Below are 57,671 nucleotides of genomic sequence, written 5' to 3' on the forward strand. Positions count from 1 at the left end.
TAAACAATTCATAGGCTTTGGCTCTAGCTTCTTCCAATATCACTTCGCCCTTTTCCGTAGCTCTATAATATTTTCTTATCTTTCCATTAACATTCTTCTCACTTTTGATGAGTAGTCCATCTTTTTCCATGCCATGTAAAATTGGATAAAGCGTACCAGCACTCATCTCATAGCCATGTTCATGTAACTCCTCAAGCATCCATGATCCATATATAGGTTCTTCTTTTGCATGGTGCAAAATGTGAATATGAATAAATCCTAAAAATAGTTTACGCAAAACCTTATTATCCAATCTACTACTCCTTTCAAAAACGAATATCAATATCGAATATCAATATCGGTTTTCATTCTATCTTTTTTCTATCATTCCATGCAACATGAATTAAAATTCTTTACAATGATTTTACATTTGCACTTTTAATACAAAAGGGGGGCTACCATATCTTCAACAAGACAAATTATTTTTTGAAGTGATTGCATTATGCTAGAATTAATTTTATCTAATCAGAGTCCACATTTAAGAATAGACTCACTGTACCCACCAACAGTCGTAACATAATTTATCGTTTGTTACGGCTTTTTTTAAACTTTTGAAGACTGTGTTATTTTTTAGATTTAAGAGAAACAATAAATGAAAGTAACGACTAAAGGATGAATAAAGAATGAAAATCGTTTTGGCTACTCCAAATTTTCATCAACCTCGCGGAAATACGATAACCGTTCAACGCATGGCAGATGGTTTAGAGAAAATTGGAGTACATACACAAATTATCTCTATTACAGAGGACAATGATATAACTACTTTACCGGAATCAGATCTAGTTCACGGTTTTCATGCATATCGTTTTTATACTTTTATGCAGGAATTAACAGTGAAACCAAAAGACTATATCGTCACGATTACTGGTACGGACCTAAATCACAACTTATATGATAAAGATACTCGTAAGGACGTGATTGCCTGTTTACAAGGTGCACGCGCTATTCATGTCTTCCATGAGGAAGCAAAGCAAATGATTAGTACAGAAGTCCCTGAAGTTACAGATAAACTTCAAGTACTAGCTCAAGGTGCGAGTACTTTTCCACCAATGGGCATCATTCAGCAAAAAGAACCGGGAACTTTTTTATTCGCACTGCCTGCCGGTGTAAGAAGGATCAAAAACATACCTTTTGCGATCGATACGCTTCGTACGCTTTATGAACAGGATTCCTCTATCCGATTATGGTTAATAGGACCAATTTTAGAAGACGCGGAAGGTAACGATGTGAAGGCTTTAGTAGAGGAAAATAAAGAATGGGTTACATATATCGGAAAGGTTCCTCACGAAGAAATGGGTGCTGTTTATCATCAAGCTGACTGTATTTTGAATACTTCTTTCTCAGAAGGGCAATCATCAGCAATCCTTGAAGCTATGGCAAATGAAGTTCCTGTTTTAGTTGCTAATAATGAAGGGAATGCTAGTATTGTGCAACACGAAAAAACAGGATTCTTGTACGAAGATGCAAGCAAGTTTCTTGACTACGCGAAACAAATAATCAATGATATCAGTCTAAGGGAAGAATTAGTAGCAAACGCTAAACACTATATAGAAGAAAATCACTCGAGTGAGCACGAGGCTACATTCTTACTACAATTGTACGAAAGTGTATTAACGAGCAATTAGCTTTATTATACACTTCGATTTCTATCATATTGAAAAAGAATTTGTTAAACATAGGAGTGAGATACATGTCAAAAAAAGAAGAGATCATCAAATTAACTTCTTTATCTACAAAAGGTGGTTGAGGATGCAAAATTGGTCCTGAAGACCTGTCGCAGGTGCTGCGACACTTACCCAAATCTGTTCCAGATCCAAATTTATTAGTCGGTTTAGATACCTCTGATGATGCAGGGGTGTATAAGATTACAGACGATATCGCATTAGTGCAAACGTTAGATTTTTTCACACCGATCGTGGATGACCCATATATGTTTGGCCAGATTGCTGCGGCTAATGCCTTAAGTGATGTCTATGCAATGGGCGGGAAACCAATTACGGTCATGAACATCGTGGGATTCCCAATTAGTACATTAGACAAAAGTATTCTAGCAGATATCCTAGCTGGTTCTTCAGATAAAGTCAGAGAATCTGGTGCTGCTCTTGTTGGTGGACATTCGATTGATGACCAGGAACCAAAGTTCGGATTATCTGTAACTGGGACAGTCCATCCAGATCGTATTCGAGCAAACGTTGGTGCCAAGCCTGGTGATAAATTAATCTTAACAAAACCAATTGGTGTAGGTATTTTAACAACTGCAATCAAAAAAGACTTGCTTGATGAGGCTGCCTTAAATGAAGTGATGGAAGTAATGGCTACACTAAACAAAGATGCTGCAGAAGCGATGGAAGACTTTCATGTAAATGCATGTACAGATGTTACTGGATTTGGCCTGCTAGGTCATGTACGTGAAATTGCAGAAGGTAGTAATGTTGGGATCACCATCAACTATAACGATGTGCCACTACTCTCCAATACAAAAGAATTGGCTAATCAACAAGTAATTCCTGGTGGCACAAAGAAAAACCACCAATGGTTAGCTAACTGTATTGCATATGGCGAACACATTTCCGAAGTGGACCAACTGATTCTTTGTGATGCCGTTACTTCTGGAGGACTTCTCATTTCTGTTCCTGGAGATGAAGCGGAACAGTTACAAGAAAAATTACAAGCTAAAAGTGTACCTTCCGCCATTATCGGTACTGTAACAGAAGATAATCCGTGTAAAATAAAGGTAATATAATAACTGAAATAAATGATCCTATACGATAAAGAAGGACTCTCCTGCATAGGGTCCTTCTTTACCTTTATCAATCGGCTCAAAGAAAAATAGTAAATTAAAAAGTAAATCAAAGAGGTGAAAGCTATGAAACAAAGAATGTTAGCTATACTATTAGTATTACTTACAGTTATTCTTACAGCTTGCGGGGAGGAAGAAACAGAGCCCTTTACAATTGGTGTAATTCCTGCACAAACAGAAGGCTCGATGGAAGGTGCAATGGATAAGCTTCAAACAACTTTAACAGAAGCATTAGATCGAGAGGTTTCCGTAGAAGTGTATCCTGATTATAATGGGGTCGTTGAAGCGATGAATTATGACAACATAAACATGGCTTATTTTGGACCACTAACATACGTTGTTGCACATGAAAAAAGTGGTGCAAAAGCAATTATTACCCAACTCATTGATGGAGAGCCTTTTTACTACTCCTATGTCATCACGCACACAGACAATCCATGGAATTCTATGGAGGACTTATTAGATAATTCAAGTGATGTTGACTTTGCGTTTGGTGATCCTAACTCTACTTCTGGGTCGTTAATTCCAAGTATAGAACTACAAGATCGTGGTGTTTATACGTCAGAGGATGAGCACGCTTTTAACTCTGTACGTTACACTGGCTCTCACGATGCGACAGCACTTGCTGTACAAAATCAACAAGTCGATGCCGGCGCTATAGATAGTGCCATTTACAATCAATTAGTGGAAAGCGGCAAAATCGATGGAGACCAACTGAAAATAATCTGGGAGTCTGATCAATTATTCCAATATCCATGGGCAGTTCACAAAGATACGGATCAGGAAACGATTGAAAAACTTCAAGAAGCCTTCCTAGCTATTGAAGATGAAGAGATCTGGGACGCTTTTGGTGCAACTGGTTTTACTACAGCTACCGATGCTGACTATGAAAGTATAAAAGAAGCTGCGATTAGACAAGGAATTATCGAAGAATAGAGCTGATATAACGTGTGGTTTAAACGTAAAAACATAGGTACTGTTATCGTACTAATCATTTTAATCTATATAAGCATGCGATTAACAGAGTTTGATTTATCCAAGTTCAAAGATTTTCGGAACATGATCGATTTTCTATCACAGTGGTTTCCAATGGATTATTCAAAACTTCCAGATATGATCGAGGATAGTTTTGAAACGCTTGCACTTGCTTTTCTAGGAAGTTTCCTAGGTTTACTAATTGCTTTACCAATTAGTTTCACAGCTGCTTGGAATACCGCGCCATCCAAATGGATTTATCATAGTTCTCGTTTTATCTTAAGCTTTATGCGATCGATACCTGAGATTGTACTTGGACTTATTTTCTTAACCGCACTAAGTTTAGGACCATTCCCTGCTGTCCTTGCAATTATGTTTCATAATATAGGCGTATTAGGAAAACTCATTTCAGAACTGATTGAATCCTCTGATCCAGGACCACAAGAGGCAATGAAAGCTGTGGGAGCGAAGAAAGGGTTTGCTTATTTATTTAGCATCATCCCACAGATTTGGCCGAATGTGCTCTCTCACTATTTTTATCGGTTTGAGGTTGCCATTCGAACATCATTAATTCTTGGCTTTATCGGTGGTGGTGGAATCGGACAACGTTTGTTTAATGATTTTAAAACATTTCAATATTCATCTGTATCGCTCGATGTACTGATCATTATGGTAATGGTAATTGCGGTTGATTTATTTGGTAGTCATGTTAGGAAAAGAATTATTTAAATCACTGCCATAGAAGTTATTGGAGGAAATAACATGTTAGAAATAAAAGATTTGTCTGTTCGCTTTCAAGGAAATAAGGATGATGCATTATCGCACATCAATCTCTCATTTGAAAAAGGAGAGTTTGTTTGTATTCTTGGAAAAAGCGGTGCAGGCAAATCCACTTTCATTCGTTGTCTAAATGGACTTCAAAAGCCAACAACAGGTGAAGTTTACTGGAATAATCACTCTCTCTTTGATATGAACGAGGAGCAACTTCGGAAGATCAGACGCGAAATGGGAATGATTTTTCAACATTTTAACCTAGTCCCTCGCCTAACCGTTATGCAAAATGTTTTAACTGGAACATTTGGTTATCGCTCTACGTTTAAAAATTTGCTTGGGTTATTTTCTGCTGAAGAAATCAACCGTGCAAAAGAGACAATAGAAGATGTTGGACTAACGGATCAGATCAACAGAAAAGTAGAGTTATTAAGTGGCGGGCAAAAACAGCGTGTTGGAATTGCAAGAGCATTGTTACAACAACCAAAGGTATTTCTTGGAGATGAGCCAGTATCCAGTCTCGATCCTGGAACATCAAATCACATCTTTAATCTCATTCAAGACATACACAATCAACATCAATTACTAACGATTATTAATGTACATGATGTACATTTAGCCAAGCGTTACGCTACACGCCTGATTGCTTTAAAAGATGGTAAAATGATCTTTGACGGTAGACCGGAAGAATTTGATGAAGAGAAATTTCATGTCACATATCATGCTGCTTCTAATCAATTAGATGAATTGCCTGTTCACTAATGCGTTAATTTTTTGTACGGAGAAGGGATTGGTAATATGATAATCAAAAGTCCATGAGTTGTTGACCAATCAAGGGTCGTGTACGACTCTACAGATACAAAGGTCATCACTCGTATTACCCCTAAGCAAACGAAAACGGTTGTGCTAACCTTTGATGATGGCCCGAGTAAAGTTCTACCTGGAATCTTAGCCATTCTGAAACAAGAAAAAGTTCCTGCGGTATTTTTCTGGCAAACCCGTTTATTATATAAACAAAGACCATGGAAAAGCGTGTTGGAGGATGGACATGTAATTGGAACACATACAATCAGTCATCCTAATCTACAAAAGTTGAGCTTAGAACAACAATACAGACAATTGGCACGTAGCGTGGCAAAAATTGAAACGATCACAGGGCAAAAAGTTACTTTCTTCCGTCCACCATTTGGACAGTATAACCAAGATACCATTAGAGCAGCTGAAAAATTGAATTTACAGACGGTTATGTGGAGGGTTGCATCGATTGATTGGGAGCTAAAATGTAACACAGAACAAATCATAGACAACGTGGTCGATCACTTGGAAGATGGAGCAATTATATTACTACATGAGCTTCAACAGACAGTAGAAGCACTTCCTAGTCTAATTCAAAAGATTCGCGACAAGGGGTATGGTTTTAGCTTGTTGAAGTAATGAAACTTTTAAAAACAATCGTAAGTGAGTGAAACGCTCACCTACGATTGTTTTTTTATTAGGATGATGTTATGGCCTGACCGCCTGAAAGCAAAGCAAGTTTCTGCGGTCATGAGAGCCTTTATTTGAACAATTTCTTCCGTTATTTCATTTACGCGGTCACCAGAGACCTTATTAAGCCTATTTGCATAGAAATTGCAGTAGTTTTATTGAAATAACGTACCTGGTGGCCGCTCAAGTTTAAAAGTAGATAATTTTAGTGAAATAAGGTCCTCTATGGCCGCTTAACTATTTAGCACATCTAAACTTGACCAAAAAGAAAGACAAGCAATTCCTATCAAATAATGGCTTTGTCACTTTTCCTATCATATAATCGTATTATAATAGTCATCTATCTAACGATGGAGGAGTGATCAAAATGAACCGAATCTATTTGGACTATAATGCTAGCACACCTATTGCCCTTGAAGTTCAAGGTGCAATGTTGCCATTTTTACAAGAGCATTACGGAAATCCTTCTGCCCTTCACTTTGCAGGAATTCAAGCTAAAAGTGCTGTAGAGAAGGCTCGAAAGCAAGTTGCTGATCTTCTCCACTGCTCTTCTAGTGAAATTATTTTTACAAGTGGTGGCAGTGAGGCAAATAACCATGTGCTAAAATCTGTATTTCAAAGTCAAAAAGGAAAAGGGAAACATATTATTACAACGAAAATTGAACATCCAGCTATCTTAAACCCTTGTCGTTATTTGGAACAACAAGGGGCAAAAGTTACCTATGTCGATGTAGATCGTTATGGAAGAGTTGATCCAGCCGCTATAGAAAACGCGATTACAGATGAGACGATTCTAATAACGGTTATGCACTCTAATAATGAAGTTGGAACGATTCAACCTATTGAAGAGATTGGTAAGATTGCGAAAAAGCATGCTATTTTATTTCACACCGATGCTTCCCAATCCGTAGGAAAAGTCCCCATAGACGTTACGCGTTTACATGTTGACTTCTTAACGGTTGCTGGGCACAAATTATATGCACCTAAAGGTATTGGTGCTTTATACATAAAAGAGGGCATTGAAATCGAGCCACTCATTCATGGCGCAGGACATGAAAATGGAAGAAGAGCTGGCACCGAGAATGTACTGTTCACCGTTGCATTGGGAGAAGCCTGTGAAATTGCCACTACGAATACACTAGAATTAATAGAATCAACGAAAATTTTACGCGACTATTTTTGGAAGCAATTAAGCCAGTTATCCAATGTATCTGTTTCCTTAAACGGACATCCGGATTATCGACTTCCTAATACACTAAATGTAAACTTCGAAAATAGAATTGGGCAAGATATTCTAGACGCACTGCCTGATTTAGCAGCATCGACTGGGTCCGCTTGTCATGCCGGGGAAGTAACACTATCTCCCGTATTAAAAGCGATGAGTGTTCCTGAATCCGTTGGTAAAGGTGCTATTCGCTTTAGTTTAGGAAGATATACTACAAAAGACGAACTAGATACTGTTGTACAGTGCTTGGATTCATATTTAAATTCAAACTAAGGCTATCACGCTTTCTCCTATGTTTGATTCACGCCTCCAAAAGGGTAGTAGTCAAATAAAGGAGGATTATCATGGCAACATTTGAACTTGGACAATCTGTACCTGATTTTACGCTACCTGCTGTATCAGGTGTAGATTACAATTTCGAGAATTATCGAGATCAAAATAAAGGGTGGCATCTAATTATCTTTTTCCGTGGCTCATGGTGCCCTGCTTGTATGGAAGAACTAAAACAATTGGAAGAAAGTAAAGGATATTTTGACGATAAATACATTCATATTACAACAATCTCAACGGACCACTTAGATGCTTTAGAAAAAATGGTGGACGAACATGACTTCACCTTCCCTGTTCTAACTGATGAAAGCCTGGAAGCTTTAGAGGCATATCACGTACATTATCATAAAGAAAACGCACCTTATGAAGACCATGATGCACACGGAGAGCCTGCTTATTTTCTAATAAATGAACAAGGGAATTTACTTTATCAGCAAAGACAAACAAGCCCATTTGGAAGACCCTCTCCTAGAGATTTAAGAAAAATCATTAAATATATTAGTAAGAATTTAAAATAATAAAAGTTCCTATCCTCAAGTATCTAGGATAGGAACTTTTTTGACTAACTTCTTAAAGGTTTATTTACGATTCTCCCTATTCTCTTTTCTTACCACGCATTCCACTTTTCGCAACTTCTTCTATTTCTTCCGGACTATCACTTTCATCCGAATCCATATACATAGAATCATATCGATCTTGTTTTTCGTAAAAATCAGATGGCGTCTCGGATGAACCATATTCCTCTAGTGCTTGCCATGTATCTTTGCCGTCAAAACCATTTATTTCATTTGATTCTGAACGCTCTCTTTGATAAAGATCTGGTTTAACTATATCTTCTTCAACGGGGCGTTCCCTATTCATACCGCCAACAGCATGGTTCCGACATCTAGATGTCGTTGGTATGGTCAACAGTCTTTCTTCATTAATTTCTTTTCCACATATCTCACATGTACCATAGGTGCCTTCTTCTATCGAACGGAGAGATTGATTTATTTCATTCAGTTTTTGTTTCTCATGTGAATGAAGAGCGTTGTCCTTTTCTTGATCAAACAACTCCGTCCCCTGATCACCTGGATGGTTATCATAATTAGATAATTCTCCAGTCGCATCATTATTTACAAATGATCTATTCAAACTTTCTGTTGTCTCTTTCTTCTCTTGTAATAGTATTTCTTCTGCTTTGTTAACTACTGTAGTAGAAACCATATATAGCCTCCTGACTATTAAGTTTTCTATTTTATTAACTATATAATACCTATTACCGAACTAAAAAAAATCTAAACATCTGGGCAGAATTTGAAAAGTAAAAAGGGAGAGCTCGATGAATAAGCTCTCCTCTTTAAATCAACTATTCTAACAAATGTTCTCGTATCTTTTCTAAATCCGCTTTCGTTAGTTCAAGCACCTCTGTTAAATAAACATCGATACTATCATAATTAGATTCTATTTCATCCAAAAATGCTTCGATATATTCTGCTCTTGCCTCAAAAAGAGCATCTAGTACTTCTTGCTCTATATTTGGTAGATTGTTATATCCAATTGCCGTAAAATGCGCATTCATTTTATCTAATGTTTCGTTGGTATATAAGTAGTCTTCCAGAATCGTCTCACGCGGAACACCTAGCATACGAAGAAACAAAGCTGCTACAGCACCCGTCCTGTCCTTCCCTGCCATACAATGAAATAGTAATGGTTCATGTGGCTCCGTTAACAATACGTTCAATACATTTTGTAACGCTTGTTTAAATGTAACGACATTCTTGTTTAGATTTAACAATAACTCTCCCGGTTTTGTTGCTCTTAATACATCGGCAAAGTCCTGGTGCTCACCAACTTGTCCTAATATCTGTTGATCGGATAAAATGGGCGTATGATACCAACTGGCTCCATCGAGAACTGGATCTGGAAACTTTTCAATCTCGTCTACTCCACGTAAATCACAGATCTTCTTAATTCCGAGACCAGCTACTTTTTTCAGATCATCTTCTGTCATCGCACTTAAATTCCCTGATCGAAAAAGCACACCAGCTTTTACTCTACGACCATCTTCAGTCAAATAACCGCCAAGATCACGGAAATTGAACGTACCCTCTAAATTAATCTCTCGTAATGTATGATTCATATTTTCCCCTTTTACCTTTCTATTTTGTTCAATTATATGTCATTACTTAAGTAAGCTCAACTAGTCCCTTTTTCCAAACGATCTTTAAATACAAAGTGTTTGTTGAAAAAGAAGCTTGCCAGAGACGATAAGTACATAGATAATCCTTTTGCAATATTGGTTTGAAGCCAGTTCGGAAGAGTAGAAAAGAATTCGGCTACCCACAATCCGCCAATAAAGACAATATTTGCGATCAACAAGCTTACGAATGCTTGCACGATAAAAGCTATAAATTGCTTTTTTGATTTTTTGATTTTAAAGGTATATTTTGAATTCCAATAATAGCTATTTAAAATTGCCGCCATGTAAGCGGTAGAATTAAAAATAGTTAACAAAACTGTATCGTTTGTAGGAAAAAAATATAGTAGAGCGTTGAGTACACCAATATCTAGTGCTGCACAAACGATCCCGATCACACTATATTTGCCATACTCAATAAAACCATTTTTATACCGTTTAAGAAATTTCATTCTAAACACCGCTTAGTTAGTTAATATGATCAGTTGCTCTCTCTTAAAAGCACGGCAGTACGATGGTGTTTTTTTATCGTCTTTTTATAAAACTCCAACAATTGGCTAGATGGCGCATCCCAGCCAATTGCTTGACTCGTTTGGTGTGCTTCCATCCCTAAAGATTTGCGATAGTGATCATCCTTAAGCTTTAGTACACATTGAACAAAGTCATTTGTATCGTCTGGATCATAGAGTAAGCCTGTCCTACCATGTTCGATTTGTTCACTCGTTGGGCCACTTTGCGCTGCAACAACAGGTAAGCCAGACGACATTGCTTCTAGTAGCACAAGTCCCAGTGTTTCCGTTGTGGAAGGAAACACAAATATGTCAGATGAAGCATAAGCACGTGCAAGCTCATCTCCATGTAAAAATCCTGTGAATATCGTGTCAGTGCCTTTAAAGTACGCTTCTAAATAAGCACGGTGTGGACCGTCTCCGACAATTGCAAGGCAATAGTCATTAGACTCTTCTAAAACCTTACGTATCTTTTCTATGTCCTTTTCCGGCGCAAGTCTACCTACATAGAGTAATATTTTCTTGTCCTTGTTACCACGTGTTAATCTCTCACGCATTTCCGCATCAAAATGTCCGGGATGATACTGCGCCGTATCAACACCACGCTTCCAAAAATGAACATGCTTAAATCGCTTTTGCCTTAACTCTTCTAGAACAGACTTTGAAGTACAAAGATTCACATCTGCCCTATTATGTAAAGATCGGAAATACCACCATAGGATGGGCTTTAAAAAAGGCAAACGATAATATTCTGCATATTTTGGAACATGTGTATGATAAGAAGCTACTAATGGTAATCCTAAACGCTTTGTATAATAAATACCACTTACTCCAAGAAATGCTGGATTAACCACATGTACGATATCGGGTTGAAACTCTATTAAGTGTTTCTTTACTTTTCGTGAAAAGAAAGAATACTTTTTGTCTTTATATAAAAAGAAAGTATGAGCAGGTACACCAGCAATTGGCGTACCCTCAAAATGTGATACACCTAAATCAGGTGCAATCACTAATACTTCATGTCCCTGTTTTTCCAACCATCGAATCGATGCACACAACCGTGTGACAATTCCATCTGTAGAAGGTAGAAACGTCTCTGTTATCATTGCGATTCGCATAAAAGTCCACTCACCTTTATTTGCTAGAAATAGATTTGTTTTTCTAATACGACTGACCTTCATACAGTGAGTCATTGTTATTGTAAGTATGAACCAAACTGTACATGTTTATAATCGACAAAAATTGCCCGGGGAATAATTTCTTAAACTGGGTCAGCTTCTTTTGTTGGAATTCCAGGCTTTTGTTCTTTCGTCCACGTACTCTTGGCAGGAATTTTAGCATGGTCGGCACGATGTGCATATTGCTTAGCGATCTTTGTGACCTCTTGTAGTAGCCCTTCATTCAATGTAATCGGTTCTAAGCCTTTTGATAAGAATAGGTCATTTTTGACATGTAATTCATTTTTAGCGGCTTCTTTCCTTGGATTATCTACATAAGCGATTTCCCCGCCTGTTAGTTCACTAACTAGTTTTGCTAAATCCTTCACGCAATGTGTTTCGGTCATTTGGTTAAAAATCTTAACTTTTTCATTTCGTGTCGGTGGATTTTCAATCGCGATTTGAATACATCGTACTGTATCTTGAATATGAATAAACGCGCGTGTTTGTCCACCAGACCCATGTACAGTAATAGGATACCCTACAGCAGCTTGCATTAAAAATCGATTTAACACCGTTCCATAATCGCCATCGTAATCAAAGCGATTAATTAGCCGCTCATCAAGTTTTGTCTCCATTGTATTCGTTCCCCATACGATACCCTGATGAAGATCCGTGACTCTCACATTATCGTTTTTGTTATAATACTGGAATAGTAGTTGGTCTTGGGATTTTGTCATATGATAAACAGAACCAGGATTGGTTGGATAGAGAATTTGTTGTTGTACCCGATCACCAGTTTCTGTTTTCACTTCCACATCTAGATAACCTTCAGGGATTTTGACACCTGCAGTACCGTATCCATATACCCCCATCGTTCCTAAATGCACAAGGTGAATATCAAGTTCAGACTCAACAATTGCACATAATACGTTATGTGTTGCATTGGAATTGTTATTTACGGTATATCGTTTATGTTTAGAAGATTTCATGGAATAAGGAGCTGAACGTTGCTCAGCAAAGTGGATAATTGCATCAGGTTTTTCTTTGTTTATCACTCGGAGAAGTTCATCATAGTTCATGGCAATATCAATATTATAAAAATCAATTTTATTTCCGCTAACTTCTTCCCATGCTGTTAACCTCGTCCCCATTGATTGGATCGGCGTTAATGATTCCGCTTCTAATTCATTGTCAATGTTACGTCTGGATAGATTGTCAATGATTACAACTTCGTGACCTAGATTCGAAAGGTGTAAACTAGTTGGCCACCCACAAAATCCATCTCCACCAAGGACAATGATTTTCTTTTTTACATTCAAATGATTATTTTTTATCGTCAACTTGTACCACCCTTTTTATTGATTTGTTTGTTATTAAAATCAAGGTTACTAGCATTATATATGTATATGTAGCAAATAGAACTTTTTATCAGACATTAAGTATCTCTTATCCTCCATACCACTAATAATGACTATCAAAACTTTTCCGAAAAGAATATTTGTAATCGGTGGCATATTTATTAATTACAAAGTAAAAAGATACCAAATGAAAAGTTAATTTTCACTTGGTATCCTTTCAATCATTTATGTATGTTAGAACCTTTGATATACCTTTTTATTCTTCATAAAATTGTTCTCTTGTTCCGGCAAGAATAATCAATACATTATTTCCTTGGTCATCTTCCTCAACAATGTAAGCCACTTCATAGGATGTGATGTTATTAAAGAAGTTATCTTTTGAAGAATATTTTTTTCGAATTTAAAATAAAAAGACAAAATAAAAACCACCAATTATGTATTGGTGGAGACGGTGGGACGTGCTGTTCCATGCTTTCGTCATGGCACTGACTATATCTTGAACCTGTAGTAATCTAGAGGTCCTTCGGCGTATTATGCGAAATATAATTTTTACCATTGCGGTAGGATTTCGCATCCTAGTACTACCAATCATCGGGTAGCCTATAAGTCGATACACGGCTGTTGGATTACTCCACATACCGCTCGGCATTGCCATATCACACGTAATGTGTGACTTAGGTTTCACCGATCAAGCCGAATTTTCACTTATGTGTTACCACATAAGGCGACTAATTACTAATCGAACCCACGTCCAGAGATATCGGCACCCAGGCTTCTACATGCGTAGTTGATATATTATATTTCGCTTACTATTCAGCCTATCAACAGGCTTCCTAGCAGCTAGCCTGATTGATCTCTTCTATCCATCCCCAGGCGGAGGACGATAGCGTATCCCGCTAAAGTTGAGACCCTTCTATCTACCACACGGGCGATGGTAGGAAGGATCCTTTAGAGCTACTTACGCAGCTGCTAAAGAGTAATTGTTTTCTTTGCCAGTTATATTTAGGCGAATAACGTTTTACGAGCCGTAACCTCGACACGCAACCTGAGCTCGACCTATCCCTGTCGAATCCGTAACGTCCCCATTATATAAGGGTACAACACGGAAACAAGATAGATTTTCGAGCACATCTTGTTTATGAAGTTGTCAACGTCGCTTGCGGCGACATAATTCATTATAACATTTTTACAGAAGTTTTCAAGTCTTCTCGATTGGTAAGTCCTACCTCATATTACCTGACACTATCTTTTATTGCACGATCGATATCACGTTTCGCTTGCTTTTGCTTCAAGTCTTCACGCTTATCGTATTTCTTTTTACCCTTACCTAGACCGATTAAAACCTTTGCCACACCATTTTTAATATAGATCTTAAGTGGGACAAGTGAATAACCTGCTTGCTGCGTTTCACCAATTAATTTATCGATCTCTTTGCGGTGCAAGAGTAATTTTCGATGTCTTGTTGGTTCGTGATTAAAACGATTTCCTTGTTCATATGGAGAAATATGCAGGTTATACAAGAATGCTTCCCCATTATGAATACGCGCAAAGCTATCTTTCATATTGACTCGACCGGCACGCATTGATTTAATTTCGGTGCCTTTTAACACGATCCCAGCCTCGTATGTTTCTTCTATAAAAAAATCATGACCGGCTTTTCTATTTTGTGCAATTGAATTTCCTGAACCCTTTGGCATAACGATTTCCTCCTAATACTACGTGGAATAATTTTAACAAAAAGACCATGCAATAACAATTATTATTAATAGACAAAAGTATGATTAACATGAGAATATTAGAAAGTAAATTTGGTATCTCCCTAGAAAGAGGTGTGATCGATGGAACAAAGCTTACTTCATATGCGAAGACTAAGCCTTGATGATCAGGTATTGGTTCAAAACATGCAAACAAGTGTAGAAGATGATTACATCCTACATATTTTTCCAGACCTCGTTACATCAAAAACAAACAACGTATATGGACTATTTCAACAAGATAACTTATTAGCCATTGCAGGCGCTTCTTTTTACCCTGGTGGATATGCGATGCTTGGTAGGCTTCGATCTGACACAAGGTTTTTAGCAAAAGGAAACGCTACGAATATCCTTGGTTATATTAAGAGCGAACTCGAAAAGGATCCTGCGATTAAATGGGTTGGTGCGAATACGAATCTAGGAAACAAAGCAGCACGTCGTGTTTTAGAAAAAATCGGTTTAGACGAGGTGACTAGATTACATTCTTACTCGGTCGCTGAGCCCGACTTAGTAAATGGAACAGCAGGCGCGATTTGGCAACCCATTCATTCAATAGAAGAAAAACGAGCACTATTGAACGGGTTAACAGGAAACGCAACGACCATTTATCCATATGAATGCTATTATCCATTCCCACTAACGGATCAGCTACTTACGGATGAGCATTTAGAGGATTCCGTATTTTTTCAAAATCCAAAACAGGACCGCTTTATGGTCATTAAAAAAGATCAAAAACGAGACTGGTATGCACAAGTGAAATACTTTTGGAATGACCACTTTTACCAGCCTGGTTGGTGGGAAACCGTTTATCATTATGTCGGGCAACAACCAGAAGAAGGTATCAAAGCTTGGATCGATTTTTCTGAACAAGGACTCGGAAACATTCCAAACTTAGAAGCATTTGATGTCAGTGATGGTTGGATTCTTTATGGAAAATGGGTGTAAAGCCAGAAGAAGAGAAACTAGGGTGATCCTAGCTTCTCTTCTTCTTTTTCTTTCCATTCTTTTTCTTCTTATCGCCGTTTTTCGGTGGCTTCATTTTACCTCTAGGTTTATTTCCGTTTGGTTTATTTCCGCCGCCTTTACTCTCTGACTTGCCTCGGTTTGCCTTAATCACTTTCGGTCGATCAAATGAAGTTCTTTCTTTTCTCGGCTTCATTCCAACGATTTCAAAATCAATCACACGTTCTTCTAAATTAACATTTGCTACTTTAACAGTAATCTCATCACCAATTCGGAATATATTCCCTGTTCGCTCCCCGATCATCGCATAAGAACGCTCATCAAAGTGATAGTAATCATCTGTTAGGTAGCTAACGTGAACAAGACCTTCTACCGTATTTGGTAGTTCAACAAATAGTCCAAAGTTCGTTACGGAACTAATGACACCGTCAAACTCTTCGCCGATTTTGTCTTGCATGAACTCTGCTTTTTTAAGGTCATCTGTCTCACGCTCTGCATCCACTGCTGCACGTTCTTTTTCAGAAGCATGCCTTGCAATTTCCGGCATTTTATCTTTCCAATGCTGTTGTGTTTTTTCATCTAATTGCTTATTTACAATATACGTCCGAATTAAGCGATGGACAATCAAATCTGGATAACGACGAATTGGCGATGTGAAGTGTGTATAGAATTCTGTCGCTAAACCAAAGTGTCCGATACTTTGCGGATCGTACTTCGCTTGTTTCATCGAACGTAGCATTAGCTTGGAAATGATCATTTCCTCTTGTTCGCCCTGCACTTCTTCTAGTACTTTTTGTAAAGCTTGCGGGTGAATTTCATTGTTTGTTCCTTTGACTACATAACCCAAGGTGGCGATGAATTCAAAGAAAGATTGAAGCTTGTCTGGACTCGGGTCCTCGTGAATACGGTGAATAAACGGAACATCCATCCAATGGAAATGTTCAGCGACCGTTTCGTTTGCTGCCAACATAAACTCCTCGATCAATCGCTCTGCGACAGAACGCTCACGAATCACAACATCCACCGCTTTTCCATCGTTATCAACAAGTACTTTTGCTTCTTTAAAGTCAAAGTCAATTGCACCGCGGCCAAAACGTTTTTTACGAAGAATTTCTGCTAAGTCTTCCATGTCTTGGAACATAGGTACAAGTTCATCATAGCGTTCGATTAATTTTTCATCTTTATCAACCAAGATCTTATTTACATCATGATATGTCATACGTTCATTGGTTTTGATTACGCTTTGGAAAATCTCGTGGTTAACGACTTCCCCTTGCGCATTTATTTCCATTTCACAACCTAATGTTAACCGATCCACCTGTGGATTTAACGAACAAATCCCATTAGACAGGCGGTGTGGAATCATCGGAATTACGCGATCCACTAAGTAAACACTCGTTGCTCGGTCCATGGCTTCTTTATCAATCGGTGAATTTTCTTCTACATAATACGTAACGTCTGCAATATAAACACCTAGCTTGTAGTTACCGTTATCTAGCTTTTTCACCGTAACTGCATCATCCAAGTCTTTGGCATCTGCACCATCAATTGTTACAATCATTTCATCGCGTAAGTCACGACGATTTTGAATTTCATCTTCACTAATCGATTCCGGCGTGTTCGCTGCATGTTCCAATACTTCTTCTGGAAAATCTACTTGGATACCGTGTTTGTAAATGATAGAGATGATATCCATTCCTGGGTCATTTTTGTGCCCAAGGATTTGGATAACTTCCCCTTCTGCACTCATACGCGCTTCTGGATATTTTGTAATTCTAACAATTACTTTATGTCCATTCACTGCACCATGGGATGCATTTTTAGGTATGAAAATGTCATTAGGGATTCTTTTATCATCCGCGATAACAAATCCAAAGTTTTGGTTGCCATCATACGTACCTATGATTACAGATGTTGCACGTTCTAAAATTCGTATCACAGTACCTTCAGGACGTTTCCCTTGTTCATCACGACCGTCAATACGAACCAACACTCTGTCGTTATTCATCGCTGATTGTAAATCGGCATGATTGATATACACATCATCCTGACCCTCTTCATCCGGTATTAAAAAGGCAAACCCTTTCGCATGCATTTGGATTTTACCTCTAATCAAGTTCATCCGTTCTGGCGGGCCATATCTGTTTTTCCGTGTTCGAACCAATTCACCTGCTTCTTCTAATTCATTCAAAAGCTTCATTAGGATCGTAAATTGGTCTGAATCTTGTAAATCTAAAATTTCTTCTATCTCTTGTACAGATAGAGGTTTTGACGCATTTTCTCTGAAATAATCGACAATTTGTTGCTTCATTTCTTGATTATTCAAATGCTCACCTTCCTTCACTTATTCTCGCATGGAAGACCTTACATTATCATGATGTAATGAAGTAATCTTATAATCACTTTTATCTAGTAGTATGGGTTAAGACCAATCCAATGATTCTAAAAATTGATAAATATCTTCGTGTAACTGTTCTTTTTCTTTACCTAACGTAATTACGTGGCCAGATTCTTCATACCACTTGATCTCTTTTTGATCTGCTTCTACGTTATCATAAATGTACGTGGCACTCTCGGTATTGATCATTTGATCTTTTCTAGCTTGTACGACAAACGTAGGCGCATAGATATGGTCAACATGATCTTTCACCTCTGTGATCAGTCCACCTAAATCGGTAAATACCTGCTTGGAGTTCGCCATTAACTCATCGACTTCGCTTTGAATCGTATCCTCATTTTTCTTTTCTAATTGCTTATACTCTTTTGCAAAAGCACGGAAACCTTTTGTCAATTGTGTTTCATTGTCGAAAAACATCGGTGAACACATTGGAATGACTGCTTTAATTGGCTCGGAATAAGCAAGTTTTAATCCTAATACGCCTCCAAGTGAAAGTCCTGCTACTGCTATTTCTTTGTGTCCTAGATCCCTTAAATGGTTGAGCGCTTCCTTTACGTCTATCCACCACTCATCTGGATTAGACTTAATAAGCTCCTCCGGTGGTGCACCGTGCCCACGATAAATAGGAGCATGGCACGTATAGCCTTGTTTTTGCAAATAACGTCCTAGCATACGCACATCTGCTGTATGTCCAGTAAACCCATGTAGTAATAATACCGCGCGATCACCGCCTTCAAACGTGAAGGGCTGTGGTTTTTTTATTTTCATGACCAATCGTCATCCCCTTTTTCCTCTATACTTTATTATATTGGGATAATCGTACCAAAGTTATGCTCATTATTCACCTGTGATGCTTGATTTGCTATGTATTTAAATATAATCACATGGGGGTACCTTTGATTAGACATGTAGAGGCTTGATTATTATGACTGAATTTCTATAGACTCGGCGTAACGCAACAATCAGGAACTAGCGACAATGCCTTTTTATAAGCGGACATTTTTTCCGTTATTTTCACTAAAACGATCGTTTTAATGCTTCTCGAGGACATTTTTTCCGCTATTTCTTCATTTTGAAGCAATTTTCTTACGTTTTCTATGGAATAACGGAAAAAATGTCCGCCAAAATGCTAAATGGCTAAGAATTACTAAAATAACGGAAAAAATGTCCGTTCAATTTCAGTATCCTTCTAGCACTCAGTTATTAAGTGGAGTAGTGGCTATTAATACGCATTTTTAGATCAACTCCGTCATACCATAAAGATCCAAATTACAAACGACATAAAGAAACCCCTACTAACCAAACAAGGTAGTAAGGGTCATCTTTTTTACACATTACATGTATAAGGTTAACTCAATTTTTCACTTAAACTACATAAGCAACTAAGAAAGTAAGAACAAATAGTAGCACTGCAGTAATCACTGTTGCACGATGTAATACTGCATCAATACCACGTGCTTTTTGCTTACCGAATAATTGCTCTGCTCCACCAGAAATGGCACCTGATAGACCAGCACTTTTACCTGATTGTAACAATACTAAAATAATTAGAGCAACTGCATCAATCACTAATAACGTAATCGCAACTCCACTCATGTTGCGGACACCTCCTAAGACGCACTATTACATAATGATAATTTAGCATAGTTTGTACACTTTTAGCAAGTAAATTTTAAGATATCGACCTATTCTTATAAATAGATTGAAAGCGCTCTCCACATTGGATTAAACTATAAACAATACATCCTACATTAAAAAGCTAAGGGGAGATAAATAATGACGCATGAATCTTTCTGGTTAGAAATGAAAGATAAGAAAAAAGTGTACATAAGTAAATGGAGTGATGATTCCAAGACCCCAAAAGCAATCGTTCAACTTTCACATGGAATGGCTGAACATATTCACCGCTATAGTACCTTTGCTTCTTTTTTAGTTGAACATGATATTTTTGTGTACGGAAATGATCACCGTGGTCATGGAAGAACTGGACAAGAACATGGATTATTAGGATATTTTTCAGATAAATATGGTTTTGAAACGGTTACGGATGATTTGGCGTCGATCACTAAAAATATACAGGGTAGTTATCCTAATGTACCAATTTTTTTACTTGGACACAGTATGGGTTCCTTTGTAGCTAGACGATACATTCAAAAGTACAGTGACAACATAGAAGGTGTCATTATTTCCGGGACAGGAGGCTATGCGAGGCTTTCAACCAATATTGGCAAACTACTAGCTAGAGGAATTATAAAGAAAAATGGTGCTACAGAAGTGTCTCCATTTTTAAATAAGCTTGCGTTTGGCTCATTGAATAGTGCTGTCTCAGAAGCAGAAAGTGCATACGATTGGCTAACTCGTGACAAAGAACAGGTAGAAAAATATAAGCAGGATCCTTTGGCTGGATTCCCTACTACTGCAGGTTTTTGCTATGATTTATTTGATGGTTTAGACAAGATCCACACTGCTAAATTGATAAATCAAATTCCAAAAGATTTACCAATATTATTTATTAGCGGTGAGCAAGATTCAGTCGGTAATTATACCAAAGGTGTTACAAATGTAATAAATCAATATAAAAAAGCAGACCTCTCAAATATCCAATATATCTTTTATAAAGATGGACGACATGAAATGTTAAATGAAATAAATAAAGAAGAAGTATTTATGGATATTCTGCGCTGGATAAATACACAATTAAATGAATGATACTAATAAGAGCCTTCAAGCAAATAAGGCTCTTTTCTATGCCAATTTTGACAAATTCCAAAACAAAGGTGAATGTTTTTGAATGTTTGTGAAAGTTTATGATTGAAAAATAAAAAGAGTTGCTTTATTATTTATGTGACCCTTACATGAAGGTGAGGAAAATGCAGTGCTAACAGCTAAACGTCATCAATTAATAGAAGATTTACTTTTAAAGAAGCAGACTGTAACGATTCAAGAGATTATGGAATTAACCAAGGCTTCAGAGTCCACAATAAGACGAGACTTAAGTGAGTTAGAGAAAAAGAACAAGCTTATTCGTGTGCATGGTGGAGCAACGTTACATCATTCTAAAAGTGAAGAGCCTAGTTTTCCTGAAAAGGCTTCCAAATATGTGTTCGAGAAAAAAGCAATTGCAGAAACAGCAGCGCTTCTCGTCCAACCAAATGATTGTATTTATCTTGATGCAGGAACAACGATCTATGAAATGGTTCCTCATTTAACTTCTAAAGAAGTGACTGTTGTAACAAATGGTCTTACCCATTTAGACATACTTAGTAAATATAAAATTAATACGTATCTCCTTGGCGGGTTTGTAAAACATAATACAAGAGCATTAGTCGGACATGGTGCACAAGTTAGTATGCGTAAATACCGTTTTGATAAGTGTTTTCTAGGTGCGAACGGTATTCACACATCATATGGGTTTACGACACCTGATCCCGAGGAAGCACTCTTGAAAAATATGGCAATTGAACTATCTCAAGATGCGTTTATCTTGGCAGACCGTTCAAAATTAAATCAAACTTCTTTTACCAAGTTTGCTGAATTAAATGAAGCAACACTAATTACAAATGACGATCACGCTAACTTAGCAGCTTATGAAAACAAAATGAACATAAAGGTTGTGTCGACATGATTTATACTTGTACGTTAAATCCATCTGTTGATTACATTATTCATGTAGAAGACTTCCAAGTGAACGGTTTAAATCGTGGTACGAACACCCAATATTATCCGGGTGGAAAAGGCATCAATGTTTCCCGAGTATTAAAGCGTTTAGATGTTGAAAATACGGCACTTGGTTTTCTAGGTGGGTTTTCAGGGGATTTTATTAAAGACCAATTACACCAAGCGGAAATCGAGACTAACTTCATCGAAGTATCAGGAAATACAAGGATAAATATGAAGTTAAAATCTAGTGGTGAGACTGAGATTAATGGACCCGGTCCAGAAATAACTTCAAATCAGTTACAACAGCTCTATGATCAAATTAGTTCATTAAAACAAGGTGATTTCTTAGTTGCAGCAGGTAGTACACCTGCTTCTGTACCGGCTACCTTTTATGCTGATGTCGCAAAGATTTGTGAACGAAATGGTGTAAAGCTAATCGTTGATACTTCTAGTCAAGCATTAAAAGATGTCATGAATCACAAATTATTCTTTGTTAAACCGAACCATCATGAGCTAGGCGAACTTTTTGATACAACAATTGATTCTTTGGATGACGCGATTCATTATGGAAAAAAATTGCAACAGCAAGGGCCAGAACACGTTATTGTCTCTATGGGAGGTGACGGTGCTATTTATATCAGTGAACAAGCATGTTATCTTGCTAAAGCGCCAAAAGGGACTGTTAAAAATACGGTTGGTGCTGGAGATTCTTTAGTATCAGGGTTTCTATCTGCTTATGTAAGGGAACAAACCGTGTTATCTGCTTTTCAATATGCAGTTGCAACAGGAAGTGCAACTGCCTTTAGTAACGACTTATGTACAAAAGAAGAAGTTCAACAACTGTTTGAACAAGTAAAAATTAATCCGATCGAATAAAAGGAGGTACAGCTATGAATATTACAGACTTACTTAGAAAAGACACCATTATTCTTGATTTACAAGCAAACTCAAAAGCTTCTGTTATTGATGAACTAGTAAATAAACTCGATAAAGCTGGGCGTTTGAGTGATAAGGACGCGTTTAAACAAGCAATATTAGCACGTGAAGAGCAAAGTACTACAGGAATTGGAGATGGCATTGCCATTCCGCATGCGAAAACGGCTGCAGTTAAGACTCCTGCGATTGTATTCGGACGCTCAATAGAAGGAATTGATTACGAAGCATTAGATGGTCAGCCGTCACACTTATTCTTTATGATTGCAGCGTCAGAAGGTGCAAATCAAACACACTTGCAGACGTTATCTCGTCTCTCATCTTTCCTAATGGATGATAACTTTAGAAAAAACATCGAAGCTGCAACTAGTGAAGATGAAGTATTAGAAGTGATTAATGTGAAAGAGCGCGAGGAAGAAGAGGAAACCGAACAAACGGAAGAACAAGCAGAGTCCTTTATTTTAGCAGTCACAGGCTGTCCAACAGGGATCGCACACACCTATATGGCGGCAGATAAGTTAAAAGCAACTGCAAAAGAAATGGGAGTAGGAATTAAAGTTGAGACAAACGGCTCTAGTGGTGTCAAAAACCGTCTAACTCCAGAAGAAATTGAAAAAGCAGATGCCATTATTATCGCAGCTGATACGAAGATTGAAACAGAACGTTTTAAAGGAAAGCCAGTTATCCAAGTCCCAGTCGCAAAAGGGATTCATGAGCCGAAAGAGTTAATTGAACGCGCGATTAAGAAAGACGCACCTATTCACCAAGGTGGCGGAAATGAGTCTAGTGATGATGGAAGCGAAGAAAACGGAAAGAGCGGATTCTACAAGCACCTGATGAATGGTGTATCCAACATGCTTCCATTTGTTGTAGGTGGCGGTATTCTAATTGCCATCGCATTCTTATTTGGTGGAATTGAACCTCAAAATCCAGATAGTGATCGATATCATCCATTATGGGATATGTTAATGACTATCGGTGGTGGTAATGCATTCCACTTAATGGTACCGGTATTGGCTGGTTTTATTGCTTCTAGTATCGCTGACCGACCAGGTTTTGCGCCAGGTATGATCGGTGGTTTGATTGCCATTACATCTGGTATTGAAGGTGCCGACGGAGGATCCGGTTTTCTAGGTGGTTTAATTGCCGGTTTCTTAGCCGGTTATGTCACGTTAGGTGTAAAGAAAGCACTAGAAGTGTTACCTTCTGTATTTGATGGCCTAAAAACTGTACTATTTTATCCGGTCTTCAGTATTGGTATTGCAGGATTAATTATGTTATTGATCAACCCACCACTAACAACACTTTACACAGGTTTATCTTCTTGGTTACAAGGGTTAGGAGATACGAACTTAGTATTATTAGGTATCATTTTAGGTGGTATGATGGCAGTAGATATGGGTGGACCAATCAATAAAGCTGCTTATACGTTTGGTATCGCAATGCTTGATGCTGGGAACTATAATTTTATTGCAGCAATCATGGCCGGTGGTATGGTACCACCACTTGCAACAGCAATTGCAAGTACGATTTTCAAAAACAAATTCACACGTCAAGAGCGCGATGCAGGTAAATCAAATTATGCACTTGGAGCGTTCTTTATTTCAGAAGGTGCCATTCCGTTCGCAGCAGCCGATCCTGCTCGTGTTATTCCACCTATCATTGTAGGTTCTGCCGTAGCAGGTGGTTTAAGTATGTTATTTGATATTGGTTTACAAGCGCCTCACGGTGGAATTGTAGTAATAGGTCTCGTGGAAGGAAGCCCAATTCTGTATCTTTTATCGATTATTGTCGGTAGTTTAGTTGGAGCATTTTTACTAGGCTTCTTGAAAAAACCGATCATAAAAGAGTAAAATTAAAATGTAGTTAACCCGTACAAAACATCAATATATAATTTTTGGGAGGAATGAAAAAATGGCAATTGAAAAAACAGTCAAAATCACTGATGCAACAGGAGTTCACGCACGTCCAGCAACCGTACTTGTAAACAAGGCAGGTAACTTTTCTTCAGATTCGAAGATTGAGTACAATGGGAAATCGGTAAACTTAAAATCCATTATGGGTGTTATGTCACTTGGTATTCCTAAAGATGCTGAAATTAAAATCATTGCTGATGGCGATGACGAACAAGAAGCAATCGATGCGATCTATGAAGTAATTAAACAAGAAGGACTAGGAGAGTAATTATTAATGAATAATTTAAGCGGGATAGCAGCATCCAACGGGATTGCTATCGCAAAAGCATATATTTTGGCAGCACCCGATCTTTCTTTTGAAAAAAAGAAAGTAGAAAATACAGCAACAGAAATTGAACGCTTAAACAAAGCATTAGAGATCTCTAAGCAAGAGTTAGAAAAGATTAAAGAAAACGCAAGAAAATCACTTGGAGATGAGCATGCAGAGATTTTCTCTGCTCATCTGCTTGTGTTAAGTGATCCAGAGTTAATCAATCCTATTCAAGATAAGATTAAAACTGATCAAGTAAATGCAGAAGCAGCTTTAGAAGACGTTGCAAACATGTTTATTGATATGTTTAAAGCAATGGAAAATGAATATATGCGCGAGCGTGCTGCAGACATTCAGGATGTGACAAAAAGAGTCATGGCTCACTTACTTGATGTAACATTCCCGGACCCTGCATTAATCGATGAAGAGGTTGTTGTGATTGCAGAGGATTTAACTCCTTCTGATACCGCACAACTGAACAAGCAATTTGTAAAAGGATTTACAACAAACATTGGTGGACGTACATCCCACTCTGCAATTATGGCAAGATCACTTGAGATCCCTGCTGTCGTTGGTACTAAAACTGTTACTGAAGAAGTGAAAAAAGACGATATGCTTATCGTTGATGGGATTGATGGTAAAGTAATCATTAACCCAAGTGAGGAAGAACTTGCGACGTATAAGCAAAAACAAGAAGATTTTGCAAAACAAAAAGAAGTGTGGGCGCAACTGAAGGACGAGCCTACGATATCTGCTGATGGTACACATGTGGAATTAGTAGCAAACATTGGTACACCTGAAGATGTAGTAGGTGTGTTGAACAATGGCGGTGAGGGTGTCGGTTTATACCGTACCGAATTCTTATACATGGGTAAAAGTGAGCTTCCAACAGAAGATGAACAATTCGAAGCTTACAAATCAGTATTAGAACAAATGGGTGAAAAACCTGTTGTTGTTCGAACGCTTGACATTGGTGGAGATAAAGAGCTTAGCTACTTAAAGTTGCCTGAAGAAATGAATCCTTTCTTAGGCTTCCGTGCAATTCGTTTATGCCTGGAACGTGATGATATTTTCCGTACACAATTACGTGCATTACTACGTGCAAGTACATACGGAAACTTAAAGATAATGTTCCCGATGATTGCGACGCTAGACGAATTCCGTCAGGCAAAAGCACTTCTTCTAGAAGAAAAAGACAACCTTAAAAATGAAGGTGTTTCAGTCTCAGACGATATCGAGATCGGTATCATGGTAGAAATTCCATCTACTGCAGTCATTGCACGTCAGTTTGCTAAAGAAGTTGATTTCTTCAGTATTGGTACGAATGATCTAATCCAATATACGATGGCAGCTGACCGTATGAATGAACGTGTCTCTTATTTATACCAACCATACCATCCGGCAATCTTAAGCCTTGTCAATAATGTGATTGAAGCTGCACATGCAGAAGGCAAATGGGCTGGCATGTGTGGAGAGATGGCTGGAGACTCGATCGCCATTCCTATACTATTAGGACTAGGATTAGATGAGTTTAGTATGAGTGCAACTTCGATCTTACCTGCGCGTACTCAGATTAAGGACTTATCTAAAGATGAGCTAGCTTCTTATAAAGATCAGCTTTTAGCTATGAGTACTGCAGATGAAGTCGAAGCTTTTATTAGAGAGAAAACAAATCAATAAAAAAGTTGAGTGACCCCTATTAGCTTGTTTAGTGGGGGTCATTTTTTGTTGGTAACTTTAAACGGATTTCTCCACTCCATCAATGCAGCATAGTTCACTGATTCTTCATCTTCGAGGTAATCCGCTATAACTCCAACTGGTGTCCGCCCACAACGCAATAAAAACGAAGTTACCGGATCATTATATTTCCCTTTCATTAATGCATCTACATACTCCTCCGCTGTTATCTTATCAGCAACTTTATGATAACCAGGTAGTCGTCCTCCCCCAATTAATCGGTCCAAATCTAACTGAACAACAACCTCATACATCGATTGCATTAGCCATCTTCCCAAATCCATTTTTCGAAAACCAGGATGAACACAAATATCAACAACGTACAAAGCATTTCCATTCGGATTATGGTTTCGGATATAGCCATTGTCTGTGACTTCTTCCCACGTATGTTGGATGTGTTTGTCATCAAAATCGACACATAACCCAGTCATCGAACCAACAATCATCCCTCCTACTTCAACGCAAAGTGCTCCGTCAGGAAATAATGAAATGTGATTCCTAAGTTGTTCTTCGTTCCACCAAAGATCAGACGGAAATGGCGGTGGAAAGCTAGCCTTCTGTACCTCAATAAGCTGAGGAATATCGTTCTCATCATAGTTCCTTATAACAACTTCCATGTTCCGATTATCCTTGTATAAGTACATTTTTTTGTAATAGGACATGGGGCTTCACTCCTCTCTTGGAAACATGGGGACGGTTCTTGTGTTTCCAAAAACGGAAACACAAGAACCGTCTCCTCACCCACTCTTTATCATGCTCACTTTTGGTACGCTAGGTTATTTCATCTTCAACATTTATATTACTAATATTACAAAATTTTCATAAAATTGAAACCGATTTGATTTACTTGCTCATGTAGAAAACTTTTACACATTTAATACTATATAAAATGGTATAATTAACCAGTATAAGGTGCACTTGTATTTGAAAGACGAGAGGAGTTTTACATTGAAGGAAAAAATTGAAGCACTTTTAAAAGCTAACTATGACCTGAATTATTTCATAGGTAATGTATTAGTCGCAAAAGGAGATCAAGTTATAGTTAACCAAAACTACGGCATGGTAGACTATGAAAATAACATCCCCCACACACCTACTTCCAAGTTCTTAGTCGGATCTATTTCCAAGCAATTCGTTGCTACTGCTATTATGAAATTACAAGAAGAAGGTCAGTTACATGTTACAGATAAGATTTCCGATTATATCGCACACTATCCTCATGCATCTCAAATTACCATACATCAGTTGTTATCACATAGTGCAGGAATTCCTAACTACACAGAAACGCTTGAATATATCCAAAACAAAGACAAGGTACATAGCCCGGAAGACATAATAGATCTATTCAGAGAAAAAGAGCTTTTGTTTGAACCTGGAAGTTCATGTTCCTATAGTAATTCAGGTTATGTCTTACTTGCTAGAATTATAGAGAAAGTGACTGGCTTACCTTATGCTACCTATTTAGAGCAAACCATTTTTCAACCTCTTCATATGGACAACACAGGAGTGCTCATGGATGGTACAAATATCGATTCACCTATGGTTGGGTATAGTGGAACAATGAACGGCTATAAAGCTGGGCCTAGCTGGAATTTATCCTTATTATATGGAGCCGGTGGCATTTACTCAACAGTAGAGGATCTTTATAAGTGGGATCGTGCTTTGTACACTGACAAAGTTTTAAGTTTAAAATCACGTAGTGAACTTCTCAAGCAACACATAGGTAACTTCGGGTATGGATGGTTTGTGAATGAGGATGGTGTCAATCATGATGGTAGACTTACAGGATTTAATTCACTTATTAGCCGTTATATGAAAGAAGATCTAGTCATTATTATCTTAAGTAATCGTGTCTACTATGGCCAAAGGCTCCCAATGATTAATCAAGATATTCTTTCACTGCTAAATGGAAAAGAAATAACCTTACCATCAAAAGTAGAGCAACGTGAAGCTCATCATCTTAACAAGGATACATACATAGGGCAATACATCGAACCAAACGTCAAATTACCCTTTTCCATCAAGTATGAAGAGCAGCGTTACTTTTTCTATGATGAATCCAATCCCGATTATAAATCAGAGCTTAAACCAGTAAAACAGACAGATCATGAGGATACTTTCGCAGTAGGAATGTCCCCTGGCATGGTTACTTTCAAGAAAAACCAACAGGCTGAAGTTACACATGCTACGCTTACTGAAGACGGATTTGTGATTAGTTTAGAGAAGTCTAATTGATAGAAGTTTAGAACTAAATTTTAGTGCATAAAAAAGTAGTTCAGTTTGCAATACAAAAATCATTTGTTTGTCCTAACTTGAACTACTTTGAATACATTCTTAGTAAAAATCGCACGAGTCTTAAATTATATACAAGAGTAAGAAAAAGAAAAGGGTATAAGATTGTGGAATAAACAGATTTCCAATTTTTATAATAAAAGAATTTGGTTTTGAGACATAGACGTTCAAAGGTAATTGAAAACAAAGACCAACCTATAATATAAAGTAATTTTGATTTAGTGGTTTTTGCAAATGGAAAGTAGTTTAGAAACAATAGGTTCACCGTTGGATAAATAATTAACTGTGCGAGTACACCGCTATACTGTACACCATTACCGATATATCCATACCAGTTCTTTTTCAAATCAAGAAGTTCATCCACGGTTTTCCCAAAAAATAGTGCAAAAAAAAGACGTAGCATATATTTCAATTTTCGATAAATTCTTAGGCATAAGTATCGCATAAAGGCTCATGGCACACAAAGAAAGTATTATAAAAATTATAAATATCACCCGCTTAGTAATATTATGTACATATAATAATTTCTTCAAATCATTTATATTTATACGCTTTTCTTTTATATTACAATGTAATATGGAAAATATTACAAATACAATAGATAGAAAGTTTATCCCCTTCTTTACTCGTATGGAATCTTTCTGTTTCCATACTGATTAGGGTCATATTTTTTATTTTTGCAATACCGCTTAGTGCACCAACCATATGTATTCCTCTCTTTTTTGCGATAAAAATTTTTAGAGTTTCTATAATTGTCGGTCATACCATTCCAAGGCCTTTTGTTCTAAATTCTTTACAAATAAATCTTTCCCATCTAAATATGACTCCATATCATAAGGAAATTGCTCAGCTAGTCTTTCTTTTAATTTACCGTATTCTTTAGCTTCATCAGGGTGTTCACGCACGTAATCTCGAAAAGCTATATGACGGATAATTTCATCACTTCCCTGTTGATACATATGAACGTGATGCGAACGATTATCTCCACCTTTTTGAAAGTATCTCCTACCAGATAATCCGTTCTCCCCTTTAGCTACATACCCAATCTCCTGCATCGCTTCATTGTATTGATCAACTTCACTAATGTCTTTTACCACTGGCATCATATCAATAACTGGTTTCGCAACCAAACCCGGAACGGAAGTACTACCAATATGATAGATTGCTATAAGCTCACTTCCAAAGATACACTCAAGCTTTTCCGCTTCCTCATTAAACTCAACCACCCATTGATCCTTATAAGAACACACTTCTACCCTTCTCATAATCACCCTCCAATTTGGAAACATGGGGACGGTTCTTCTGTTTCCAAAAATGGAAACAAGAGAACCGTCCCCATGTTTCCAATAAAAATTTTCACGTTTGTTAGTCCTTATTTTACCCATTCATATGTTAAAATGAAAGAATGCTTTATGACATGACAAAATAGATACTTATTTAATTTTACAATAGAACTTTATTTTCTAGGAGTGGGACGATTAATGAACAAAAAAGAGATCGCTAGCTTTAAAAGACAATTTAAAGTAGATAATGATTTACTTCAAATCCGTGATATTTTCAACGTATATATTATGAAAGAATCGAGTGAGATCTACCATCATCAGACACTACCATTTGAAATGTTAGATGAAGATCAAAAAGAGTTATTTATGGGCAATTTCAAAAAAGTATTATCAGGTCAATTAGACGAAAAACTGTTTGAATTAAAATTTAAATCTGATGTAGAAGATACTAGCCAACTGATTCTCCATAGAGGATTGCTTGGTAGCACAGAAGACTTACAAGAACAAATGCTTATGATTGTTGAAAAGATGTTGCAGGATAAACAATATGAACATGATATTGTTGTCACATTCATTAAGGGTGAATATTTGAAGTCTATGAAACGTGGGAATGCAGAAGCAGAAATTAGTGATCGAGATGCTATGTATTCTAATCCATTCATTCTTTGTAGCATCAATAAAACACAAGAACCAAAAAAAGAGTTGCAATTTGACTATGTACAAAAAGAATTTAAATATGAAGTAAAAGTAGATCCTATCATCAATCTAAACACACCAATCGCAGGATTCCTCTTCCCTGTTTTCACCGATAATGCTGCAGATGTCAATCACGTGCTTTATTCATCTGGAAAAGCACATGAGCCTGATCCTGAATTCATTGAAGAAGTGTTAAACGCTGAGGAAACGATGACAGCACAAGATGACAAGATCGTCTTTGAAGAGATTGTCAAAGACATTACAGGAGATCAACTGAACACAGCAACCCTTGCGAATGTCTATGAAGAGATTAACCGAGTAATAGAAGAAAGTGATGAAGAAGATCCTCCAAAGCTAGATCGCAGAGAAATGGAACGTGTTTTAAAAATGAGTGGCCTAGAAGAAGTTACATCAGAAAAGGTAGAAGCCGCTTATCAAAAAGTGATCGATGACGACAAGTATGAGATGAAAGCTTCCAGTGTCTTACCAAAATACAAATCAAAATCGATTAAAATTAAGACAAAAGTAGCGAACATTGCTATTAGTCCAGAAGATTTAAGATACGTAAAGCAACTTCAATTTAACGGGAAGCTTTGTATTATGATTGAAGTAGAAGAAGACACGATCATTGAAGGGTTCAAAATGATTCCTGAAGCATTTGGTAACCCAGTAAAAGCAGAAGAACTTCAGACAGATTTAGAGGATTCCGAATCAACTACTGCTGAGGAAACGAATGACCAAGATTAACTTATAAGATGCCAAGCAGACCTTTGAATAAGGTCTGCTTTTTTTACCTAAAAATGGTATTATAAAGGTGGATGTGAATTTTTTAACATTTTAGAGAGTAGAGGGAGATCTTATATGAAAAAATTCTGGTTTGTCTTTATCTTCACTTTTTCATTATTCCTCGTCATTGGCTGTAGTGAAAAAATTCCTGACGACATGAAAGTTTACACCAATGAATACTTTAATATCTCCACTCTTTTAAGAGAAGACTGGACACAAGTTTATTCTCCCGATATTGACCACAATACGCTTATGTTTAGAGTTAGTAATAAGGAAGAAATAGATATTATTAAACAAGAAAATACTTATTATCTTGAAGATTTATATGAAGAAAGTGAATCATACGAACAATTTATAGAAGCATATGTTACAAAACTTGAAGAAGAATCTTCTACTAACATAAAGAAAATCCACACACTTAATAAGAAGATCCCGATTTATGCCTATGCGACCAAAACAGAGTCGTACGTATTTTCAGTTATAGAAATAGAAGATACACCTCTATTACTTTTGTTATCGATCAGTAGTGAAAATCCAGATTTAGAGTCGATAAAGGAGCTAGAAAGCTATAGTGAGTTCACCAAGATGATCAACCATACGAAACCACTGGAGGATGGAGTTTAAAAATACGCTTGAATTAATGTTAACGTAGTCAGAATACGGGTAAATGTACTAAAATAGTACACACTAAAATGTAGTCAATGCTTAAAAGAAAGAGGTAGTTACATGACTTATATAATATTACTAATCGGCTTTGCCTTACTAATCAAGGGCGCCGACTTTTTTGTAGAAGGCGCTTCTAAAATTGCTACTGGGCTAAAGGTTTCCCCACTATTAATTGGTCTGACGATTGTGGCATTTGGAACAAGCTCACCTGAGGCAACAGTAAGTATCGTTGCTGCATTGGAAGATAATGCTGGGGTAGCGATTGGAAATGTTGTTGGAAGTAACATCTTCAATATTACCTTAGACGTTGGTATAGCCGCTCTTATTTTTCCATTAAAGGTGGAGAGTGAAACAATTAGAAAGGAAATCCCCTTTACTTTGGTGGCCAGTATAGCATTACTAATACTAATTAGCGATGTAGCTCTGCAGGGTGCAACAGCTGGCTTTCTTTCCAGAAGTGATGGTTTTATCTTTGCTTTGTTTTTCGCTATTTTCTTATATTATATCTTTGAGGTTGCAAGAAACAGTCGTGAAAAGGAAAAAGGAATTGCAAATCAAGTGAAAGTAGCTTGGGGAAAAAATTCGCTTCTAACAGTTGCTGGCTTGGTTGCCATCATATTTGGTGGAGATTTAGTCGTTGGAAGTGCTACGGATATAGCTCTTTCGTTTGGAATGAGTGAAGCTTTAGTTGGACTAACGATTGTTGCTGTAGGTACTTCTTTACCTGAATTAATGACTTCTGTAACAGCAGCAATAAAAAAAGAAAGCGAGATCGCATTAGGAAATATTGTAGGGAGCAATATCTTTAATATTTTGTTCGTACTCGGCGCGTCTTCGATTATCTCTCCACTTGCCGTTGATAGCAAAATCGTATTTGATATTGTTCTGATGATCCTATTAACAGTGATTTTACTTATCTTTTCAAGATCAAAGTTTACAATTGGAAAAGTGGAAGGTGCAATTCTGGCAATTGCTTATATTGCTTATCTTATCTACATCATAATTAGGAATTAGAGGGACAGAGGCACAAGCCTTTGTTCCTCTAAACCTCTACATATCTATATATCCATACCTTTCTTCATCACGACACTTCTTACATCTTCTTGGAAGAACAAACCTTTTCTTCTTGTAAAATTGTTGTTCGCCTATCGTAAACGTGAATCTATTCCCACAATAGATACATTTAATCGAAAGATCGTGTGGCTCTTCTCCCTCTAATGCTTCGCTAAGTTCATTATTTCTTTGTTTGATCACATCCTCGTTAATAAAATCATTCTCCTGCAGTACTTTTATCGCCTGCTGGATCTTTGCTATGACTTTTTTATATTCGATTTCAGCCCAAGCCTCTAGATATGGAATATATTGCTTATCCTGTGTCTCTCCGATTTTATCAATAAATAGAAAAATCATTTCTCTATTTCTATCTTTTAAATAGGTCATATCGGGAGTGAGCTCACCTGACGTGAGCTTTTCATTCCAATCTTGCAATAGTTCATCAGCCATTTGGTCTGCTTCAATCGTCCATCCACGCTCTGAAAAAACAATCATCGGTAATTTCCCACTATACTCTATTTCTAAAAAGTTGTAGTCAATCATCCAATCAATTTTCTCCGTGATTTCTTTGATGGTATGCTTATGGAAAAAGCCATACGTAGGACAGTCATCCAACCCTAGTTCTAATAATTTCTTTTCTTTAGATCCTTTTAGGATTTTCGAAAGTAATGCCCGGCCACCTCGCATAATGATTTCGTCCGCTGCTCTTAAGATTGCCCTGATCTCTTCTTCAGGTAAATGTTCTAACTCCTTCCCCATTTCCGTTCACCTCATTGCTTTATTATTATTTGTATTTTATAACTAGGAAAAAATATATACAATAATTTAAAAGGCTGTTCCTACAAAGTCATGGATAGTAACTTGTATAGAACAACCTAGTTGAGTGTGAACGCAAGAACCGTCCCCCTGTTTCCAAGAACTGTCCCTGTGTTTCCATTTATTCTGCTATTTTTTGTGGTTCTTGGGGTTGGGTTTGATTGTGTTCTTTTTTCTTTTTTTGTAGTTGGGTTGTTAGTAGGACGCCGCTAATCACGATGATCGCTCCTATAACTTGTAGTAATGTGATGGTCTCACCTAACCATAGATATGCTCCTAGAATCGTGAACACTGGTAAAAAGTTTAAGAATACTGAAGCTTTTGACGGTCCTAATTTACTAACTGAATGATTATATAAGATTAATGCGATAAGTGACGGGAAAACACCTAAATACAAGAGTCCTAATCCATGGTTAGCTAAACTAATTGTTGGCATTCCTTGGACACTCCATTCCAGTAAAACAACAGGTAGCAGAACTATTACTGATATACCACTCATCACAAATAGAGCTGCAAAAGAAGGAAATAAATGCATATATTGCTTTACATAAATAGAATAAATAGCCCATGAGAGAATCGCACCAACCATAATCAAATCTCCAATGTTCCAAGCCATCGAGGCTAAGTCAAAAATCCTCCCATTTAATATGACCCATATTGCACCAAAGAAAGATAAAACAATACCTATCCATTGCAGTCCTTGTAATTTTTCTTTTAATAGGAGTGTACTTAAAATTACTGTTACAACTGGAATCACCGTCTCTAATACGGATACATTTGTGGCAGTCGTAAATTGTAATGATCCGTAAATAAAGGTATTAAAAAAAGTAACTCCGGCTAAAGTCATAATTAAAAATGCTTTTTTGTTCTCTAAAAATAATTGACGATGTTTCAAAGCAGATCGAAGTCCTAAAGGAATTAAAACAACAAAAGCAATAAATAATCGAATAAAAGTGATGGTAAACGGAGGCAAATCATTAATTGCCTTTCCGATTAGAATGTTACCTGCATAGATCATCACCACTAAAATCATAAGTAAATAAGGCAAAACGAAAACTCCCCCTAAACATTCCATTCTCTTTGTCTCTAAAGTTAGACCCTACATACGTTTAGTCCATCATCGGATCTTTTGCTACCTTTCTAAACTATCACAAATACAACATGGAATATACTAATACAAATTAACTGATGTGTAACAAAATTTAATATAAATGTACAAACTAGCCATCTCTTATTTCCATTTTCCCTTACACAGTAGGTATAATATAGTTACTATACGCAACTGGAGGTGGACAAAATGAACAATTACCAAGAATTAAAGAAAGCGATTGCACAGGGGTGGAATACATGGAACACGCGGAGTGTCCTTTCCCATGTGCTCTTACCTGAAGGATTTGCTATTAATCTTGGGCTAAAAGAATACAAGGATGGCCATTACCTAAAAGAGGCCCTTATTGGCAGGTTTGGGGAACAGGATGAACAGATTCATCCTGGTGATCATGCCTATGACGGTAGCTATACATCGTTACAATTGAAGTGGAAAGGTATAGAAGTGCAGGTTCAAAGTGCTACGATTGATCAAGAGATCGTTTTATTAATTACTCCACTCAAAAATCAAGTGAAGCCTGCAACATTGGTCATCGAGTCAGGGATGCTTTGGAATCGGCAAGGGATCCTTGCACATGAGCAAGACTATATAACTGCTAAGCTATTGAACAGGACTATACATGTGTACACTACTGGTGCACCTGTATTCGATGCAGAAATTGCAGCCCAAGGACCTTATTTATCTGTAAAGATGGACGAGCAGATCGGTATTTCTACTGGTAAAAGGCGCAAGCTAGATGAAATCAAACAAGTAATAGAAGTTCAAAAGCAAGCACACGCAGAAAACAAAGAAAAATATACAGCGCTTGGTGAAGCTTACCATGCGATGCAAAGTTGTATGGCTTGGGATACGATATATGAGCCACAAAAAGATCGGGTCATTACGCCAGTAAGCCGCTTATGGAATGTTAATTCAGGTGGATATGCGCTATTTTGCTGGGATACCTATTTTGCAGCTTACATGGCTTCGACTGATAATAAAGCGTTAGCCTATAGTAATGCCATAGAAATTACTAAAGAAAAAACAGAAGAAGGGTTTGTTCCCAACTGCGCTTGGGGAAATGGCTTTTCTAGTCGTGACCGTTCGCAACCACCAGTTGGTTCTTTTGTTGTGCGAGAATTGTATAGAAAATATCGAGACGTATGGCTAATAGAAGAACTGTTTGACGATCTGTATAAATGGAATACGTGGTTTCTTGAAAATCGCGCCTTTCCAGATGGCACGATGGCATGGGGGTCTCATCCGTATGAACCTCAAGTCGGAAACTATTGGGAAACAACAGGTGTAAACGATACATATGGAGCGGCATTGGAATCTGGCTTAGATAACTCACCAATGTATGATGATATTCCTTTTGGTACGGATAAGCATGTATTGAAACTAGCGGATGTTGGATTAGTTGGTTTATATATCCTGGATTGTGAAGCTTTAGCCGACATTGCCGTAGTGCTAGATAAGAAAAGAGAAGCAACAGAACTGAAAACAAGAGGAGAAAAATCCAAGCAAGCACTAACATCCTTGTGGGATGAAAAAACAGGTATTTTTCTAAATAAACGGACGGACACGGATGAATTTAGTTATCGATTATCACCAACGAATTTCTATGCCTTATATAGTGATCGTACAACGAATGAACAAGCAGATCGCATGTTAAAGGAGCATTTCTACAATCCTGAAGAATTCTGGGGTGACTGGATCATGCCATCAATCGCTAGAAATGATCCCGCTTATAAGGATCAAGATTATTGGCGTGGCCGGATATGGGCACCGATGAATTTTCTTGTGTACATTGGTTTTAGAAAACATAACTTATCCAAAGCACAGCACGATCTAGCGGACAAGTCGAAAGAGCTAATCCTTAAAGAATGGGTAGAGCATGGGCATGTGCATGAAAATTACAATGGCGATACAGGAGAAGGCTGTGATGTTACAAGTAGTGATAAATTCTACCACTGGGGAGGTCTTTTAGCATTTATCGCATTGATCGAAGCAGGATATGTGGAAGGTCCAGAGAAACCTCTCTAATAGATCATTAATCTGAAAGCAGGTGTAAACTATTGTCACAAATTATGATGACATTTCCTGGTGGGAAACATAAAGTACTGACCATGAGTTACGATGATGGCACCGACCATGATAAAAAACTAGTAGAGATCTTTAATGCAACCAATATAAAAGGAACGTTTCACCTTAATTCTGGATTACTTGGTGCTAACGGTAAGATATCTAAGGAAGAAGTGGAACGTCTATACAAAGGACATGAAGTCTCCACACATACTGTCACACATCCGACGATCGAGCGTTCGCCTCGGGAACGTATCGTTGAGGAGTTTGTTGAGGATCGTAAAAGCTTAGAGCAATTAGTTGGCTATCCTGTAAGAGGAACTTCTTATCCGAACGGTTCATTTAATTCATATGTAAAGGAAATACTACCACACTTAGGGATTGAATATGCGAGAACTGTTCACAGCACGGGTAACTTTTGGCTACCAGATGATTTCCTTGCATGGAATCCAACCTGCCACCATAACCAAGATCTGATGGAAAAGGCAGAACAATTTGTTAGCCTCAATAAAAAGCAATATTTGAATCTCTTTTATGTTTGGGGACATAGCTTTGAATTTGAACGTGATCAGAATTGGCAGGTGATTGAGGATTTCTGTGCTTACGTTGGCAATCGAGATGATATTTTGTATGCGACCAATATAGAGATTGTAGATTATATCAACGCATTTCGTCATTTAAAATTCGCTGCAGATAGCCAGTTTGTTTATAATCCTTCTGCTCAGTCTGTATGGCTTAGCGTGGATGAAAAGATCGTGGAGGTAAAAGGTGGACAACAAGTAGATTTATAATCTCAAAATGACGGATTGAGCATGGCAAAGTACCTTCTCGATCATATTTTTTTCTAATAGATACTCAGAATTTATCTCTAGTTGCAAATACATTTACTAAACATTATCATAATATAAAGATTAAAAGCCTAATCTTCCTTATATATCGAAGAATTGGGCTTTATTTTTTTTCGAGTCATTCCCATTAGAAAGTTTCGTTAGTCATGGATAGTATGGTTGTAGTGCGCAACATAATGTATTTGTTCACCTTAAGGTTGCTTACTTTAAGTACATCGATTCACAATACCTACATTAGTTTTCTAACACTTTTATTTATTTCTTAACTCGTTTAAATCTGGAATACGTTTATAAATATCTGATACCTTTTCTACAACTTCTAACTTCACTTTATCTCCGCCATTTCTCGTCATAGCAGTATTGACAAATCCATAGACCAATCTTAACAATGATTTAGCATCATCTTCTGTAAGATGATTAATAGCATCTATCGTATTCTCAAATTCCATAGTTTCTTTCAACATAATTCCTTCTCGTATAAATAATAAGAATCCAATGTCCTTGTTAAATAATCCTGCTTTTTTACATCAATAAGAAATGGGCAATCCCATCTTCTTGAAGCATTGCTCACGTTAACTTGATGCATTGGAGTCGTCTCCTAACTCCTATAAATTTTTGCTCCTCAACTTCAAGCCTATTAATGTCTGTATGGAAAATATAATATTCGCGTGAAGGTTCGGATAGGTGCAGTTTTTTGTATTCTTTCCATGCAGTAGTTGAATCGGGGAAGTTTGAAATAACTGATAATTCGTCAGGGTATCGAATGGATTTTTCTGAGTATGCAGAAATGGCTTCTACTAGAACCCACTGCTCGGGATATTGTTTGCGAACCTGTTCCCATTTCATTTATGGCACCTCCATTTTTTCTTTATAGTAAGTATATCATCTTTTATTTGATGCAGATAATCTCCGCAATAATTTTTGGTCTAAAACCAGAAGCTTGAAAATAAGCACCCTATAGTTAAATTGTAATTCTTCACAATTCCACAAAAAATTATGTTTCAATTAAATTATTTCCAAACCAAAATGTAGTTAGTTTCGTCTAAGATTAAGGAAGAGGTGATACCTAGATGAATGAACTGGAGCAATTGTCGGTGGAAGAAACATGGATTAATGATAAGGAACAAATAATTGATCAATTAATGCAGGAATATAGCGATGGTATTTTATATCTTGTATTTACCTATGTAAAGAATCGTACGACCGCAGAGGATTTAACACAAGAGATATTTATAAAGTGCTATGAAAAATTAGATCAATTTAATCAGCAAGCATCAATTAAAACCTGGGTTTACAGAATTGCTAGTAATCATTGTAAGGATTACTTAGGAAGTTGGCATTATCGCAAAATAAAACTCAACGAAAAAATGTGGGACTATCTCCCTTCTAAATCAAAACAAGTGGAAGAGGAAGTTATTTCAAAAAATCAAGAAAACAGTTTATATCGTGCAATTATGGCATTACCTATAAAGTATAGAGAAGTAGTTTTTCTACATTACTATGAGGAGTTATCATTAGCACAGATAAGCAAAGTTACTACCATAAATATTAATACAATAAAAACTAGATTGAAACGTGCCAAGGAATTATTAAGAGATAAGATGATGAAGGAGGTTTAATAATCGATGAGTGATCCATTTGTTAATTTAAAAAGTGCAATGAAAGAAGCAATCTTTAAAGACTTTTCCTTTTCGGATGAGCGAAAAGATGCAGTAAAAGAAACAATAAGGGGGAAACATTCTCAACAACAGCTACATTCTTGGAAGGAACAAACGATTTTAGCTGTATTAGAATCGATTCAGCATGAACCCAAAAATGGTTACGATATTTCAACTCACCTCTTTCATAAAAAGGATTTTAGCTTTCAAAATAATGAAGGTCAGCTTTATACACTTTTACATCTACTTGAAAACAAGGAAATTGTCATATCGAAATGGATAGAGGAAAAGAAGTATTATTTCTTAACGATGAAAGGGATAAAATATTTAGCTACTTCCAAACAATCAAGCTCTAAGAAACAGGTATCTATAAAACATTTACTCGAGGAGGCCTCTTTATGAGTACCAACAAATTTGAAGAATTTCTAGCTAAAGTAACCTCTAAAGTGAAGTCTAAGGAAGCCCATAGTTTGATTAGAAAAGAACTGCGTAATCATTTACAACAGTTGAGTCAGTCTTATCAACAAAAAGAATCTTCTAGAGAGGAAGCAGAAGAGAAAGCAATTGAAGAAATGGGAAATCCATTTACGTTAGGAGAGAATTTAAATCAACTTCATAAACCAAAAATGGATTGGGTTCTTATTGTGTTATTCGGGATCATTGCTGTTATCAGTTTTCTTCCCCTAATAAATGGCGTTTACGGGTTACCAAATCCTATAGTCAAACAAGCAATATGGTACACACTGGCTGTCCTTACAATTATTACTCTTCTGTTCTTTGACTATCGGAAACTAAAGAACTTGTGGATGTTTTTTTATGGGATTGGCTTAATCATGCACGTATATACTTATTTTTTTGGCATAATGATCAATGGTGCTAAAAATTGGATTGCCTTTCCAGGAGTAACCTTGCATGTACCTATGATAACTTTGTTTTTATTTATCCTTGCTTGGGCTGGCATCTTTAATAGAATTAATGAGTTCGCTAGTAGAATCAAACAAGTCTCACTATTTTTTCTTTTTTGGATTCCAATATTGATCTATCTAATGCTTCCAGAATTAATGGTAGGTCTTATTTATTTAATTTGTATAGTAACCATGTTTGCTTTCTCACCTATTCAAAAAAAATTAGCTATAAAGATAGTTGCATTTAATGTGGGTGTAGGAGTAAGTGTTGTTAGTGTAATAATGATTAGTTCTTTTGGGAGATATGTCCATGATCGATTACCTTTTTTTCTAAATACCTATAATCCCGATGAAGAAGCATTTATATATAACAAAATTAGGGAAACACTTTCCCAAGCAGGCTGGTTTGGGAATGGAATTAACAAGGAGTTTGATGCACTACCATTTGTACATACGGATTTCGTTTTCCCTTTTCTCGTGTATTCTCTTGGTTGGGCATTCGGAATTATCCTTTGTCTAATTCTTTCCGTATTTATTATACGGATCTCATTAAACGCATTTAAAACAAAAGATCTTTACGGAAGATTAATAGTGATTGGTGGGACAGCACTATTTACAGTACCCACGATTTTAAACATCCTAATTGGATTGGGTTTAGTACCGATTCTCGGAGTCCCCTTACCGTTTATAAGCTATGGTGGAAGTATGCTAATCGTTTCAGCTGCTATGCTTGGACTTATTTTAAGCATATACCGTAGAAAGGATATGGTAGAGGCAACGGTGTTAACTAAGTATAAGAAGACAATAGATTTTGATAGAAAACTTTGAACCAAGATAGTTAATTTGATAAATAATTAGCCTGCATCTTTTGTTATAACGAATCAATGATGCAGGCTTTAACAATTTTATTACACATCGTTATTCACTTACATTGCTCTTGTTGAGCTATTAAGGGCTAACGTTTATCTTTTGTTCCAGATACGCAGCCGATCGTTGAAGAATATTGTTTATTCAGACACTTATAAAAACACCCCAGAAATAAGAAGTGTAAGGATTCCCACTCCTAGCAATACTTCCCTTCGCTATTTTTCGTTTTATCTACTCCTTTTGAAAAAACTCGCCTTTCAACATACACATACGAAGTCGGTCAATAAATTCTCCATTTCTTAATCTATCTTGTCTTAAAGTACCTTCTTCAACATAGCCCATACGTTTATAAGATTTGATAGCTTTTTCATTGTCCACTTCAACTCTGAGCCAAATTTTATTTAGTCCTAATTCATTAAATCCCCATAAAAGCATTTCTCTCATTGCAGCAAGCCCAAAACCTTTACCCCAATAGTTTTTATCCCCTATTGCAATCCCTAATTCAGCGTGTTTGTTTAACTTGTCGATGTTTTTTAAATCAACCCAGCCAATATGTTTTCCCTGTGCTGTGACAATGGCTTTTTGTTCATATCCATTTGTTTTGTTTATGCACATTTTAATCCAATTTGTAGTTTCTTCTCTACTAAAAGGTGGATACCTCTCTGGCATATTTAAATGCTTTGTTACTTCCTTATCTAAACACCATTGAAAACGGTCTTCCACGTCTTCAAGAGTTAATTCTCTTAATTGTACTTTCGGTAATTCTGCTATTTTCATCTCTTGATCTCCCTTTATTATCTTTCTATTCACATACAAAAAGTTAGATTTATGTTGCAATAACTGTTGAATTATTCTGCCAGTTACTTTAAGATCAACACTTCACAATATCACAAATCTTCATTCATGAATGTGAACAGCAGAAGAAGATTAGTTCACCTTTTTCCAAAATTAAGGTACTCTTCTCTTAATATAGAATATAGCTTCAGATTCCGATGCTCGCCTTTGATTAACATCGCTTTTCTCATCGTACCTTCATACGTCATTCCTGCTTTCTCCATCACTCTTTGCGAACCTATATTTTCGGAAGAGCACCTTGCCTGAATCCGTACTAAGTCCATTTTTTGAAAGCCGAATTTAATTAACGCTTTCGCAGCTTCTGTTGTTAATCCTTTGCCCCAACACTCTTTAGCAATCACATATCCAATTTCTGCAGTTTGTTGTTTCGGTTCCCACCACACAAAATCAACCGTGCCAATAAACTTACTATTTGCCTTGTATTCAATACCCCATGGCGCAATTTTCATATCCTCATACTGGTTAATTATAAATTCGATAAACCCTTTCGAATCTGATAACGATTGATGCGTATCCCATGTTACATATTTAGAGACCTCTGGATTTGATCCATATTGGTACATATCCTCTACATCTTGTAGCGTTACTTTTCTAAGGATCAATCGTTCCGTTTCTAGTGTGGGTAAACTTCCGTAGATGTCTGCTATTTCCATGATTACACCTTCTTTTGTCGTTTTTGAAGTTGGTACTAAGAATAATTACTAGGAACTTCAGTTTGTTGGATAATTTAAGTCCTCATGTTTGTTTTTTATTTGACCACATTTTATACAATCCAATAACTAAAATCGCAATTGCAATCATCTCCATTGTTTTAGGTATTAAAGTAAATATTGAAACTAATTCTCCCATCGTCATGCCCAATTGTTCATGGTTGTTTATTATAGAATCCATAAAATATGGAGCGATCACTTCATATACTTGGTTAATAAGTAAAAGGCAAAAAGAATATACACCCGCCTTAAATGCGTGTTTTATAGATAGCATAAGTCCAAAGATAAGCGAACTAATAAATATTGCGTTAACAAGTAATATCATAAAAGAAATAATCTTATACACCCCTTTTTTTAATGATTTGTGCTTTTTAATATGGAGCAATATCGTAAACTTTCATCTACTCCCCAAAAGCATACCGAAGTTAATATCGATGCCATAAAAATAATGCCATAACTTCGCCAAAATTGGTTAAAATCCGTTAATACTGTTTGAGTTTCAAAGAGTAATCCAATGAAAAAAATAAAACCGATACCAAAGATAACGTGGATCACGAGAGACCAACAGATACGTTGCCTATTTGCAAACTGTTTAGTTAATTTTTCTGATAAAAATGACACAGGAAGTCCATACAGTAGTATTGCGGGAATTGCAATCCAGCTTACAAATAACGCCATTGGAAAAAATGCTATCAGTTCTTCCCCTTCTGTTAATACAAACCAAGAAGCAAGCAAAGAGATGGATAATAACGTAGCAAAAATCAATGTTAATAGTTTTCTTTTTAGCATTCGATCACCTTCCTTTATCTAACTTTACCAAATAATTCAAATTCACAAAACATTTTGTTCTATAAAAAACAATACAAAAAAGCAGTTCAAGTTAGAAGTGCAATTTCAATTTACACCCCCAAGCTGAACTACTTTTAACAGGCTTGCCTGCCAACCTATTTACTTTTTTATCTGATTAGAACGATACATAATATATAAAAAATACGGTGCTCCTATTAATGCAACAATAATACCAGATGGGATTTCTTTTGGTACGATAAGTGTTCGACTCAGAATGTCCGCTATTACTAACAAAACTGCTCCAAGTAAAGCTGTTGTTGGTAGTAGATGTCTATGAGCTGGGCCTAACAACATGCGTGCTAAGTGTGGAGCCATTAAACCAACGAAACCAATCGTTCCAACAGCTGCTACACTTGCTGCAGCGACAAGGGAGGCGATTAATGCCAACACAAACCTCGTACTCATGACCCTCATTCCTAATCCCATTGCTGTATCATCGCCTAAGGATAGTGTTTCAATATTTCGAATTTGGAAATATAAAATTGGAATGATGATGATCATTGGCCATAACAAGTAATTGAATAATTCATTCCAACTCTTCGCATAAGTGGTTCCAGATAACCATGTTAATGCAGATGCTACCGACATATCTGCTTCTACTACAAGAATTTGGATCACTGCTGAGCCAAATGCCGAAATCCCTACCCCTAATAACGCTAGGATTGTAGGTTGAAACTTTGCCCGGTACGATAAGCCCATTACAATGAAAAAGGCTACAATCGCCCCAGCAAAAGCACCTAAGGGAACAAAAACAGCAGAAAGTCCTGAAACATAAAGGACAAGCAGTGCACCTACACCAGCTCCAGAGGTAATCCCAATTACGGATGGGTCAGCCAATGGATTTCGTAGAACCCCTTGAAAAATATAACCACTGATCGCAAGTAATGCACCACTAAATCCTGCTACAATAATACGTGGTAAACGAATATCTAAGATCATTTTTCTAATAAAATCATCCGATGTACCGAATACAGCTTGGAAACTTTTCATCACTTGTATGCCAGAATTTCCGGTTGAGGCACCAACTATAATTAATCCAAGTAACGCAACAGACAACAGTACCATCACAACCGTCGATGAAAATGGTAAACGCATATTGCCAACAAGCATGGCCGATCCCTTTTCTCCATACCGTTGATTTTGTTTTCGAAGAATCAAAAAGATTAACCAAGGCGCACCGATAAATGCAGTGATCGCACCAACTGGCAATTCAGAAAAGGATGGGTCTATGATACGGGCTAGAACATCTGCACCTAAAAGGACATTTGCTCCCCAAATAAACGAACCGATTAAAAGCAGGTAATGATTTTGAAAGCCTAGTAATTTAAGCAAGTGCGGCGCGATTAATCCAACAAATCCAATGGGACCAACGACACTTACGGTAACTGCTGTTAGGAACACGGCAACTAATAACGAGACTAGCCTTAGCCTTGATATATTTTGTCCGAGTGATGAAGCAACATCTTCCCCAAGACGAAAGATGTCTAATTGCTTTGCAAGTAGGATAGCTGCCAGCATCCCTAACACAATAAAAGGTAACGAGAACTGTACGCCGTTCCAGTTGTTTTGGACAAGCGTTCCAGATCCCCATAAGAAAAGACCAGCAGTTTCATTTTCATAGAAAATCTGTAATAACGATGTAAAAGAAGAGAACATGATTGTTACAACCATGCCTGCAAGGACCATTTTTACTGGATTAGACGATGTAACCCCTGCTAGTCCAAATACAAGGGCAGCAGTCAAGACACCACCAATAAACGCTACAATCAATCCATTTAATTGCAGACTAACAGGCATAAAAATCGTAGCAAACACAACTGCAAAATAAGACCCTGCATGGATCCCTAATGTACTAGAAGATGAGAGTGGATTTTTAGTAATTGTCTGTAAGATAACACCAGATACTGCTAGTGCCCCTCCGGCTAAAATTCCAATCACCGCTCGAGGTAGGCGCAAATATCGAACTGTATGATGCTCTAACAAATCCTGTGGTGCAAATATAGCTTGTAGCACAACACTTGGCGAAAGATCCACACTTCCTTGATTGATATGTATAAATAATAAGAAAAACAAAAGGACGGTTCCCCCTAAAAAGGTAAGAACCGTTTTAACCCAATTGTTTTTTACGAAACTAGCCATCATATATCACTACTCTTGTATTAATACTTCTTTAATCTGCTCCGCAAACACCTGTGCAGATAGCGGACCACCAAACGTCCACGTATCACCTGGAAGTTGGTATGTTCTTCCTTCTTCAACAAATCCAAGGTTTTCCCATGCTGGGTTACCAGCTAATTGATTTGAAAAGATATTATCTTCCTCTTGCACAATATAGAAGAAATGTGCATCCTGGAAGTTTTGTAAAGCTTCGACACTAGCTTGGTCAAATCCATATGCTTGGAACCCTTCTGATTCATAAGCATTTTCTAAACCAATATTCTGCATAATCTGGATTGCCATTGCATTGTCTTTAAACAATCTTATCACAGGATTGTTTTCAGAGCTATAAGCTTGAGATAAAACAAATGATTTATTCTCAATATTAGCTGCATCAATTTCCTCTTTTGCGCTTTCATATGCAGCGTCTAGGTCAGTTAAAACCTGTTCTGCTTCTGATTCTTTTCCAAATAGCTTAGCAATTTCATTGAATGTCGTAGTCATCTCTTCGTACTGGTTTCCTTCCCCTTCATTCGGGTAAGGATTGAATGCTAATGTTGGAGCAATCTCTTTTAAGCTATCCATAATTGCTTCATGACGGAAACCTGCAGTTATAATCACATCAGGATTAAGCTCTGCTACTGCTTCAAGGTTTGGCTCTTGACGTGTACCTACATCTGCAACATCTTCAGAAAGCTCTTTATCAATATTTACCCACGCATGGTAGCCTTCGATGTCTGCCATACCAACTGGTTGGATATCAAGTGCTAAAACGTCTTCCGCATACACCCACTCAAGCACTACTACGCGCTCTGGCGTTGTTTCAAAAGTTTGTTCTCCATACATATCAGTAACGGTTACAGAAGATGCTTCCTCTGTGTCTTCTGTACCTTCTGTATCTTCTGTAGTGTTATTGTCTGTTGTATCCTCTGTTCCATTGTTATCTGTTGTTTCTGGCTCTGCTTCATCGTTACCACATGCTACAAGTACAAAACTCGTAAGTAATCCAATTAATAAAAGTAGAATTGCTTTTTTCATTGATCGTACACTCCTTCTTATGTAATTTTATTCTTAGTAGGTAATTTTTGGAGTTACCTAAGCCTCGCTAATTGATAAAGATTATCATTATCACACTAGTAATCGTACACAATTGCACGAATTCTGTCAAATAGTTTTTCAACTTTATTGTGTGTATATTAATCTTTGTTTATTAATGTTGTTTTTAAATAGCCATAGTACAGGGGGCTTTGGAAGAATTCATCTTAAGTGGACATTTATTCCACTAATTACACTAAAATTTTCGTTTTGATCATCTCCGAGGACATTTTTTCCGTTATTCCCTTATTTTTGTGATGTTTTTTGAACATTTCGAAGTAATAACGGAACAAATGTCCGCGTATAAGCTAAAAAGGGTTGAAACTAGGCATATAACGGAATAAATGGCCGTTCAATCCCCCTTGCTATATAAAAAAACACCCTTGCCAACAAAAAGGCAAGGGTGTTCTCAACAATTATTTATTTAAGTTGTAGAAAGATGCAAGACCTAGGTATTGACCAGTTCCAACTAGTTCATCTTCAATGCGAAGAAGTTGGTTGTATTTCGCAACACGGTCAGTACGTGATGGAGCACCAGTTTTGATTTGACCAGCGTTTGTTGCAACTGCGATATCAGCAATTGTAACGTCTTCTGATTCACCAGAACGGTGAGAGATAACTGCTGTGTAACCAGCACGCTTAGCCATTTCGATTGCATCGAAAGTTTCAGTAAGTGTACCAATTTGGTTCACTTTTACAAGGATTGAGTTACCAACACCTTGCTCGATTCCTTGCTTTAATTTTTTCGTGTTTGTAACGAATAGGTCGTCACCTACAAGTTGTACACGATCGCCAAGACGGTCAGTTAATAGCTTATGACCTTCCCAGTCGTTTTCATCAAGACCATCTTCAATAGAGATGATTGGGTATTTGTTAACCATTTCTTCGTACCAGTCAACCATTTCAGCAGAAGTACGTACAACACCTTCACCTTTAAGGTTGTATTTACCATCTTCGTAGAATTCAGAAGATGCTACGTCCATTGCAAGTTGTACTTCTTCTCCTGGCTTGTAACCAGCAGCTTCGATTGCTTCAATGATTGTAGAAAGTGCTTCTTCGTTTGATTTCAAGTTAGGAGCGAAACCACCTTCATCACCTACTGCAGTGTTAAGGTCTTTACCGCTAAGAACTTTTTTCAAGCTATGGAAGATTTCTGCACCCATACGTAATGCTTCACGGAAAGTTGGAGCACCTACAGGCATAATCATGAATTCTTGAATATCAACGTTGTTGTCTGCATGCTCACCACCGTTAACGATGTTCATCATTGGTGTTGGAAGAGTCTTCGCGTTGAATCCACCAAGGTAAGTGTAAAGAGGTACACCAACATGGTCAGCAGCCGCTTGAGCTACAGCCATTGATACACCAAGAATTGCGTTAGCACCTAATTTACCTTTGTTTTCTGTTCCATCAAGCTCAAGTAACATTTGATCGATGACTACTTGACGAGTAACGTCCATACCTAGTAATTCTGGAGCGATTACTTCGTTTACGTTTTCTACTGCTTTAAGAACACCTTTACCTAAGTAACGTTCTTTGTCACCATCACGTAATTCAACTGCTTCGTACTCACCAGTTGACGCACCACTTGGTACGATTGCAGAACCGAAAGCGCCTGATTCAGTGAAAACTTCTACTTCTACTGTTGGGTTACCACGTGAATCTAAAATTTCGCGTGCATAAACATCTGTAATATATGGCATTATTTTTGTCTCTCCTTTTAATCCTAAGTTTTTTATAGCATGTTCTTCGTCACGATCTCATGGCAAAAGAACTTACTTCTTCATTAACGTTGTACCAGTCATTTCTTTAGGCTTTTCAATACCTAGTAAATCCAATAATGTTGGTGATAAATCTCCAAGAATACCACCGTCACGCAACTCCGCACCCTCTTTAGTTACAATTACAGGTACTGGATTCGTTGTATGGGCAGTCATTGGTGTTCCATCTAAGGAAACAACTTCATCAGAGTTTCCATGGTCGGCTGTAATAATAGCATGCCCACCTTTTTCGATAATCTTGTCGACAATTTTACCTAAACATTCGTCAACCGTTTCAATCGCTTTAATCGTTGGCTCTAGCATACCAGAGTGGCCAACCATATCCGGATTAGCGAAGTTTAAGATAATTGCGTTTTGTTCACCTTTATCTAGTTCTTCGAGTAGTGCATCGGTTACTTCATATGCACTCATCTCAGGCTGTAAGTCGTATGTTGCAACTTTTGGTGAATTAATTAAAATACGTTTTTCACCCGGGAACTCTTGCTCACGTCCACCACTCATAAAGAATGTTACGTGTGGATACTTTTCTGTCTCCGCAATACGGAGTTGCTTCAGATTATTTTGAGCAAGCACTTCACCTACCGTATTATCCAAATTTACTGGCTCGTATGCGACATAGCCATCAACTGTTTCACTGAAGTTCGTTAAACAAACAAAGTGAAGGTTCTTTGGTGCTTTTTCGCCACGATCGAAGTCACGAAAATCTTCATTCGCAAATGTACGAGAGATTTGAATCGCACGGTCTGGACGGAAGTTATAGAAAATAACGGAATCATCATCTTCTATTGTTGCCGTTGGGTTACCATCTGCATCCGTAATCACAGATGGAAGAATGAACTCATCGTAGATGCCATTTTCATAAGAATCATCCACTAGTTGCATTGGATCCGTGTATGTTGGACCTTCTCCGTAAACCATTGCATCGTATGCTTTTTTCACACGATCCCAACGCTTATCACGATCCATCGAGTAATAACGGCCAGAAAGTGTTGCAATTTGACCTACTCCATATTCTTTCATTGTATCAAGCGTAGCTTGAATATATTTCTTCGCTGATTTTTGTCCCACATCACGTCCATCAAGGAAACCATGAACGTACACTTTTTCTAAACCTTTTTCACCTGCAAGCTTTAAAACTGCGTACAAGTGTTCAATATGACTGTGCACACCACCATCAGATAACAAGCCAAACACGTGAAGAGCTTTCCCATTTTCTTTAGCATGGTTGACAGCATTTAGTAATACCTGGTTTTCATAAAAATCGCCTTCACGAATAGATAAGTTTACACGCGTTAAACTTTGATATACCACTCGTCCAGCACCAATATTAAGGTGTCCTACTTCTGAATTTCCCATTTGACCCTCTGGTAAACCAACAGCCTCACCACTTGCTTCAAGTTGACTGTGTGGGAATTGATTCCAGTAGCGATCAAAATTTGGTTTCTTTGCTTGTGCAACTGCGTTTCCTTTTACTTCATCACGGAAAGCAAATCCATCAAGGATAATAAGCGCAGCTAATTTATCCTGACTCATTTTGCACCAGCCTCCACTAATTTTAAGAAAGAATCAGCTTCAAGGCTTGCTCCACCAACTAGTGCGCCATCGATATCAGATTGAGATAATAACTCATCAACGTTAGCAGGTTTTACACTACCACCGTATTGAATACGAACCGCTTCAGCAGCATCCGCAGAAACAGCTTCTGCAACTACTTTACGAATATGTGTACATACTTCATTCGCTTGTTCAGAAGTAGCTGTTTTACCAGTTCCAATTGCCCAGATTGGCTCATAAGCGATGATTGTTTCTTTTACTTGTGCTTCAGATAGACCAGCTAAAGCTTTCTTCACTTGGTCTTCTACAAGTGTCATTGTTTCATTGCTTTCACGTTGCTCAAGTGTTTCACCAACACAAACGATCGGTGTTAAACCATGGTTAAATGCAGCATGAGCTTTCTTGTTTACCGTTTCATCTGTTTCAGCAAAATATTCACGACGCTCAGAGTGGCCAAGTACAACATAAGTAACACCAATGTCTTTCAACATTACTGGGCTTACTTCTCCTGTAAAAGCACCATCATCTTCAAAGTGCATATTTTGTGCAGCAATTTTCACATCAGAGCCTGCAGCTTTATCAACTAGAGCAGCAAGGTAAACAAATGGCGCACAAACAACAGATTCTACTTTGTCATTAGCAGGCACACTATTTTTTGTATCTGCGATAAACTGTTCTGCTTCCGCAAGAACTTTATTCATCTTCCAGTTACCTGCAATTACTTTTTTACGCATGTTAACACCTCTCCTGTAATTATTTATCACTTAATACGTTAACGCCTGGAAGTACTTTACCTTCCATGAACTCTAAGGAAGCTCCACCACCAGTAGAAATGTGGTCCATCTTATCAGCAAAGTTAAATTTCTCAACAGCAGCTGCAGAGTCTCCTCCACCGATTACAGTGTACCCTTCTGTTTCAGCAAGTGCTTCAGCAACAGCAATTGTTCCTTTTGCAAATACTTCTAACTCAAACACTCCCATAGGCCCGTTCCAGATCACTAACTTAGAATCTTTTACGATAGAAGCATATTTTTCACGTGTTTTCGGACCGATATCTAAAGCTTCTAAATCAGCAGGAATGCTATCGATCGCAACTATTTGTGTATTAGCATCATTAGAAAAGTCATCAGCAACGACCACATCAACAGGGAAAACCATGTTAACGCCTTTGTCTTTTGCTTTTTGCATGAATTCTTTTGCTAATTCAATCTTATCTTCTTCTAATAATGATTTTCCGATTTCATGACCTTGCGCTTTAATAAATGTGTAAGCAAGACCTCCACCGATAATCAAGTTATCTACTTTATCTAGTAGATTATCAATAACGCCAATCTTATCCTTAACCTTCGCTCCACCAATAATGGCAGTGAAAGGACGCTCCGGATTAGATAGTGCTTTACCAAGCACTTCTAGTTCTTTTTCTAAAAGAAAACCTGCTGCAGATGGTAAATGTTCAGCAACACCAGCAGTAGAAGCATGCGCACGGTGTGCAGCACCAAATGCATCATTAACATAGAAATCAGCTAATTTAGCGAATTCTTTTGCTAATTCAGGATCATTTTTTGTTTCACCTGGGTGGAAACGAACGTTTTCAATTAGTAGAACATCGCCGTAATTAAGTTCTGCTGCAGCTTTATCCACTTCTGGACCATATACTTCGTCTGTTTTTGTCACAGTTTTATTTAAAAGATCACTTAAACGTTTTGCAACTGCATCTAAACGTAGTTCTTCTACAACTTCACCTTTTGGTCGGCCTAAGTGACTAGAAAGAATAACACGAGCACCTTGTTCTACAAGATATTGAATTGTAGGTAATGCTGCTCTGATTCTTGTATCATCCGTTACTTCTCCGTCTTTCATTGGAACGTTAAAATCTACGCGACAAAATACCTTTTTTCCATTAACGTCTAAATCACGAATTGTCTTCTTGTTCATTTTGCGCCCTCCTAACATTTTCCCTAACCTATAACAAAAGCTAACTTATGTACGTTTCTTTAACAGAAACCATACAACACGTGCCCCTTTAATCATTGAAATGGGAGGAGGATTATTCCCCCTCCCATTTACATTTCCTATTATTACTAATTTCTATTCAAGGTTTTATTAAAGACCTTGGTTTTTAAGGAAGATAGCTAAGTCTACACAACGAGCAGAGTAACCCATTTCGTTGTCATACCAAGATACAACTTTAACAAGGTTACCTTCCATTACCATTGTAGATAGTGCATCGATTGTAGAAGAATGTGGATCTCCAACATAGTCAGCAGAAACTAATGCTTCTTCGCTATATCCAAGAATTCCTTTAAGTTTGCCTTCAGCAGCTTCTTTGAATGCTGCGTTTACTTCTTCAGCTGTTACATCTTTATCTAATTCAGCAACTAAGTCAACTAAAGAACCGTCTGGAGTAGGCACACGCATAGCCATACCATTCAATTTACCTTTAAGCTCAGGAAGTACAAGAGATACTGCTTTTGCAGCTCCAGTGCTTGTAGGGATAATGTTTTCAGCTGCCGCACGAGCACGACGGTAGTCTTTATGTGGTAAGTCAAGAATTTGTTGATCATTTGTATAAGAGTGTACAGTTGTCATCATACCGCGCTTAAGACCAAAGCTGTCGTTAAGTACTTTCGCGAATGGTGCAAGACAGTTTGTTGTACAAGAAGCGTTAGAAATTACGTGGTGGCTTCCAGCATCATACTTGTCTTCGTTAACACCCATAACAATTGTAATATCTTCATCAGAAGCAGGAGCAGAAATAACTACTTTTTTCGCACCAGCATCAAGGTGTTTTTTCGCATCATCACGAGCAGTAAAGCGACCAGTAGATTCGATAACAACTTCTACACCAAGGTCACCCCATCCAAGATTAGCAGGATCACGCTCAGAAAGTACTTTAATTTCTTTTCCAGCTACTACTAGGTTAGAACCATTAACTGTTACTTCCTCTTCAAGCTTACCGTGAACAGAATCATATTTTAACAAGTGTGCAAGCATATTAGCATCTGTTAAATCGTTAACAGCTACTACTTCTACCTCGTTATTTTTAAGTGCTTGACGGAATACGTTACGGCCAATACGACCAAAACCATTAATACCAACTTTTACAGTCATTTTTGTTTCCTCCTTATAATTGTGTAAAAAAATATATATTAAAGGGTAATTTCCCTTAATAACTCATTTGCTGCAGCTTCATCTGTAATTAATACATTACTTTTGCCTTCTTTAAAATAAGAAGTGATTGCTTTAGCTTTCGATTCTCCTCCAGCGACAGCGATCACACAGTTAGTATCAGACAAGTCTTCTAATTGAATACCTACTGTTCTAACTTTATGAACGACCTGACCCTCGCTATCGAAATAATAACCAAAGGCTTCACTAATGGCATTTCCCTGAACAATCTTTTCTAACACTTCCTCAGAGGTTTTTCTTCGCTTCGCCATTGTTAAAGCATCACCTATTCCATGAATAACAACATCTGCGTCTCGAATTAATTCTAACGCTTCTTTTACGGATGGCTCTCCGATGATGGATTGGTAAGATTCTTCACTTAGCGGATCCGGCACATATAATAATCGATATTGCCCTTTTGCTTTTCTGGCCATCTCTACGCAAATCGTGTTTGCCTGATTCTCCACTCGTTCACCAAGCCCACCTCTTGCAGGAACAAACATACAGTCTCTCGCTTTCTCCAAGGGATGCATCATCTCAGCTACTGCTGCCATCGACGTACCACCAGTTACAGCGATTGTTTGGTTGGATTGAAGCATGAGCTTTAAATAATTGACACATGCTTTTCCCAGTTCTTGTTTTACCCAATCATGCTCATCACTATTACCAGGTACAACAATAACATGATCTAATTGTAGTTTGTCTTTTAAATGTTGTTCTAACAGATTAAAGCCCGAAACTTCATTCATGAAATGCACGAGTTGATCTAAAACTTCATTTCCTGATTTAGTCAAATGCATTCCTTTTGCAGTTACGTCAATAAATCCATGCTTGTTAAGAAAATCAATTTCACTTCTAACATGTCGTTCAGTCATTTCAATATTGTCGGCTAAACTTCTGCGTCCTATTGGTTCCATTAGTTGTATGTAATGCAAAATTTTATAGCGTCGCTGCATGACAATGAGCAAATCAGGGAATAATTTTTTTTGAAGATCAATAAGTGCTCTCATGACGTAACTCCTTTTATCTTTCTCCCCGGGCTAATTATGTCCCTGCTAGTCATAAAATGTCCCACCAGCGCCAAAAAAATTCCTCTTGCATAAATTATTGTATCAGATGCCTCATTTTACCACAACTAATTTCTACATATTTTTCGTTAAGATTGTGTGAAAAGTCTAGAGTTATTTACATGTTTTTGTTAAATCTCTCTTGACTTTTTTATACTATACTAAACTAAATGTTTGCTGATATGATCGATGCTAACTTGTCCATAATCGACTTCTACGCCGTCAATTTCAACTACTGGGATCATCAACTGATATTTCTCTAACAAATCATCATTTTGATAAATATCGACTTCTTTCAACTCAAATGGATGGTCTAGTTGTAAAAATTCTAGCAATTGCTTGGCATCTTCACATAAAGGGCAGTTTACTTTTGTATACAAGATAACTAGTTTCATTGTGATCATCCTTCTCATCTATACCGTTATTTTCGCATATTTGTTAGGAAAAATAAAATAATTGGGTTCCTTTGTGATGCGTTACTGGATTATTGGTGGGTAACGCTAAATTATTACTAAGTGTCGCTAATAAATGCAAAGTGTCGCCAAATTAATGGACAAAATCGCTAAATTATAGCACTTTGCAGCTAAATTATAGCTCCTCACCGCTAAATTACCGTCTCACAAGGAGCTCATCAACCATTTTTAAAAGTAAAACTCCTCTAATACGACTAATAGAGGAGTTTCGTCACCGTTAACCTAGTGCTTTTTCAGTCATTTCTTTTAACACAGAGGCAGAGTGCTCTAGTTGTTGTTGTTCTTTTGCATTTAATTCTAATTCTACTACTTGACGGATTCCGTGTTCATTCACAACGGCAGGAACACCTAAAAATACATCCTTTAATCCGTATTCTCCGTCTAATAGCGTCGATACTGTCACAATAGAATTTTCATTGTGTAAAATTGCTTTTGTTAACCGAACAAGGCCTAAAGCAATCCCGTAATACGTAGCGCCTTTACTTTCAATGATGGAATAAGCAGCATCACGTACATTGACGAAGATCTCTTGCATTTCTTTATTATTCTCGATATCATCTATATCCGCATATCGACTTAGTGGCACACCACCAATTTGGACGTGACTCCAGACTGGCAATTCAGTATCTCCGTGCTCACCCATGATGTATGCATGAACATTTCGTGAATCTATTTCAAAATGTTCACTTAATAAATACCTAAATCGAGCTGTATCTAAAATTGTGCCAGACCCAATAACCCTCTGTTTTGGTAATCCGGATACTTCAAGTGTTACGTGACTTAGAATATCTACTGGGTTTGTCGCTACAAGGAAAATACCCTTAAATCCACTTTTCATTACAGCGTTAACAATGATCCGAAATACTTTTGCATTTTTTGATAACAAATCTAATCTTGTTTCACCAGGCGCTTGATTTGCTCCAGCTGTGATCACAACTAAGTCAGCATTGCTACATTCATCATAGTCACCCGCACGAATTTTCATTGGAGAACCGAATGGCATACCATGGTTTAAGTCACGGGCTTCTCCTTCTGCTTTCTCCCTATTAAGGTCAATTAGAACCAGTTCATTTGCTACCCCTTGATTGAGTAAAGAAAAAGCATAACTTGATCCAACAAAACCTGTACCAACAACGACAACTTTTCTCGATTTTGTAACTGTACTTACCACAAAGATCATCCTTTCTTTTCCTATCAACCGGCACAGATCACACTGTTAGTAATTGCCGACCTATAACGAAACATACAACCCATATTAATCAGTCCATATACTTAATTTTTCCTAAATACTATTTTCCAAACAATAAAAAAACATACGGAAATACTTTCTAAGAACTTTATAGACTTTTAGGTTGAGTATGTTCACCTTTAATGCTACTATATCTCATATTTGGTAAAAATAACAAAACTTTTTCAACAACTAAGTTTAAAGTTTCTTAATATACATGGTTAGATAGAAAATTGTACAAGAAGGCTTCGAGTAAGTTAGTCTAAAAAGACTGTTTAATGTTGTCTAGCTGTGATTCAATCGCGAATTCAACACCTGCTTTTCCTTCTTTTACTAACCCATAAATATACGAGAGGCTTACTACGAATAAGTTAATCCCTAAACCGAATGCACTTCCTAAACTATCTACAGCACTATTGTCAATAATAAGGGTACGATCGTTTCCAAGTAGATCGTTCAGTACTTTTAACAAGTCATTAGAAGGGTTAGGGGTAGTTAGAATGATTCCATCTACGCCATTTTCAACTGCAAGTTTCACTTTCTCCTCACTGAAATTACCTTTCAAATAAATAGGGATCGTGACAGAATCCCTTATATAGGCTAGATCTGCCCAAGTAACACTTGGCTTGAATGCTACTTCTTCTAGTTCCTCAAAGTACGACTCTGCTCTACTCTTTCCATATACTCTCCTAATGAAGAAGGGGTCTACTGCAAAGTTAGCATAACCATTGGTCAAGATGGATTCATTTCCCGCTAGAGGTGAGGCATCCAGTGAGATCACAATAGCTTGGTAGCCTGCAAGTTCTGCACGTTGAGCAAAGCTCTTGGCAATATTCGAATCATTTGGATAATCCAACTGAAACCAACGAACCCCACCCTCGTTTACATCAGCAATTTCCTCTAATGTGTAAGAAGAAAAAGTACTTGCTATAAATGGAACCCCTTTATCTGTAGCCGCCTTAGCAACTGCTAGCTCACCATCTTCATGAACTAGGCACAGAGATGGTGCTGGTGCTAATAATAAGGGACCAGTGATTGTTTTTCCATGTAGTATTTTGTGAATATCTACATCTCTATTGTTTTTTCGCTCTAATGGGTTTGTCAAAGATTGATTATATAAAGCATCGTTCGTTCCAAACACATGTGCAATATACTTATTAAATTGTTCTTCTATTGATACTTCCGTATGA

General features: G+C 37.3%; 56 protein-coding genes and 1 other RNA gene (2 of these 57 running past the window's edge). 24 read left to right on the forward strand and 33 right to left on the reverse strand.

Annotated features, from left to right (window positions below):
* Nucleotides 1-292, reverse strand: the 5' portion of a protein-coding gene (locus tag NYQ66_RS09505) for a PadR family transcriptional regulator (RefSeq protein WP_259869099.1). The gene continues 14 nt to the left of window position 1, outside the view; 292 of the gene's 306 nt are visible here — the first part of the coding sequence; it begins with the start codon at nucleotides 290-292; its stop codon lies off the left edge, out of view.
* A gap of 370 nt (nucleotides 293-662) precedes the next feature.
* Here NYQ66_RS09505 and NYQ66_RS09510 point away from each other — a divergent pair, with 370 nt between their 5' ends.
* From NYQ66_RS09510 to NYQ66_RS09545, 8 genes are all read left to right on the forward strand, one after another.
* Nucleotides 663-1,664, forward strand: a complete 1,002-nt coding sequence (locus NYQ66_RS09510) for a glycosyltransferase family 4 protein (RefSeq protein ID WP_259869100.1) — start codon at nucleotides 663-665, stop codon at nucleotides 1,662-1,664.
* A 65-nt stretch (nucleotides 1,665-1,729) separates the two neighbouring features.
* A complete protein-coding gene (selD, locus tag NYQ66_RS09515; protein WP_259869102.1) occupies nucleotides 1,730-2,782 on the forward strand; it encodes a selenide, water dikinase SelD in 1,053 nt (350 codons plus the stop codon).
* A gap of 123 nt (nucleotides 2,783-2,905) precedes the next feature.
* Nucleotides 2,906-3,775 (forward strand): phosphate/phosphite/phosphonate ABC transporter substrate-binding protein, encoded by an 870-nt coding sequence (phnD, locus tag NYQ66_RS09520; RefSeq protein ID WP_259869104.1) that lies wholly within the window; start codon nucleotides 2,906-2,908, stop codon nucleotides 3,773-3,775.
* Nucleotides 3,776-3,787: 12 nt separating this feature from the next.
* Nucleotides 3,788-4,543, forward strand: coding sequence for a phosphonate ABC transporter, permease protein PhnE (gene phnE / locus NYQ66_RS09525; protein WP_259869105.1), 756 nt, complete (start codon nucleotides 3,788-3,790; stop codon nucleotides 4,541-4,543).
* Nucleotides 4,544-4,576: 33 nt separating this feature from the next.
* Entirely contained in the window at nucleotides 4,577-5,347 is a 771-nt protein-coding gene (phnC, locus tag NYQ66_RS09530; protein ID WP_259869107.1) for a phosphonate ABC transporter ATP-binding protein, read from the forward strand.
* Between the two features lie 78 nt (nucleotides 5,348-5,425).
* Complete coding sequence (locus NYQ66_RS09535) at nucleotides 5,426-6,019, forward strand: polysaccharide deacetylase family protein (protein WP_259869108.1); 594 nt, start codon at nucleotides 5,426-5,428, stop codon at nucleotides 6,017-6,019.
* A 418-nt stretch (nucleotides 6,020-6,437) separates the two neighbouring features.
* Nucleotides 6,438-7,568 carry a cysteine desulfurase family protein gene (locus tag NYQ66_RS09540; RefSeq protein ID WP_259869109.1) on the forward strand — a complete coding sequence of 377 codons (1,131 nt, stop codon included), beginning with the start codon at nucleotides 6,438-6,440 and terminating at the stop codon, nucleotides 7,566-7,568.
* Nucleotides 7,569-7,639: 71 nt separating this feature from the next.
* On the forward strand, nucleotides 7,640-8,143 hold the full coding sequence (locus tag NYQ66_RS09545) for a peroxiredoxin family protein (protein WP_259869110.1): 504 nt from the start codon (nucleotides 7,640-7,642) through the stop codon (nucleotides 8,141-8,143).
* Nucleotides 8,144-8,219: 76 nt separating this feature from the next.
* Here NYQ66_RS09545 and NYQ66_RS09550 read toward each other — a convergent pair whose 3' ends face one another.
* The 7 genes from NYQ66_RS09550 to smpB all read right to left on the reverse strand — a co-directional run bounded on the left by NYQ66_RS09550 (nucleotide 8,220) and on the right by smpB (nucleotide 14,528).
* On the reverse strand, nucleotides 8,220-8,831 hold the full coding sequence (locus NYQ66_RS09550) for a TraR/DksA C4-type zinc finger protein (RefSeq protein WP_259869111.1): 612 nt from the start codon (nucleotides 8,829-8,831) through the stop codon (nucleotides 8,220-8,222).
* Between the two features lie 142 nt (nucleotides 8,832-8,973).
* Entirely contained in the window at nucleotides 8,974-9,747 is a 774-nt protein-coding gene (locus NYQ66_RS09555) for a tyrosine-protein phosphatase (RefSeq protein ID WP_259869112.1), read from the reverse strand.
* A gap of 56 nt (nucleotides 9,748-9,803) precedes the next feature.
* Complete coding sequence (locus NYQ66_RS09560) at nucleotides 9,804-10,256, reverse strand: GtrA family protein (protein WP_259869113.1); 453 nt, start codon at nucleotides 10,254-10,256, stop codon at nucleotides 9,804-9,806.
* 29 nt (nucleotides 10,257-10,285) lie between these two features.
* Nucleotides 10,286-11,431, reverse strand: a complete 1,146-nt coding sequence (locus NYQ66_RS09565) for a glycosyltransferase family 4 protein (RefSeq protein WP_259869114.1) — start codon at nucleotides 11,429-11,431, stop codon at nucleotides 10,286-10,288.
* 143 nt (nucleotides 11,432-11,574) lie between these two features.
* Nucleotides 11,575-12,813 carry an NAD-dependent epimerase/dehydratase family protein gene (locus tag NYQ66_RS09570; RefSeq protein ID WP_259869115.1) on the reverse strand — a complete coding sequence of 413 codons (1,239 nt, stop codon included), beginning with the start codon at nucleotides 12,811-12,813 and terminating at the stop codon, nucleotides 11,575-11,577.
* 754 nt (nucleotides 12,814-13,567) lie between these two features.
* Nucleotides 13,568-13,907: a transfer-messenger RNA gene (gene ssrA / locus NYQ66_RS09575) on the reverse strand.
* A gap of 156 nt (nucleotides 13,908-14,063) precedes the next feature.
* Entirely contained in the window at nucleotides 14,064-14,528 is a 465-nt protein-coding gene (gene smpB / locus NYQ66_RS09580) for an SsrA-binding protein SmpB (protein WP_259869117.1), read from the reverse strand.
* Between the two features lie 141 nt (nucleotides 14,529-14,669).
* Between smpB and NYQ66_RS09585 the strand changes: the two genes are divergently transcribed.
* Nucleotides 14,670-15,530 carry an N-acetyltransferase gene (locus NYQ66_RS09585; RefSeq protein WP_259869118.1) on the forward strand — a complete coding sequence of 287 codons (861 nt, stop codon included), beginning with the start codon at nucleotides 14,670-14,672 and terminating at the stop codon, nucleotides 15,528-15,530.
* A gap of 28 nt (nucleotides 15,531-15,558) precedes the next feature.
* Here the strand turns inward: NYQ66_RS09585 and rnr are convergent, their stop codons facing one another.
* The 3 genes from rnr to secG all read right to left on the reverse strand — a co-directional run bounded on the left by rnr (nucleotide 15,559) and on the right by secG (nucleotide 19,542).
* Complete coding sequence (gene rnr / locus NYQ66_RS09590) at nucleotides 15,559-17,859, reverse strand: ribonuclease R (RefSeq protein ID WP_259869179.1); 2,301 nt, start codon at nucleotides 17,857-17,859, stop codon at nucleotides 15,559-15,561.
* A 111-nt stretch (nucleotides 17,860-17,970) separates the two neighbouring features.
* Complete coding sequence (locus NYQ66_RS09595; protein WP_259869119.1) at nucleotides 17,971-18,714, reverse strand: alpha/beta hydrolase; 744 nt, start codon at nucleotides 18,712-18,714, stop codon at nucleotides 17,971-17,973.
* 597 nt (nucleotides 18,715-19,311) lie between these two features.
* Nucleotides 19,312-19,542, reverse strand: a complete 231-nt coding sequence (gene secG, locus NYQ66_RS09600; RefSeq protein ID WP_259869120.1) for a preprotein translocase subunit SecG — start codon at nucleotides 19,540-19,542, stop codon at nucleotides 19,312-19,314.
* A 180-nt stretch (nucleotides 19,543-19,722) separates the two neighbouring features.
* Between secG and NYQ66_RS09605 the strand changes: the two genes are divergently transcribed.
* From NYQ66_RS09605 to ptsP, 6 genes are all read left to right on the forward strand, one after another.
* Nucleotides 19,723-20,655, forward strand: a complete 933-nt coding sequence (locus NYQ66_RS09605; protein WP_259869121.1) for an alpha/beta hydrolase — start codon at nucleotides 19,723-19,725, stop codon at nucleotides 20,653-20,655.
* Nucleotides 20,656-20,821: 166 nt separating this feature from the next.
* On the forward strand, nucleotides 20,822-21,571 hold the full coding sequence (locus NYQ66_RS09610) for a DeoR/GlpR family DNA-binding transcription regulator (protein WP_259869122.1): 750 nt from the start codon (nucleotides 20,822-20,824) through the stop codon (nucleotides 21,569-21,571).
* Nucleotides 21,568-22,482 (forward strand): 1-phosphofructokinase, encoded by a 915-nt coding sequence (gene pfkB, locus NYQ66_RS09615; protein WP_259869123.1) that lies wholly within the window; start codon nucleotides 21,568-21,570, stop codon nucleotides 22,480-22,482. Before NYQ66_RS09610 ends, pfkB begins: the two co-directional genes overlap by 4 nt.
* A 14-nt stretch (nucleotides 22,483-22,496) precedes the next feature.
* The gene (locus tag NYQ66_RS09620; RefSeq protein WP_259869125.1) at nucleotides 22,497-24,392 is read left to right on the forward strand and encodes a PTS fructose transporter subunit IIABC; all 1,896 of its coding nucleotides are present in this window, start codon (nucleotides 22,497-22,499) and stop codon (nucleotides 24,390-24,392) included.
* Between the two features lie 61 nt (nucleotides 24,393-24,453).
* On the forward strand, nucleotides 24,454-24,723 hold the full coding sequence (locus NYQ66_RS09625) for a phosphocarrier protein HPr (protein WP_272479965.1): 270 nt from the start codon (nucleotides 24,454-24,456) through the stop codon (nucleotides 24,721-24,723).
* 6 nt (nucleotides 24,724-24,729) lie between these two features.
* Nucleotides 24,730-26,445: a phosphoenolpyruvate--protein phosphotransferase gene (ptsP, locus tag NYQ66_RS09630; RefSeq protein WP_259869127.1), complete on the forward strand. Its 1,716-nt coding sequence runs from the start codon at nucleotides 24,730-24,732 to the stop codon at nucleotides 26,443-26,445.
* A gap of 38 nt (nucleotides 26,446-26,483) precedes the next feature.
* Here the strand turns inward: ptsP and NYQ66_RS09635 are convergent, their stop codons facing one another.
* Nucleotides 26,484-27,164: a GNAT family N-acetyltransferase gene (locus NYQ66_RS09635; protein ID WP_259869128.1), complete on the reverse strand. Its 681-nt coding sequence runs from the start codon at nucleotides 27,162-27,164 to the stop codon at nucleotides 26,484-26,486.
* A 286-nt stretch (nucleotides 27,165-27,450) separates the two neighbouring features.
* Between NYQ66_RS09635 and NYQ66_RS09640 the strand changes: the two genes are divergently transcribed.
* Nucleotides 27,451-28,737, forward strand: coding sequence for a serine hydrolase domain-containing protein (locus NYQ66_RS09640; RefSeq protein WP_259869129.1), 1,287 nt, complete (start codon nucleotides 27,451-27,453; stop codon nucleotides 28,735-28,737).
* 82 nt (nucleotides 28,738-28,819) lie between these two features.
* Here the strand turns inward: NYQ66_RS09640 and NYQ66_RS21505 are convergent, their stop codons facing one another.
* Together NYQ66_RS21505 and NYQ66_RS09645 are read right to left on the reverse strand one after the other, a co-directional pair.
* On the reverse strand, nucleotides 28,820-29,239 hold the full coding sequence (locus NYQ66_RS21505) for a CBO0543 family protein (RefSeq protein WP_407652065.1): 420 nt from the start codon (nucleotides 29,237-29,239) through the stop codon (nucleotides 28,820-28,822).
* A 301-nt stretch (nucleotides 29,240-29,540) separates the two neighbouring features.
* A complete protein-coding gene (locus NYQ66_RS09645; RefSeq protein ID WP_259869130.1) occupies nucleotides 29,541-30,059 on the reverse strand; it encodes a GrpB family protein in 519 nt (172 codons plus the stop codon).
* Nucleotides 30,060-30,275: 216 nt separating this feature from the next.
* On the opposite strand from NYQ66_RS09645, the gene NYQ66_RS09650 reads away from it, so the two are divergent.
* From NYQ66_RS09650 to NYQ66_RS09660, 3 genes are all read left to right on the forward strand, one after another.
* The gene (locus tag NYQ66_RS09650; protein ID WP_259869131.1) at nucleotides 30,276-31,520 is read left to right on the forward strand and encodes a DUF4317 domain-containing protein; all 1,245 of its coding nucleotides are present in this window, start codon (nucleotides 30,276-30,278) and stop codon (nucleotides 31,518-31,520) included.
* Between the two features lie 114 nt (nucleotides 31,521-31,634).
* Nucleotides 31,635-32,183, forward strand: coding sequence for a hypothetical protein (locus NYQ66_RS09655; RefSeq protein ID WP_259869132.1), 549 nt, complete (start codon nucleotides 31,635-31,637; stop codon nucleotides 32,181-32,183).
* A 102-nt stretch (nucleotides 32,184-32,285) separates the two neighbouring features.
* Nucleotides 32,286-33,239: a calcium/sodium antiporter gene (locus NYQ66_RS09660; protein WP_259869133.1), complete on the forward strand. Its 954-nt coding sequence runs from the start codon at nucleotides 32,286-32,288 to the stop codon at nucleotides 33,237-33,239.
* Between the two features lie 36 nt (nucleotides 33,240-33,275).
* On the opposite strand, the gene NYQ66_RS09665 is transcribed toward NYQ66_RS09660, so the two are convergent.
* Together NYQ66_RS09665 and NYQ66_RS09670 are read right to left on the reverse strand one after the other, a co-directional pair.
* Nucleotides 33,276-34,037 (reverse strand): RQC-minor-1 family DNA-binding protein, encoded by a 762-nt coding sequence (locus NYQ66_RS09665; RefSeq protein ID WP_259869134.1) that lies wholly within the window; start codon nucleotides 34,035-34,037, stop codon nucleotides 33,276-33,278.
* Nucleotides 34,038-34,215: 178 nt separating this feature from the next.
* The gene (locus NYQ66_RS09670; protein WP_259869135.1) at nucleotides 34,216-35,142 is read right to left on the reverse strand and encodes a DMT family transporter; all 927 of its coding nucleotides are present in this window, start codon (nucleotides 35,140-35,142) and stop codon (nucleotides 34,216-34,218) included.
* A gap of 249 nt (nucleotides 35,143-35,391) precedes the next feature.
* On the opposite strand from NYQ66_RS09670, the gene NYQ66_RS09675 reads away from it, so the two are divergent.
* Both NYQ66_RS09675 and NYQ66_RS09680 read left to right on the forward strand, forming a co-directional pair.
* Entirely contained in the window at nucleotides 35,392-37,227 is a 1,836-nt protein-coding gene (locus NYQ66_RS09675) for an alpha,alpha-trehalase (protein WP_259869137.1), read from the forward strand.
* 32 nt (nucleotides 37,228-37,259) lie between these two features.
* The gene (locus NYQ66_RS09680) at nucleotides 37,260-38,057 is read left to right on the forward strand and encodes a polysaccharide deacetylase family protein (protein ID WP_259869138.1); all 798 of its coding nucleotides are present in this window, start codon (nucleotides 37,260-37,262) and stop codon (nucleotides 38,055-38,057) included.
* 308 nt (nucleotides 38,058-38,365) lie between these two features.
* Here NYQ66_RS09680 and NYQ66_RS09685 read toward each other — a convergent pair whose 3' ends face one another.
* Together NYQ66_RS09685 and NYQ66_RS09690 are read right to left on the reverse strand one after the other, a co-directional pair.
* Nucleotides 38,366-38,578 (reverse strand): hypothetical protein, encoded by a 213-nt coding sequence (locus tag NYQ66_RS09685; RefSeq protein WP_259869139.1) that lies wholly within the window; start codon nucleotides 38,576-38,578, stop codon nucleotides 38,366-38,368.
* 103 nt (nucleotides 38,579-38,681) lie between these two features.
* Entirely contained in the window at nucleotides 38,682-38,960 is a 279-nt protein-coding gene (locus NYQ66_RS09690) for a hypothetical protein (protein WP_259869140.1), read from the reverse strand.
* A 224-nt stretch (nucleotides 38,961-39,184) separates the two neighbouring features.
* Here NYQ66_RS09690 and NYQ66_RS09695 point away from each other — a divergent pair, with 224 nt between their 5' ends.
* From NYQ66_RS09695 to NYQ66_RS09705, 3 genes are read left to right on the forward strand one after another with little or no spacing between them, the layout of a single operon-like run.
* Entirely contained in the window at nucleotides 39,185-39,733 is a 549-nt protein-coding gene (locus tag NYQ66_RS09695; RefSeq protein ID WP_259869141.1) for a sigma-70 family RNA polymerase sigma factor, read from the forward strand.
* A 6-nt stretch (nucleotides 39,734-39,739) separates the two neighbouring features.
* The gene (locus NYQ66_RS09700; RefSeq protein ID WP_259869142.1) at nucleotides 39,740-40,174 is read left to right on the forward strand and encodes a PadR family transcriptional regulator; all 435 of its coding nucleotides are present in this window, start codon (nucleotides 39,740-39,742) and stop codon (nucleotides 40,172-40,174) included.
* Nucleotides 40,171-41,505 (forward strand): FtsW/RodA/SpoVE family cell cycle protein, encoded by a 1,335-nt coding sequence (locus NYQ66_RS09705; RefSeq protein WP_259869143.1) that lies wholly within the window; start codon nucleotides 40,171-40,173, stop codon nucleotides 41,503-41,505. Before NYQ66_RS09700 ends, NYQ66_RS09705 begins: the two co-directional genes overlap by 4 nt.
* Before the next feature lie 270 nt (nucleotides 41,506-41,775).
* Here NYQ66_RS09705 and NYQ66_RS09710 read toward each other — a convergent pair whose 3' ends face one another.
* The 15 genes from NYQ66_RS09710 to NYQ66_RS09780 form a co-directional block, all read right to left on the reverse strand.
* Nucleotides 41,776-42,321, reverse strand: coding sequence for a GNAT family N-acetyltransferase (locus NYQ66_RS09710; protein WP_259869144.1), 546 nt, complete (start codon nucleotides 42,319-42,321; stop codon nucleotides 41,776-41,778).
* Between the two features lie 155 nt (nucleotides 42,322-42,476).
* Entirely contained in the window at nucleotides 42,477-43,052 is a 576-nt protein-coding gene (locus tag NYQ66_RS09715) for a GNAT family N-acetyltransferase (RefSeq protein WP_259869145.1), read from the reverse strand.
* Nucleotides 43,053-43,134: 82 nt separating this feature from the next.
* Entirely contained in the window at nucleotides 43,135-43,434 is a 300-nt protein-coding gene (locus NYQ66_RS09720) for a hypothetical protein (RefSeq protein WP_259869146.1), read from the reverse strand.
* 29 nt (nucleotides 43,435-43,463) lie between these two features.
* A complete protein-coding gene (locus NYQ66_RS09725) occupies nucleotides 43,464-43,898 on the reverse strand; it encodes a hypothetical protein (protein WP_259869148.1) in 435 nt (144 codons plus the stop codon).
* A gap of 159 nt (nucleotides 43,899-44,057) precedes the next feature.
* Nucleotides 44,058-46,097 (reverse strand): iron ABC transporter permease, encoded by a 2,040-nt coding sequence (locus NYQ66_RS09730; RefSeq protein WP_259869181.1) that lies wholly within the window; start codon nucleotides 46,095-46,097, stop codon nucleotides 44,058-44,060.
* Between the two features lie 9 nt (nucleotides 46,098-46,106).
* Entirely contained in the window at nucleotides 46,107-47,153 is a 1,047-nt protein-coding gene (locus NYQ66_RS09735; protein WP_259869149.1) for an ABC transporter substrate-binding protein, read from the reverse strand.
* Between the two features lie 473 nt (nucleotides 47,154-47,626).
* On the reverse strand, nucleotides 47,627-48,913 hold the full coding sequence (gene eno / locus NYQ66_RS09740; protein WP_259869150.1) for a phosphopyruvate hydratase: 1,287 nt from the start codon (nucleotides 48,911-48,913) through the stop codon (nucleotides 47,627-47,629).
* A gap of 72 nt (nucleotides 48,914-48,985) precedes the next feature.
* Nucleotides 48,986-50,524: a 2,3-bisphosphoglycerate-independent phosphoglycerate mutase gene (gene gpmI / locus NYQ66_RS09745; RefSeq protein WP_259869151.1), complete on the reverse strand. Its 1,539-nt coding sequence runs from the start codon at nucleotides 50,522-50,524 to the stop codon at nucleotides 48,986-48,988.
* Nucleotides 50,521-51,279, reverse strand: coding sequence for a triose-phosphate isomerase (gene tpiA / locus NYQ66_RS09750; RefSeq protein ID WP_259869152.1), 759 nt, complete (start codon nucleotides 51,277-51,279; stop codon nucleotides 50,521-50,523). The genes gpmI and tpiA overlap by 4 nt, the downstream gene beginning before the upstream one ends.
* Before the next feature lie 19 nt (nucleotides 51,280-51,298).
* Nucleotides 51,299-52,480, reverse strand: coding sequence for a phosphoglycerate kinase (locus NYQ66_RS09755; protein ID WP_259869153.1), 1,182 nt, complete (start codon nucleotides 52,478-52,480; stop codon nucleotides 51,299-51,301).
* A 168-nt stretch (nucleotides 52,481-52,648) separates the two neighbouring features.
* A complete protein-coding gene (gene gap, locus NYQ66_RS09760) occupies nucleotides 52,649-53,656 on the reverse strand; it encodes a type I glyceraldehyde-3-phosphate dehydrogenase (protein ID WP_259869155.1) in 1,008 nt (335 codons plus the stop codon).
* A gap of 38 nt (nucleotides 53,657-53,694) precedes the next feature.
* Nucleotides 53,695-54,723, reverse strand: a complete 1,029-nt coding sequence (locus NYQ66_RS09765; RefSeq protein ID WP_259869157.1) for a sugar-binding transcriptional regulator — start codon at nucleotides 54,721-54,723, stop codon at nucleotides 53,695-53,697.
* 218 nt (nucleotides 54,724-54,941) lie between these two features.
* A complete protein-coding gene (locus tag NYQ66_RS09770) occupies nucleotides 54,942-55,175 on the reverse strand; it encodes a glutaredoxin family protein (protein ID WP_259869159.1) in 234 nt (77 codons plus the stop codon).
* Between the two features lie 295 nt (nucleotides 55,176-55,470).
* Nucleotides 55,471-56,424: an L-lactate dehydrogenase gene (locus NYQ66_RS09775; protein ID WP_259869161.1), complete on the reverse strand. Its 954-nt coding sequence runs from the start codon at nucleotides 56,422-56,424 to the stop codon at nucleotides 55,471-55,473.
* Nucleotides 56,425-56,743: 319 nt separating this feature from the next.
* Nucleotides 56,744-57,671, reverse strand: the 3' portion of a protein-coding gene (locus NYQ66_RS09780) for an alpha-hydroxy-acid oxidizing protein (RefSeq protein WP_259869162.1). Its footprint extends 17 nt past the window's final position; only the last 928 of its 945 coding nucleotides appear in the window; its start codon lies beyond the right edge, outside the window — the gene reads right to left on this strand; it ends in the stop codon at nucleotides 56,744-56,746.

Source organism: Aquibacillus koreensis (assembly GCF_025154055.1).
GTDB classification, from domain to species: domain Bacteria; phylum Bacillota; class Bacilli; order Bacillales; family Amphibacillaceae; genus Aquibacillus_C; species Aquibacillus_C koreensis.

Excerpts from the sequence above, each read along its gene's own strand:
- NYQ66_RS09510 (WP_259869100.1), top strand. The coding sequence starts at position 663 with ATGAAAATCGTTTTGGCTACTCCAAATTTTCATCAACCTCGCGGAAAT.
- phnD (WP_259869104.1), top strand. The coding sequence starts at position 2,906 with ATGAAACAAAGAATGTTAGCTATACTATTAGTATTACTTACAGTTATT.
- phnC (WP_259869107.1), top strand. The coding sequence starts at position 4,577 with ATGTTAGAAATAAAAGATTTGTCTGTTCGCTTTCAAGGAAATAAGGAT.
- NYQ66_RS09540 (WP_259869109.1), top strand. The coding sequence starts at position 6,438 with ATGAACCGAATCTATTTGGACTATAATGCTAGCACACCTATTGCCCTT.
- NYQ66_RS09545 (WP_259869110.1), top strand. The coding sequence starts at position 7,640 with ATGGCAACATTTGAACTTGGACAATCTGTACCTGATTTTACGCTACCT.
- NYQ66_RS09550 (WP_259869111.1), bottom strand. The coding sequence starts at position 8,831 with ATGGTTTCTACTACAGTAGTTAACAAAGCAGAAGAAATACTATTACAA.
- NYQ66_RS09555 (WP_259869112.1), bottom strand. The coding sequence starts at position 9,747 with ATGAATCATACATTACGAGAGATTAATTTAGAGGGTACGTTCAATTTC.
- NYQ66_RS09560 (WP_259869113.1), bottom strand. The coding sequence starts at position 10,256 with ATGAAATTTCTTAAACGGTATAAAAATGGTTTTATTGAGTATGGCAAA.
- NYQ66_RS09565 (WP_259869114.1), bottom strand. The coding sequence starts at position 11,431 with ATGCGAATCGCAATGATAACAGAGACGTTTCTACCTTCTACAGATGGA.
- smpB (WP_259869117.1), bottom strand. The coding sequence starts at position 14,528 with ATGCCAAAGGGTTCAGGAAATTCAATTGCACAAAATAGAAAAGCCGGT.
- NYQ66_RS09585 (WP_259869118.1), top strand. The coding sequence starts at position 14,670 with ATGGAACAAAGCTTACTTCATATGCGAAGACTAAGCCTTGATGATCAG.
- rnr (WP_259869179.1), bottom strand. The coding sequence starts at position 17,859 with ATGAAGCAACAAATTGTCGATTATTTCAGAGAAAATGCGTCAAAACCT.
- NYQ66_RS09595 (WP_259869119.1), bottom strand. The coding sequence starts at position 18,714 with ATGAAAATAAAAAAACCACAGCCCTTCACGTTTGAAGGCGGTGATCGC.
- secG (WP_259869120.1), bottom strand. The coding sequence starts at position 19,542 with ATGAGTGGAGTTGCGATTACGTTATTAGTGATTGATGCAGTTGCTCTA.
- NYQ66_RS09605 (WP_259869121.1), top strand. The coding sequence starts at position 19,723 with ATGACGCATGAATCTTTCTGGTTAGAAATGAAAGATAAGAAAAAAGTG.
- pfkB (WP_259869123.1), top strand. The coding sequence starts at position 21,568 with ATGATTTATACTTGTACGTTAAATCCATCTGTTGATTACATTATTCAT.
- NYQ66_RS09620 (WP_259869125.1), top strand. The coding sequence starts at position 22,497 with ATGAATATTACAGACTTACTTAGAAAAGACACCATTATTCTTGATTTA.
- NYQ66_RS09625 (WP_272479965.1), top strand. The coding sequence starts at position 24,454 with ATGGCAATTGAAAAAACAGTCAAAATCACTGATGCAACAGGAGTTCAC.
- ptsP (WP_259869127.1), top strand. The coding sequence starts at position 24,730 with ATGAATAATTTAAGCGGGATAGCAGCATCCAACGGGATTGCTATCGCA.
- NYQ66_RS09635 (WP_259869128.1), bottom strand. The coding sequence starts at position 27,164 with ATGTCCTATTACAAAAAAATGTACTTATACAAGGATAATCGGAACATG.
- NYQ66_RS21505 (WP_407652065.1), bottom strand. The coding sequence starts at position 29,239 with ATGCGATACTTATGCCTAAGAATTTATCGAAAATTGAAATATATGCTA.
- NYQ66_RS09645 (WP_259869130.1), bottom strand. The coding sequence starts at position 30,059 with ATGAGAAGGGTAGAAGTGTGTTCTTATAAGGATCAATGGGTGGTTGAG.
- NYQ66_RS09650 (WP_259869131.1), top strand. The coding sequence starts at position 30,276 with ATGAACAAAAAAGAGATCGCTAGCTTTAAAAGACAATTTAAAGTAGAT.
- NYQ66_RS09655 (WP_259869132.1), top strand. The coding sequence starts at position 31,635 with ATGAAAAAATTCTGGTTTGTCTTTATCTTCACTTTTTCATTATTCCTC.
- NYQ66_RS09660 (WP_259869133.1), top strand. The coding sequence starts at position 32,286 with ATGACTTATATAATATTACTAATCGGCTTTGCCTTACTAATCAAGGGC.
- NYQ66_RS09665 (WP_259869134.1), bottom strand. The coding sequence starts at position 34,037 with ATGGGGAAGGAGTTAGAACATTTACCTGAAGAAGAGATCAGGGCAATC.
- NYQ66_RS09675 (WP_259869137.1), top strand. The coding sequence starts at position 35,392 with ATGAACAATTACCAAGAATTAAAGAAAGCGATTGCACAGGGGTGGAAT.
- NYQ66_RS09685 (WP_259869139.1), bottom strand. The coding sequence starts at position 38,578 with ATGTTGAAAGAAACTATGGAATTTGAGAATACGATAGATGCTATTAAT.
- NYQ66_RS09690 (WP_259869140.1), bottom strand. The coding sequence starts at position 38,960 with ATGAAATGGGAACAGGTTCGCAAACAATATCCCGAGCAGTGGGTTCTA.
- NYQ66_RS09695 (WP_259869141.1), top strand. The coding sequence starts at position 39,185 with ATGAATGAACTGGAGCAATTGTCGGTGGAAGAAACATGGATTAATGAT.
- NYQ66_RS09700 (WP_259869142.1), top strand. The coding sequence starts at position 39,740 with ATGAGTGATCCATTTGTTAATTTAAAAAGTGCAATGAAAGAAGCAATC.
- NYQ66_RS09705 (WP_259869143.1), top strand. The coding sequence starts at position 40,171 with ATGAGTACCAACAAATTTGAAGAATTTCTAGCTAAAGTAACCTCTAAA.
- NYQ66_RS09710 (WP_259869144.1), bottom strand. The coding sequence starts at position 42,321 with ATGAAAATAGCAGAATTACCGAAAGTACAATTAAGAGAATTAACTCTT.
- NYQ66_RS09715 (WP_259869145.1), bottom strand. The coding sequence starts at position 43,052 with ATGGAAATAGCAGACATCTACGGAAGTTTACCCACACTAGAAACGGAA.
- NYQ66_RS09720 (WP_259869146.1), bottom strand. The coding sequence starts at position 43,434 with ATGATATTACTTGTTAACGCAATATTTATTAGTTCGCTTATCTTTGGA.
- NYQ66_RS09725 (WP_259869148.1), bottom strand. The coding sequence starts at position 43,898 with ATGCTAAAAAGAAAACTATTAACATTGATTTTTGCTACGTTATTATCC.
- NYQ66_RS09730 (WP_259869181.1), bottom strand. The coding sequence starts at position 46,097 with ATGGCTAGTTTCGTAAAAAACAATTGGGTTAAAACGGTTCTTACCTTT.
- NYQ66_RS09735 (WP_259869149.1), bottom strand. The coding sequence starts at position 47,153 with ATGAAAAAAGCAATTCTACTTTTATTAATTGGATTACTTACGAGTTTT.
- eno (WP_259869150.1), bottom strand. The coding sequence starts at position 48,913 with ATGCCATATATTACAGATGTTTATGCACGCGAAATTTTAGATTCACGT.
- gpmI (WP_259869151.1), bottom strand. The coding sequence starts at position 50,524 with ATGAGTCAGGATAAATTAGCTGCGCTTATTATCCTTGATGGATTTGCT.
- tpiA (WP_259869152.1), bottom strand. The coding sequence starts at position 51,279 with ATGCGTAAAAAAGTAATTGCAGGTAACTGGAAGATGAATAAAGTTCTT.
- NYQ66_RS09755 (WP_259869153.1), bottom strand. The coding sequence starts at position 52,480 with ATGAACAAGAAGACAATTCGTGATTTAGACGTTAATGGAAAAAAGGTA.
- gap (WP_259869155.1), bottom strand. The coding sequence starts at position 53,656 with ATGACTGTAAAAGTTGGTATTAATGGTTTTGGTCGTATTGGCCGTAAC.
- NYQ66_RS09765 (WP_259869157.1), bottom strand. The coding sequence starts at position 54,723 with ATGAGAGCACTTATTGATCTTCAAAAAAAATTATTCCCTGATTTGCTC.
- NYQ66_RS09770 (WP_259869159.1), bottom strand. The coding sequence starts at position 55,175 with ATGAAACTAGTTATCTTGTATACAAAAGTAAACTGCCCTTTATGTGAA.